The 55,350-nt window shown below is 70.9% G+C and carries 55 protein-coding genes, 1 pseudogene and 1 riboswitch (2 of these 57 cut by a window edge); of the genes and pseudogenes, 25 read left to right on the top strand and 31 right to left on the bottom strand.

All coding sequences use genetic code 11. The features are described 5' to 3' along the window. Both ABZT04_RS24585 and ABZT04_RS24580 read left to right on the top strand, forming a co-directional pair. On the top strand, positions 1-971 hold the 3' portion of the coding sequence (locus tag ABZT04_RS24585) for an S-adenosylmethionine:tRNA ribosyltransferase-isomerase (protein WP_356059119.1). 148 nt of this gene lie to the left of the window's left edge; 971 of the gene's 1,119 nt are visible here — the last part of the coding sequence; its start codon lies beyond the left edge, outside the window; it ends in the stop codon at positions 969-971. 298 nt (positions 972-1,269) lie between these two features. Beyond that, a complete protein-coding gene (locus tag ABZT04_RS24580; RefSeq protein ID WP_356059118.1) occupies positions 1,270-2,043 on the top strand; it encodes a transglycosylase SLT domain-containing protein in 774 nt (257 codons plus the stop codon). Positions 2,044-2,133: 90 nt separating this feature from the next. Here ABZT04_RS24580 and ABZT04_RS24575 read toward each other — a convergent pair whose 3' ends face one another. Further along, a complete protein-coding gene (locus ABZT04_RS24575) occupies positions 2,134-4,659 on the bottom strand; it encodes an FHA domain-containing protein (RefSeq protein ID WP_356059117.1) in 2,526 nt (841 codons plus the stop codon). A gap of 238 nt (positions 4,660-4,897) precedes the next feature. On the opposite strand from ABZT04_RS24575, the pseudogene ABZT04_RS24570 reads away from it, so the two are divergent. Together ABZT04_RS24570 and serB are read left to right on the top strand one after the other, a co-directional pair. Beyond that, positions 4,898-6,496 (top strand): annotated as a pseudogene (locus ABZT04_RS24570) (streptophobe family protein); the annotation flags it as partial. 1,108 nt (positions 6,497-7,604) lie between these two features. Then, complete coding sequence (gene serB, locus ABZT04_RS24565; protein WP_356059116.1) at positions 7,605-8,813, top strand: phosphoserine phosphatase SerB; 1,209 nt, start codon at positions 7,605-7,607, stop codon at positions 8,811-8,813. Positions 8,814-8,885: 72 nt separating this feature from the next. On the opposite strand, the gene ABZT04_RS24560 is transcribed toward serB, so the two are convergent. From ABZT04_RS24560 to ABZT04_RS24545, 4 genes are all read right to left on the bottom strand, one after another. Next, positions 8,886-9,404 carry a histidine phosphatase family protein gene (locus ABZT04_RS24560; RefSeq protein WP_356059115.1) on the bottom strand — a complete coding sequence of 173 codons (519 nt, stop codon included), beginning with the start codon at positions 9,402-9,404 and terminating at the stop codon, positions 8,886-8,888. A gap of 65 nt (positions 9,405-9,469) precedes the next feature. Beyond that, a complete protein-coding gene (locus tag ABZT04_RS24555) occupies positions 9,470-9,676 on the bottom strand; it encodes a hypothetical protein (protein WP_356059114.1) in 207 nt (68 codons plus the stop codon). A gap of 184 nt (positions 9,677-9,860) precedes the next feature. After that, complete coding sequence (locus ABZT04_RS24550) at positions 9,861-9,977, bottom strand: SGM_5486 family transporter-associated protein (protein ID WP_356059113.1); 117 nt, start codon at positions 9,975-9,977, stop codon at positions 9,861-9,863. A 48-nt stretch (positions 9,978-10,025) separates the two neighbouring features. Next, entirely contained in the window at positions 10,026-11,336 is a 1,311-nt protein-coding gene (locus ABZT04_RS24545; protein ID WP_356059112.1) for a CynX/NimT family MFS transporter, read from the bottom strand. 70 nt (positions 11,337-11,406) lie between these two features. On the opposite strand from ABZT04_RS24545, the gene ABZT04_RS24540 reads away from it, so the two are divergent. Continuing rightward, complete coding sequence (locus ABZT04_RS24540) at positions 11,407-12,102, top strand: FCD domain-containing protein (protein ID WP_356059111.1); 696 nt, start codon at positions 11,407-11,409, stop codon at positions 12,100-12,102. Here ABZT04_RS24540 and ABZT04_RS24535 read toward each other — a convergent pair. The 3 genes from ABZT04_RS24535 to fabG all read right to left on the bottom strand — a co-directional run bounded on the left by ABZT04_RS24535 (position 12,077) and on the right by fabG (position 14,085). Then, the gene (locus tag ABZT04_RS24535) at positions 12,077-12,433 is read right to left on the bottom strand and encodes a hypothetical protein (protein ID WP_356059110.1); all 357 of its coding nucleotides are present in this window, start codon (positions 12,431-12,433) and stop codon (positions 12,077-12,079) included. The genes ABZT04_RS24540 and ABZT04_RS24535 overlap by 26 nt on opposite strands. A 174-nt stretch (positions 12,434-12,607) precedes the next feature. Further along, positions 12,608-13,375 carry an enoyl-ACP reductase FabI gene (fabI, locus tag ABZT04_RS24530; protein ID WP_356059109.1) on the bottom strand — a complete coding sequence of 256 codons (768 nt, stop codon included), beginning with the start codon at positions 13,373-13,375 and terminating at the stop codon, positions 12,608-12,610. A gap of 5 nt (positions 13,376-13,380) precedes the next feature. Next, entirely contained in the window at positions 13,381-14,085 is a 705-nt protein-coding gene (fabG, locus tag ABZT04_RS24525) for a 3-oxoacyl-[acyl-carrier-protein] reductase (protein WP_356059108.1), read from the bottom strand. Positions 14,086-14,325: 240 nt separating this feature from the next. On the opposite strand from fabG, the gene ABZT04_RS24520 reads away from it, so the two are divergent. The 3 genes from ABZT04_RS24520 to tyrS are packed head-to-tail and all read left to right on the top strand — an operon-like array spanning position 14,326 to position 18,563. Next, positions 14,326-15,849: a TldD/PmbA family protein gene (locus ABZT04_RS24520; protein ID WP_356059107.1), complete on the top strand. Its 1,524-nt coding sequence runs from the start codon at positions 14,326-14,328 to the stop codon at positions 15,847-15,849. Continuing rightward, on the top strand, positions 15,846-17,240 hold the full coding sequence (locus ABZT04_RS24515) for a metallopeptidase TldD-related protein (RefSeq protein ID WP_356059106.1): 1,395 nt from the start codon (positions 15,846-15,848) through the stop codon (positions 17,238-17,240). The genes ABZT04_RS24520 and ABZT04_RS24515 overlap by 4 nt, the downstream gene beginning before the upstream one ends. A gap of 54 nt (positions 17,241-17,294) precedes the next feature. Beyond that, positions 17,295-18,563 carry a tyrosine--tRNA ligase gene (gene tyrS, locus ABZT04_RS24510; protein ID WP_356059105.1) on the top strand — a complete coding sequence of 423 codons (1,269 nt, stop codon included), beginning with the start codon at positions 17,295-17,297 and terminating at the stop codon, positions 18,561-18,563. A gap of 59 nt (positions 18,564-18,622) precedes the next feature. On the opposite strand, the gene ABZT04_RS24505 is transcribed toward tyrS, so the two are convergent. Continuing rightward, the gene (locus tag ABZT04_RS24505; RefSeq protein WP_356059104.1) at positions 18,623-18,901 is read right to left on the bottom strand and encodes a GlsB/YeaQ/YmgE family stress response membrane protein; all 279 of its coding nucleotides are present in this window, start codon (positions 18,899-18,901) and stop codon (positions 18,623-18,625) included. Between the two features lie 247 nt (positions 18,902-19,148). Between ABZT04_RS24505 and ABZT04_RS24500 the strand changes: the two genes are divergently transcribed. Both ABZT04_RS24500 and ABZT04_RS24495 read left to right on the top strand, forming a co-directional pair. Further along, positions 19,149-19,547, top strand: a complete 399-nt coding sequence (locus tag ABZT04_RS24500; protein ID WP_356059103.1) for a DUF3099 domain-containing protein — start codon at positions 19,149-19,151, stop codon at positions 19,545-19,547. A gap of 223 nt (positions 19,548-19,770) precedes the next feature. Beyond that, on the top strand, positions 19,771-19,989 hold the full coding sequence (locus ABZT04_RS24495; protein ID WP_356059102.1) for a hypothetical protein: 219 nt from the start codon (positions 19,771-19,773) through the stop codon (positions 19,987-19,989). Here ABZT04_RS24495 and moaA read toward each other — a convergent pair. The 3 genes from moaA to ABZT04_RS24480 all read right to left on the bottom strand — a co-directional run bounded on the left by moaA (position 19,986) and on the right by ABZT04_RS24480 (position 23,095). Continuing rightward, positions 19,986-20,975: a GTP 3',8-cyclase MoaA gene (gene moaA, locus ABZT04_RS24490; RefSeq protein ID WP_356059101.1), complete on the bottom strand. Its 990-nt coding sequence runs from the start codon at positions 20,973-20,975 to the stop codon at positions 19,986-19,988. The two genes, ABZT04_RS24495 and moaA, sit on opposite strands and share 4 nt — an antisense overlap. 147 nt (positions 20,976-21,122) lie before the next feature. Further along, complete coding sequence (locus tag ABZT04_RS24485; protein WP_356059100.1) at positions 21,123-22,742, bottom strand: cation acetate symporter; 1,620 nt, start codon at positions 22,740-22,742, stop codon at positions 21,123-21,125. Further along, positions 22,739-23,095, bottom strand: coding sequence for a DUF485 domain-containing protein (locus tag ABZT04_RS24480; RefSeq protein ID WP_355922538.1), 357 nt, complete (start codon positions 23,093-23,095; stop codon positions 22,739-22,741). Before ABZT04_RS24480 ends, ABZT04_RS24485 begins: the two co-directional genes overlap by 4 nt. Positions 23,096-23,407: 312 nt before the next feature. Between ABZT04_RS24480 and ABZT04_RS24475 the strand changes: the two genes are divergently transcribed. The 3 genes from ABZT04_RS24475 (at position 23,408) to ABZT04_RS24465 (ending at position 27,572) form a co-directional block, all read left to right on the top strand. Further along, a complete protein-coding gene (locus ABZT04_RS24475; RefSeq protein ID WP_356059099.1) occupies positions 23,408-24,940 on the top strand; it encodes a S8 family serine peptidase in 1,533 nt (510 codons plus the stop codon). Between the two features lie 100 nt (positions 24,941-25,040). Beyond that, positions 25,041-26,474: a CoA transferase gene (locus ABZT04_RS24470; RefSeq protein ID WP_356059098.1), complete on the top strand. Its 1,434-nt coding sequence runs from the start codon at positions 25,041-25,043 to the stop codon at positions 26,472-26,474. 99 nt (positions 26,475-26,573) lie between these two features. Beyond that, the gene (locus ABZT04_RS24465; RefSeq protein ID WP_356059097.1) at positions 26,574-27,572 is read left to right on the top strand and encodes a CopD family protein; all 999 of its coding nucleotides are present in this window, start codon (positions 26,574-26,576) and stop codon (positions 27,570-27,572) included. Positions 27,573-27,604: 32 nt separating this feature from the next. On the opposite strand, the gene ABZT04_RS24460 is transcribed toward ABZT04_RS24465, so the two are convergent. The 8 genes from ABZT04_RS24460 to ABZT04_RS24425 form a co-directional block, all read right to left on the bottom strand. After that, positions 27,605-28,651 carry a zinc-dependent alcohol dehydrogenase family protein gene (locus ABZT04_RS24460; RefSeq protein ID WP_356059096.1) on the bottom strand — a complete coding sequence of 349 codons (1,047 nt, stop codon included), beginning with the start codon at positions 28,649-28,651 and terminating at the stop codon, positions 27,605-27,607. Positions 28,652-28,691: 40 nt separating this feature from the next. Further along, positions 28,692-29,357: a lysoplasmalogenase gene (locus ABZT04_RS24455; RefSeq protein ID WP_356059095.1), complete on the bottom strand. Its 666-nt coding sequence runs from the start codon at positions 29,355-29,357 to the stop codon at positions 28,692-28,694. After that, a complete protein-coding gene (locus tag ABZT04_RS24450) occupies positions 29,354-30,220 on the bottom strand; it encodes a sterol desaturase family protein (RefSeq protein ID WP_356059094.1) in 867 nt (288 codons plus the stop codon). Before ABZT04_RS24450 ends, ABZT04_RS24455 begins: the two co-directional genes overlap by 4 nt. A 100-nt stretch (positions 30,221-30,320) precedes the next feature. Beyond that, complete coding sequence (locus ABZT04_RS24445; protein ID WP_356059093.1) at positions 30,321-31,043, bottom strand: VIT family protein; 723 nt, start codon at positions 31,041-31,043, stop codon at positions 30,321-30,323. Positions 31,044-31,068: 25 nt separating this feature from the next. Then, a complete protein-coding gene (locus ABZT04_RS24440; protein ID WP_356059092.1) occupies positions 31,069-32,307 on the bottom strand; it encodes an amidohydrolase family protein in 1,239 nt (412 codons plus the stop codon). Next, positions 32,304-33,587, bottom strand: a complete 1,284-nt coding sequence (locus ABZT04_RS24435) for an amidohydrolase family protein (protein ID WP_356059091.1) — start codon at positions 33,585-33,587, stop codon at positions 32,304-32,306. Before ABZT04_RS24435 ends, ABZT04_RS24440 begins: the two co-directional genes overlap by 4 nt. 43 nt (positions 33,588-33,630) lie before the next feature. After that, positions 33,631-34,515: an SDR family NAD(P)-dependent oxidoreductase gene (locus ABZT04_RS24430; RefSeq protein ID WP_356059090.1), complete on the bottom strand. Its 885-nt coding sequence runs from the start codon at positions 34,513-34,515 to the stop codon at positions 33,631-33,633. Then, positions 34,506-35,312, bottom strand: coding sequence for an acetoacetate decarboxylase family protein (locus ABZT04_RS24425; RefSeq protein ID WP_356059089.1), 807 nt, complete (start codon positions 35,310-35,312; stop codon positions 34,506-34,508). Before ABZT04_RS24425 ends, ABZT04_RS24430 begins: the two co-directional genes overlap by 10 nt. 184 nt (positions 35,313-35,496) lie before the next feature. Here ABZT04_RS24425 and ABZT04_RS24420 point away from each other — a divergent pair, with 184 nt between their 5' ends. The 5 genes from ABZT04_RS24420 to ABZT04_RS24400 all read left to right on the top strand — a co-directional run bounded on the left by ABZT04_RS24420 (position 35,497) and on the right by ABZT04_RS24400 (position 40,259). Next, positions 35,497-36,486: a DEDDh family exonuclease gene (locus tag ABZT04_RS24420; protein ID WP_356059088.1), complete on the top strand. Its 990-nt coding sequence runs from the start codon at positions 35,497-35,499 to the stop codon at positions 36,484-36,486. 79 nt (positions 36,487-36,565) lie between these two features. Then, complete coding sequence (locus ABZT04_RS24415) at positions 36,566-36,799, top strand: hypothetical protein (RefSeq protein WP_078623033.1); 234 nt, start codon at positions 36,566-36,568, stop codon at positions 36,797-36,799. 49 nt (positions 36,800-36,848) lie between these two features. After that, on the top strand, positions 36,849-37,643 hold the full coding sequence (locus ABZT04_RS24410) for an SURF1 family protein (RefSeq protein ID WP_356059087.1): 795 nt from the start codon (positions 36,849-36,851) through the stop codon (positions 37,641-37,643). Between the two features lie 67 nt (positions 37,644-37,710). Further along, positions 37,711-39,498 (top strand): glycoside hydrolase family 15 protein, encoded by a 1,788-nt coding sequence (locus tag ABZT04_RS24405; RefSeq protein ID WP_356059086.1) that lies wholly within the window; start codon positions 37,711-37,713, stop codon positions 39,496-39,498. A gap of 5 nt (positions 39,499-39,503) precedes the next feature. After that, a complete protein-coding gene (locus ABZT04_RS24400) occupies positions 39,504-40,259 on the top strand; it encodes an SDR family oxidoreductase (RefSeq protein WP_356059085.1) in 756 nt (251 codons plus the stop codon). Between the two features lie 23 nt (positions 40,260-40,282). Here the strand turns inward: ABZT04_RS24400 and amaP are convergent, their stop codons facing one another. Genes amaP through ABZT04_RS24375 form a run of 5 tightly spaced genes read right to left on the bottom strand, consistent with a single transcriptional unit; the run spans position 40,283 to position 42,656 of the window. Then, complete coding sequence (gene amaP / locus ABZT04_RS24395; RefSeq protein ID WP_356059084.1) at positions 40,283-40,861, bottom strand: alkaline shock response membrane anchor protein AmaP; 579 nt, start codon at positions 40,859-40,861, stop codon at positions 40,283-40,285. 5 nt (positions 40,862-40,866) lie between these two features. Then, on the bottom strand, positions 40,867-41,544 hold the full coding sequence (locus ABZT04_RS24390) for a DUF6286 domain-containing protein (protein ID WP_356059083.1): 678 nt from the start codon (positions 41,542-41,544) through the stop codon (positions 40,867-40,869). Further along, a complete protein-coding gene (locus tag ABZT04_RS24385) occupies positions 41,541-41,933 on the bottom strand; it encodes a hypothetical protein (RefSeq protein WP_356059082.1) in 393 nt (130 codons plus the stop codon). The genes ABZT04_RS24390 and ABZT04_RS24385 overlap by 4 nt, the downstream gene beginning before the upstream one ends. Then, positions 41,930-42,115 (bottom strand): hypothetical protein, encoded by a 186-nt coding sequence (locus tag ABZT04_RS24380; protein WP_356059081.1) that lies wholly within the window; start codon positions 42,113-42,115, stop codon positions 41,930-41,932. The genes ABZT04_RS24385 and ABZT04_RS24380 overlap by 4 nt, the downstream gene beginning before the upstream one ends. Before the next feature lie 55 nt (positions 42,116-42,170). Further along, complete coding sequence (locus tag ABZT04_RS24375; protein ID WP_356059080.1) at positions 42,171-42,656, bottom strand: Asp23/Gls24 family envelope stress response protein; 486 nt, start codon at positions 42,654-42,656, stop codon at positions 42,171-42,173. Between the two features lie 89 nt (positions 42,657-42,745). On the opposite strand from ABZT04_RS24375, the gene ABZT04_RS24370 reads away from it, so the two are divergent. Then, entirely contained in the window at positions 42,746-43,537 is a 792-nt protein-coding gene (locus ABZT04_RS24370) for a nucleopolyhedrovirus P10 family protein (protein WP_356059079.1), read from the top strand. 33 nt (positions 43,538-43,570) lie between these two features. Here ABZT04_RS24370 and ABZT04_RS24365 read toward each other — a convergent pair whose 3' ends face one another. The 3 genes from ABZT04_RS24365 to ABZT04_RS24355 form a co-directional block, all read right to left on the bottom strand. After that, the gene (locus ABZT04_RS24365; protein WP_356059078.1) at positions 43,571-44,383 is read right to left on the bottom strand and encodes an enoyl-CoA hydratase/isomerase family protein; all 813 of its coding nucleotides are present in this window, start codon (positions 44,381-44,383) and stop codon (positions 43,571-43,573) included. A gap of 117 nt (positions 44,384-44,500) precedes the next feature. Continuing rightward, positions 44,501-44,719, bottom strand: coding sequence for a helix-turn-helix domain-containing protein (locus ABZT04_RS24360; protein ID WP_019060653.1), 219 nt, complete (start codon positions 44,717-44,719; stop codon positions 44,501-44,503). 335 nt (positions 44,720-45,054) lie between these two features. Next, positions 45,055-46,653, bottom strand: a complete 1,599-nt coding sequence (locus ABZT04_RS24355; RefSeq protein WP_356059077.1) for an ABC-F family ATP-binding cassette domain-containing protein — start codon at positions 46,651-46,653, stop codon at positions 45,055-45,057. A 343-nt stretch (positions 46,654-46,996) separates the two neighbouring features. On the opposite strand from ABZT04_RS24355, the gene ABZT04_RS24350 reads away from it, so the two are divergent. Beyond that, on the top strand, positions 46,997-47,809 hold the full coding sequence (locus ABZT04_RS24350; RefSeq protein ID WP_356059076.1) for a neutral zinc metallopeptidase: 813 nt from the start codon (positions 46,997-46,999) through the stop codon (positions 47,807-47,809). A 112-nt stretch (positions 47,810-47,921) separates the two neighbouring features. After that, the gene (locus tag ABZT04_RS24345; protein ID WP_356059075.1) at positions 47,922-48,335 is read left to right on the top strand and encodes a VOC family protein; all 414 of its coding nucleotides are present in this window, start codon (positions 47,922-47,924) and stop codon (positions 48,333-48,335) included. A 26-nt stretch (positions 48,336-48,361) separates the two neighbouring features. On the opposite strand, the gene ABZT04_RS24340 is transcribed toward ABZT04_RS24345, so the two are convergent. From ABZT04_RS24340 to ABZT04_RS24330, 3 genes are all read right to left on the bottom strand, one after another. Then, positions 48,362-49,762, bottom strand: a complete 1,401-nt coding sequence (locus tag ABZT04_RS24340; protein ID WP_356059074.1) for a hypothetical protein — start codon at positions 49,760-49,762, stop codon at positions 48,362-48,364. Between the two features lie 514 nt (positions 49,763-50,276). Then, on the bottom strand, positions 50,277-51,404 hold the full coding sequence (locus ABZT04_RS24335; protein ID WP_356059073.1) for an alpha/beta fold hydrolase: 1,128 nt from the start codon (positions 51,402-51,404) through the stop codon (positions 50,277-50,279). Between the two features lie 139 nt (positions 51,405-51,543). Beyond that, positions 51,544-52,266: a class II aldolase/adducin family protein gene (locus ABZT04_RS24330; RefSeq protein WP_356059072.1), complete on the bottom strand. Its 723-nt coding sequence runs from the start codon at positions 52,264-52,266 to the stop codon at positions 51,544-51,546. 196 nt (positions 52,267-52,462) lie between these two features. On the opposite strand from ABZT04_RS24330, the gene ABZT04_RS24325 reads away from it, so the two are divergent. From ABZT04_RS24325 to ABZT04_RS24310, 4 genes are all read left to right on the top strand, one after another. Continuing rightward, on the top strand, positions 52,463-53,206 hold the full coding sequence (locus tag ABZT04_RS24325) for a lysozyme (RefSeq protein ID WP_356059135.1): 744 nt from the start codon (positions 52,463-52,465) through the stop codon (positions 53,204-53,206). Positions 53,207-53,306: 100 nt separating this feature from the next. Beyond that, a complete protein-coding gene (locus ABZT04_RS24320; RefSeq protein ID WP_356059071.1) occupies positions 53,307-54,563 on the top strand; it encodes an inorganic phosphate transporter in 1,257 nt (418 codons plus the stop codon). A 42-nt stretch (positions 54,564-54,605) separates the two neighbouring features. Beyond that, positions 54,606-54,827 carry a hypothetical protein gene (locus tag ABZT04_RS24315; RefSeq protein ID WP_356059070.1) on the top strand — a complete coding sequence of 74 codons (222 nt, stop codon included), beginning with the start codon at positions 54,606-54,608 and terminating at the stop codon, positions 54,825-54,827. 134 nt (positions 54,828-54,961) lie between these two features. Next, positions 54,962-55,104: riboswitch (cobalamin riboswitch) on the top strand. Positions 55,105-55,203: 99 nt separating this feature from the next. After that, on the top strand, positions 55,204-55,350 hold the start of the coding sequence (locus tag ABZT04_RS24310; RefSeq protein ID WP_356059069.1) for a cobalamin biosynthesis protein. The gene runs 795 nt beyond the window's last position; only the first 147 of its 942 coding nucleotides appear in the window; the start codon lies at positions 55,204-55,206; its stop codon lies off the right edge, out of view.

The raw sequence follows: 55,350 nt of genomic DNA, 5'->3' as shown, positions 1-55,350 counted from the left end.
AGGTGGCCCATCACAGGTTCGCGGAGCTGCCGTCGCTGCTGCGGGCCGGGGATCTGCTGATCGTGAACACGTCTCCGACCCTGGCCGCGGCGGTCGACGGACGGATCGGGCACGCCCGCGTGGTGGTGCATTTCTCCACGCGGGGCGATGACGGGCGGTGGGCGGTGGAGCTGCGCGAACCGGACGGGAAGGGCACCACACGCGCGCGTGCGGGCGGCCCGGCCGGGACGGAGGTGCGGCTGCCCGGGGGTGTGCGGCTGGCCCTGGAAGAGCCGTTGAGCGCGCGGGGCGAGCGGTTGTGGTGGGCGCGGGCGGCGGCGGACGTCCAGGGGATGCTGCGGGAGTACGGCCGCCCCATTCGCTACGCCTATACGGAGCGGGACCAGCCGTTGGCCGTCTATCAGACCGTGTTCTCGTTGCCGTCCGGGGACGGGGCCGGCAGTGCGGAGATGCCCAGTGCCGCTCGGCCCTTCACCGCGCGGATGGTGGCGGAGCTGGTGAGTCGGGGGGTGCAGTTCGCGCCGATCACCCTGCACACCGGGGTGGCGTCCGCCGAGGCGCACGAGCCGCCGTATCCGGAGCGGTTCGCGGTGCCCGAGGCGTCGGCCCGGTTGATCAATGCCGCCCGGGCCGGGGACGGTCGGGTGCTCGCGGTCGGGACCACCGCGGTGCGGGCCGTGGAGTCGGCCGCCGGGGACAGCGGGGTCGTACGCGCGCGTGCGGGGTGGACGGATCTCGTCGTCACCCCGGAGCGGGGGGTGCGGGTGGTGGACGGGCTGCTGACGGGGCTGCACGAGCCGGAGGCCTCGCATCTGCTGATGCTGGAGGCGGTCGCCGGGCGGGCCGCCGTGGACCGTGGCTACGAGGAGGCGCTGCGCGGGCGCTACCTGTGGCACGAGTTCGGCGACGTGCACCTCATCCTCACGAAAGAGGACCCTCACACAGTGCGTTGCTCCAGCAACTGCCCGTGAGGATGGTGTGGGGACGATGTGAGCCCGCACATAGGGCCCAGATCACGTACTAAGGGACATAGGAACTAAAGCCGACCCGCTTGAGCGGGACAGACAGTCCTGTCTGTCCCGTTTTGCCCTTCCCTGCTCCACTACCCGGGATCGTACGTCACACCTTTGCCACAGGTTTTTGCGGCCGCTAAGAATTGCATCCGTCGCTCAGCGCCGCGGATTCCGTCCGCGGCGTTTGTGCCGGAAGCACCCGCGTCCCCGCCGGACGGTGAGCGACCTCCCCGCGATTCGAAGAGGTCCATCCGCCATGCCCAAGAACACCCAGAATCCTGGCCACGGTCGCCTGACCAGGCTGACGAAGCAGCACAAGATCGCGCTCGCCGGTGTCGCCACGCTCGGCGCCGCCGCCCTCGCCTTCTCGGCGGTGCCCGGCGACGCGGGGACGACCACGAACGACGCCGCGTCCTCGGCCCACGTGGCGTACAGCTCGGAGCCCATCAAGGACGTCAAGGCCAGCGTCACCGACCAGCTCGCCGGCGCCAGCGTGAAGGCCGAGGCGATCCAGGCGAAGGCCGACGCAAAGGCGAAGGCCGCGAAGGCTGCTGCCAAGGCCAAGGCGGACGCCGCCGCGAAGAAGAAGGCCGCCGCCGCGGCCGCCGCCAAGAAGAAGGCGGAGGCCGCGCGCAAGGCCAAGGCCAAGAAGGCCGCGAGCCGCGCCGCCCAGCGCGTCAAGCTCCAGCCCGTCGCCGCGACGACCTACGCCAACAACCTCAACGGCTGGATCAACCACGCCCTCGCGATCATGAAGCAGAAGGGCATCCCGGGTTCGTACAACGGCCTGTACAAGAACATCATGCGGGAGTCCTCGGGCAACCCGAGCGCCGTCAACGGCTGGGACGTCAACGCGGTCAACGGCACCCCGTCGATCGGTCTGCTCCAGGTCATCCAGCCGACGTTCAACGCGTACCACGTCTCCGGTACCTCGACGAACATCTACGACCCGGTCGCCAACATCACCGCCGCCGCCAACTACGCGGCCGACCGGTACGGCTCGATCGACAACGTCAACAGCGCGTACTGAGGCCTCCGGCGGACCTCTGGGTCTCGGTATCGACGCCGAAGGGCGGCACCCCCACCAGGGGCGCCGCCCTTCGGCGTCGTACGCGAACGGTCACTTGCGCATGACCTCGGGCTCGTGCCGGCGCAGGAAGCGCGCCACGAAGAAGCCGCAGACCACGCCGAGGACGATCAGGGCTGCCATGTCCATGCCCCAGGCGCCGACGGTGTGCTCCCACAGCGGGTCGGCGCTGTCGCCCGGCTTGGGCGGGCTGATCTTGTTGAAGTCCAGCGTGGCGCCCGCGGCGCCGACCGCCCAGCGCGACGGCATCAGGTACGAGAACTGGTTGACGCCGATCGCGCCGTTCAACGTGAACAGGCAGCCGGTGAAGACGACCTGGATGATCGCGAACATCACCAGCAGCGGCATGGTCTTCTCGGCCGTCTTCACCAGCGACGAGATGATCAGGCCGAACATCATCGCGGTGAAGCCGAGGCCCATGATCGGGATGCAGAGCTCGAACATGGTCTGGCTGCCCAGGACCAGGCCCTGCTCCGGGATCTCCCGGCTGGAGAAGCCGATGACACCGACCATCAGGCCCTGCAGCGCGGTGATCACGCCGAGCACGAACACCTTGGACATCAGGTACGCGGAACGGGACAGGCCCGTTGCGCGTTCCCGTTCGTAGATGACCCGTTCCTTGATCAGCTCGCGGACGGAGTTGGCCGCGCCGGCGAAGCAGGCGCCGACCGCCAGGATCAGCAGGACCGTGGTGGCCGTGCCGTTCGGGATGATGTTCCCGGTCTTCGGGCTGGGCGGGTTGGGCAGCAGGCTGTTGCCCGAGTCGATGAGCAGGCTCACCGCGCCCAGGACGCCCGGCAGGATCACCATCAGGGCCAGGAAGCCCTTGTCGGAGGCGATCACCGCGACATAGCGGCGCACCAGCGTGACGAACTGCGACATCCAGCCCTGCGGCTTCGGCGGCTTCATCGCCTGCATCGGCGGCATCTGTACGGACTGCGGAGCGATCGCGTCGATGTCGGCGGCGTACATCTGGTAGTGCTGCGAGCCCTTCCAGCGGCCCGCCCAGTCGTAGTCGCGGTAGTTCTCGAAGGCGGAGAAGACGTCGGCCCAGGTGTCGTAGCCGAAGAAGTTCAGTGCCTCCTCCGGCGGGCCGAAGTAGGCGACGGAGCCGCCGGGGGCCATCACCAACAGCTTGTCGCAGATCGCCAGTTCGGCCACGGAGTGGGTGACGACGAGGACGGTGCGGCCGTCGTCTGCGAGGCCGCGCAGCAGTTGCATGACATCGCGGTCCATGCCCGGGTCGAGGCCCGAGGTGGGCTCGTCCAGGAAGATCAGCGAAGGCTTGGTGAGGAGTTCCAGGGCCACCGAGACGCGCTTGCGCTGGCCGCCGGAGAGCGAGGTGATCTTCTTCTCTTTGTGGATGTCGAGCTTCAGCTCGCGCAGCACCTCGTCGATGCGGGCCTCGCGCTCGGCGCCGGTGGTGTCGGCGGGGAAGCGCAGCTTGGCCGCGTACTTGAGGGCCTTCTTGACGGTCAGCTCCTTGTGCAGGATGTCGTCCTGCGGGACCAGACCGATGCGCTGCCGCAGCTCGGCGAACTGCTTGTAGAGGTTGCGGTTGTCGTAGAGGACGTCGCCCTGGTTGGCGGGCCGGTAGCCGGTGAGCGCCTTGAGCAGGGTCGACTTGCCGGAACCTGACGGGCCGATGACCGCGATCAGCGACTTCTCCGGTACGCCGAAGGAGACGTCCTTGAGGATCTGCTTGCCGCCGTCGACCGTCACCGTCAAGTGCCGGGCGGAGAAGGAGACTTCACCGGTGTCGACGAACTCTTCGAGCCGGTCGCCGACCAGTCGGAACGTGGAGTGGCCGACGCCGACGATGTCGTTCGGGCCGAGCAGCGCCGAGCCGCCCTTGGCGATCGGCTGGCCGTTGACGTACGTGCCGTTGTGCGAGCCGAGGTCACGGATCTCGAAGCGGCCGTCGGGCGTCGCGTGGAACTCGGCGTGGTGGCGCGACACTTGGAGGTCGGAGACCACCAACTCGTTCTCCAGCGCACGGCCGATACGCATGATGCGGCCGATCGAGAACTGGTGGAACGTGGTCGGGCTGCGGTCGCCGTAGACCGGCGGCGCCCCCGCGCCGGCGCCGGGTCCCTGCTGCGGCGGAATCTGCGAAGCGGGCGGCGGCGGCTGGTAGCGCTGCTGCTCCGGCGTCTGCTGCGGTGGTGCCTGCTGGGCCGGTGCCTGCTGTGCCCAGCCGGGGGCCGCGCCCTGCGCGGCGTACGGCTGTTGCTGCGGCTGGGCCTGCGGAGCGGCCACGGCCGCCGCGGCGCCGGACAGGCTCAGTTGCGGGCCGTCGGTCGCGTTGCCCAGATGCACGGACGAGCCGGGGCCGATCTCCATCTGGTGGATGCGCCGGCCCTGCACGAACGTGCCGTTGGTGCTGCCGTGGTCGTCGATGACCCAACTCCGGCCGCTCCAACTGATCGTGGCGTGCCGCCAGGAGACCCTGGCGTCGTCGACCACGACATCCCCCTGCGGATCACGTCCGAGGGTGTAGGGCCTGGACGCGTCGAGCGTCCAGGTCCGTCCATTCAATTCCAGTACGAGTTCCGGCACTCCATGCCCCACTGAGTAGTCCCCCGAGTTACCCCCATCACAGGGAGTCTAGGGATGTCGAACATCGTCGGGAACTATTTCAGGCTGCACCCCCTGACCGAAAGTCGGGCCTTGTGGAGACCACGTCGGTACGCGTTCGCCGGTTCCGTTGACGGGGTTGAAACCGACCCGGAGAGTGGTAATCCACGCGAGGGGGACACGTGGTGTCCGCTCCGCGCCGCGGATCGGGGGGTCTGCCATGAACTCAGCGACGAGTGTCAGGACGGCGAGCTACGACACGAGGGTGCCCTGGGGTGACGTCCTGCTCTCCGCGATCGCGGCGGTGAGCTGGGCGTTGATAGGGATGGCGGGCACGGCCGCGCTCGGCCTGCACCTGCTGGGCGCCGACGCGACGGGCTCGCTCGGCCCGATGACCGCGGCGGTGGTGGCCCTCGGCGCGGGTGGTTCGGTCACCCCGACGGGCGATGTCTCCGCGTTCGGCCTGACCGGCGCGCAGGCGACCACGGCGGTCACGATCACGCCGTTGGGCGTGAGTCTGGTGGGAGCGCTCCTGCTGTCGTATTTCTTCCTACGGTCCTTTCGGGCGGCCGGAGTTGTGATCGCACCGGCCGAACTCCTCGCGCGCGCGGGGTCGGTGATCGTGCTCTTCGTAGCGATGCTCGGGGGACTGGCCTGGGCGGGGCACGACGTCATCACCATCGACGGCAGCAAACTGGGCCTCGACAAACTGACGGGCGGCGGTGGTGACGGCGGTGGGGTGAACATCCCCGGTCTCGGTGACATCGGGGACATCGGCGGGCTGCTGCCGGACAAGATCGGCGACCTCGTCAAGGCGAAGGCTGCCGTCGGCTTCACCGTCGACACGGCGCCGACCCTGCTGGGCGGCCTGGCCTGGTCGGCGGGCATCCTCCTCATCGCCCTGCTGGCCTCCCGCCGTACGCCCCTCCCACCCGGTTGGGATCCCGTCCACCGTGTCGTACGACCGGCCGCGTCCGCGCTGGTCGCGGTGGGGCTGGTCGCGGTGGCGGCGGGGCTCGCGGCGGCGGCGTACGCGGCGATCGGCGACGACCACCCCAAACGGATCGCGGGCGCCGCCCTGTTGGGCGCGCCCAACGGGGTCTGGCTCGGCATCCCGCTCGGCCTCTTCGTCCCCTGGGACGGCAAGGCGACCGGCGAACTCGCGAAGCTCCTCCCCCACCCCCTGGACCAACTCCTGAGCGCGAAGACCAACGAGCCGGTGACCCTCGGCCGACTGGCCGAACTGGACAGCCGGGTATGGCTGTTGGCGGTCGCAGCGGCACTGATGATGCTGCTGGCGGGGGTGTTGACGGCAGCGCGGACGCCTGTGCCGTCGGCGAGTCCGGGGGCTCTCGGCTTCGCCGGGCGGTGCGCTCTGCGCCTGGGCGCGGTGACCGCGCTGACACTGCCGCTGCTGGCCTGGCTGACGGATGTGTCGGTGGACGCCTCACTGTCGGTACTGGGCTTCGACGCGTTCGGCGCCGGAATCGATCTGCACGGCCATCTGGGCATGGCGCTGCTGCTCGGCGCGGTGTGGGGCGCGGGCGCGGGGGGCTTCGGCGGACTGCTCGCGTACACGACAGGGGCAGCGGGCAGGCGTGCGGCGCGGCTGGCACTGGGGGACGTGGGGGCGGGGGCTCCGGGGAGGGGGCCTGTCCCGGATGCCTGGGCACCCGGACACGACCCCGAACACGCACAACCTGCGGGGAGCGCGGGGCACTCGGGGCCCTACGTACCGAGCACGCCGTACCGTGCGCCGAACCCGGCTACTAATCCCTATCTCCAACTGCCCGAGGAACTACGGCGACCGGAGGACAGCGGGGCGGAGGGTGGTGGGCCGGGAGGCGGGGCTCGGTCCCGTGGGCAAGGGTGGCCACCGGACGGGGGGTCGGCTCGGGAGGGGGCATGGTCGCCGGGGGCGCGAGGGGGGCGGCCTGCCTCCGGCTCCGGGGCGGCACCTGGCGCGGCGGGGCCGCCGTATCCCGGAGATGCGCAGCCGCCCCGGGCCGTTCCGGCGGATTCGGGCTCGCCCCAGGAAGGCGCGTTGCCACCAGCTCCGCGGGCACCACGCGGAGGAGGCCGGCCGGCCGCCGAAGGCACACCGGGTCTCGGTGCGACCCAACCACCGGAAGACGTACGGCAGCCCGGCCGCGGTCCGGCGGGGCCGCCGTATCCCGGAGGCTCGCGGCCGCCCGGCACCGTGTCCGCGGACGACGGCACTCGCCCTTACGACGACCGGCAGCGGCCTGGTGCGTGGTCTCTGCGGGGAAGGCCCCGGCCCCCTGCTGGAAGCGCACCGGACTCTGGTGCGGCACCACCACCGGGAGACGCAGGGCGGTCCGGATCGAGTCCGGCGCCCGGGGCCCTGGGCCCGTCGTATCCCGGAGGTTCGCGGCCGCCCTGGGCCATGCCGGCGGACTCGGGCTCACCTCAGGAGGGGGCGCAGCCGCCGGGCAGCGCAGGGCAGTCCGGATCAGGTCCGGCATCCGGCACACCAGGGCCTTCATATCCCGCAGGCTCACAGCATCCCGGGGCTCCTCCGCCCCCCGTCGACATGTACGGCGCTCCAACCATGGCGCAGCCCTACGAGCCGCCGCCCCGGACGCCTCGGCGCCGGCCCGGGGCGTCTTCGGGGGACGGGACGGGGGACGATTCGGACGGTGGGTTGCAGCCTCCGCCGCCGCCCCCACCGCCGCCTCCGGGGAGGCCCAAGGGGCGTCGGTGATCGGTTCTTGCTCGGCGTCCGGCCGAGTCCTGATCGGCGCCGCACCCCCGCGCGATCGCCTCGTCGCACCTCTGTCCGCCCACCAGCCGCTTTGTGATCGCCGCGTAAGATTCACGCCACCGACCCGACACCCACTGCTCCGTGTCCGCTGGGCGGACCTCTGCGGCACAAGGCACTCCGTGCCGGATACGGTGGGAGCACCATGAGCGCTTCGCAGACCTCTGACGTCCCCACTCTCCTCGTCAAGATCTTCGGCAAGGACAGGCCGGGTATCACCGCCGGACTTTTCGACACCCTCGCCGCCTACTCCGTCGACGTGGTCGACATCGAGCAGGTCGTCACGCGTGGCCGGATGGTGCTGTGCGCGCTCGTGACCCCGCCGCCCGCCGGGCTCGAAGGGGATCTGCGGGCCACCGTGCACAGCTGGGCCGAGTCGATGAAGATGCAGGCGGAGATCATCTCCGGGCTCGGTGACAACCGGCCGCGCGGGCTCGGGCGTTCGCTCGTGACCGTGCTCGGCCATCCGCTCACCGCGGAGTCCACCGCAGCGATCGCCGCCCGCATCACCCGCGCCGGCGGCAACATCGACCGTATCTTCCGGCTCGCCAAGTACCCCGTGACAGCGGTCGAGTTCGCGGTGTCCGGCGTGGAGACCGAGCCACTGCGCACGGCCCTCGTCACCCACGCCGCGGCGTTCGGCGTCGATGTGGCCGTCGTGGCGGCAGGGCTGCACCGGCGGGCCCAGCGCCTGGTCGTCATGGACGTCGACTCCACGCTCATCCAGGACGAGGTCATCGAGCTGTTCGCCGCACACGCCGGCTGCGAGGACGAGGTCGCCGAGGTGACGGCCGCCGCGATGCGCGGCGAGCTGGACTTCGAGCAGTCGCTGCACGCGCGCGTGGCCTTGCTCGCGGGGCTGGACGCGTCGGTGGTGGACAAGGTGCGCAGTGAGGTGCGGCTGACGCCCGGCGCCCGCACACTGATCCGCACACTCAAGCGGCTCGGCTATCAAGTCGGCGTCGTATCAGGCGGGTTCACCCAGGTCACCGACGATCTCAAGGACCGGCTCGGGCTCGACTTCGCCCAGGCCAACACGCTGGAGATCATCGACGGAAAGCTGACCGGCAAGGTCACCGGGGAGATCGTCGACCGCGCGGGCAAGGCACGGCTCCTGCGCCGCTTCGCCGCCGAGGCGGGCGTACCGCTGGCGCAGACCGTGGCGATCGGCGACGGCGCCAACGACCTGGACATGCTCAACGCGGCCGGCCTCGGCGTCGCCTTCAACGCGAAGCCGGTCGTACGGCAGGCCGCGCACACGGCGGTGAACGTGCCGTTCCTCGACACCGTGCTGTATCTGCTGGGCGTCACGCGCGAAGAGGTCGAGGCGGCTGACACGCACGACGAGGACTGATCCCGGCCCCACAGAGCCTTCGGGGCCCGGCACCACGCGGTGCCGGGCCCTCCGTCGTAGGGATCCGTGGGTCTACTCGGACGGCGCCCAGTAGTCGGCCAGCGTCGCCGCGCCCGGCTCCAGGGCCTTCCAGGAGCCGTCGAAGGTCAGGACGGCGAAGGCGGCGGTCGGGAAGCCGCGGCGGGTCAGCCACTCGCGGGCTTCGCCGGTGCTCTGGCCGGACAGGACCTCGGTCAGGCCCTGCACGCCCGGATTGTGCCCGATGAGGATCAGGTTCCGGGTGTCGTCCGGCGTCTCGTTCAGCACGGCGATCAGCTCGCCGGGCGAGGCCTCGTAGATCCGCTCCTCGTAGACCGTTTTCGGCCGGTGCGCGAGCTCGTGGACGGCGAGCTTCCAGGTCTCCCGGGTGCGGGCCGAGGTGGAGCAGAGGGCCAGGTCGAAGGGGATGCCGGTGTCGGCCAGTCTGCTTCCGGCGGTGGCCGCGTCCAGGCGGCCGCGCTCGGCAAGCGGTCGCTCGTGATCGGTCACCTGGGGCCAGTCGGCTTTCGCATGCCGGAAGAGGACAATCCTGCGGGGTTCTGCGACGCTCATGGGATCCAGCTTCGCATGAAACAGGCCACGGGGCGCTGGGAGTTGACGGGCGGCCGCGCCGGAGCTCAGCGGGCTATGAGCTGCTGCGCGCGCTCGAAGAGGTGAGTGATCATCGGGTCCGAGGCCGCCGCTTGGGCGTCCGTCGGGTTGAGCATCATCACGAGCAGCACGATGAACGCGAGCGCCGGAAGGGCGAGGGCCCACCACGGCAGCCTGATGTCGACGCCGCCCGTGGTCGCCGGGTGGGGCCGGGTGTGCGTCTGGGCCGACATGGATGCCTCCGCTGGTCTCCGAGTGGTCCGCGATCCGCTTCTCGCGGTCACACTTCGAAGTTACGGAACGCGCGGTCCCCAACCCATCCGGAGATCCACCCACTTGACCCTGAGCCTCGCCCCCTAGGGGATGGTGGGGACAACCCCACCCTCGGCCCGCCGAGGCACGATCAGAGACGCGCGGTCACGGGGACGCGATCGTCGCGATGATGGCGATGACGATGAAGATGGCGAAGAACGAGCCGAAGACGATCAGCATCTTCTTCTGGCCGTTCTGGGGGTTCGGGTCGAGCACTGGCATGCGCCCAGTCTCGCACCCCTGGCCCGTGCCGGATCGGCCGGGGTGAGGTCACCCGGCGGCCTCGTCCTCCACCGTGCGGTGGCGTCCGGCGAGGACTCCCACGGCCATCTGCGGGACCATCAGGCCGGCCATGAGGGCGATCGGCAGTCCCCAGCCGCCGCTGTGCTGGTAGAGCACACCGACCAGGAGCGGTCCGGGGATGGAGATCAGATAGCCGGTGCTCTGCGCGAAGGCCGACAGCTGGGCGACCCCCGCGCTGGTCCTGGCCCGCATCCCGACCATCGTCAGGGCCAGCGGGAAGGCGCAGTTGGCGACGCCGAGCAGCAGGGCCCAGGCCCAGGCGCCACCGGCCGGCGCGAGGTACAGGCCCGCGTATCCGGCGAGGCCGCAGACCCCGAGCGCGATCACGATCGGGCCCTGCCGGGGCAGCCTGGTGGCGAGGCGCGGGATGACGAAGGCCAACGGCACGCCCATCACCATGGTGACGGCCAGGAGCAGCCCGGCGGTGCTCGCGGAGACGCCCGCGTCCCGGAAGATCTGTGCCATCCAGCCCATCGTGATGTAGGCCGCGGTGGCCTGGAGCCCGAAGAACACGGCGAGCGCCCAGGCGGTACGGCTGCGGGTGATCCGCAGCTCGGGCCCCGCCTGTTCGGTCTCCCGCGCACGGGAGGGCTGGTCCGCGGGCGCCTCCCGGTGTCGTACGAGAAGGATCCACGGCAGTACGGCCGCGGCGGCCGGCGCCGCCCACACGGCCAGGCCGGCGCGCCAACCGCCGCCCAGGGCATCGGTCATGGGCACGGTGACCGCGGCGGCCGCGGCGGTGCCGAGGGCCAGGGCCATCGAGTAGAGGCCGGTCATGGAGCCGACCCGGTCCGGGAACCAGCGCTTGACGATCACCGGCATCAGGACGTTGCTGACCGCGATGCCCATGAGCGCGAGCGCGCTGCCGGCCAGGAAGCCCGCCGTACCGCCGATGTACGGCCGTATGAGCAGGCCCGCGGTGATGGCGGCCATGCCGGCGCAGACCACGGCCGCCGGGCCGAAGCGGCGGGCGAGGCGTGGGGCCGTGACGCCGAAGACGGCGAAGCACAGCGGGGGAACCGAGGTGAGCAGTCCGGCGACGCTGCCGCTCATGCCGAGGCCGTCGCGGACCTCTTCGAGGAGGGCGCCGAGGCTGGTGATGGCGGGGCGGAGGTTCAGCGCGGCGAGCACGATGCCGACGGCGATCAGCCGCGTCGTCCACGCGCGCGTGGTCGTCGCTTCTCCGGTCGGCGCCGGTGAGTCGTCCGCGGCGGCGCCGCTGACGTTCGTCGTGGACTTCAGTGTCCGTGTCTCCTCGCTTGCCATGCCGCCCATCATAGAATCATGGGATGATTGGTTGCCCATCCCCAGGGGCCCCGCTGCCGCCCCGCACATGCGAAGGTGTGCCATGCCTCTGAGCCACCCCCGTCGTTCGGCGCTGTCCGAGCAGGTCATCGCCTCGCTGCGGAACCAGATCACCTCGGGCGAGTGGCCGGTCGGCTCCCGGATCCCGACCGAGCCGGAGCTGGTCGAGCAGCTCGGGGTCGCCCGCAACACGGTCCGCGAGGCCGTCCGCGCGCTCGCGCACAACGGCCTGCTGGACATCCGCCAGGGCTCGGGCACCTACGTCGTCGCGACCAGCGAGCTGGCCGGAGTGATGCACCGCCGCTTCGCGGACGCCGACCCCCGGCACATCGCCGAACTGCGCTCCACGCTGGAGTCCGCGGCGGCGCGACTGGCGGCCGAGCGGCGCACCGAGAAGGACCTCAAGCAGTTGGACGCCCTGCTCGTACGGCGTGAGGAGGCCTGGGCGTCCGGGAACACGGAGGCCTTCGTGACGGCCGACGCGACCCTGCACATGGCCGTGGTGGCGGCCTCCCACAACGACGTCATGACGGCGATGTACGCCGACCTGGGCGAGGTGCTGCGGGACTGGCTGCGGGCGGACGTCGGCGAGGAGCTGACTCCGGAGACGTACATGGACCACACACGGCTCGTGGACGCGATCCGCGCGGGTGACGCGGTGGCGGCCGCGTCGGAGGCCGCGGCTTATCCGTTCGCGTGCCGCCCGGGGCGGTTCAGTGCGCCCGCTTCTGGTGGCTGACCCACACCGCGCGGACGTCCTCCCAGCAGCGGCCGGTCAGCCGTACGGTCTGCGCCGGTCCGGCGTCGGTCCCGATGCCGTCGCTGTCGATGTCCCACCAGCGGTCGCACTCGATGTGCAGGCTGACGCGGTCGGTCTGGGGGTACGGGTTGTGGCAGTACGCGACCACGTGCGAACCGCGGATCGAGGTGCGGCACGCGGCGCCGAACAACTGGGGTGCGGCGGCCGGTTTCCGGGCCTCCACGCGCGCGTGGGGCATCGCCTCGTACGCCAGCGAGATGACGAGCGCGAGGGCGGCGGTCACTGAGGCCAGGCTGCGGGACAGGCGCACAAGGGGAACCTCCTCGGCAGTGCTGGGGAGGGAATCGCGTGGTGAACGCGTAATCCAGAGTGCGCGGTTGCGCCCCGCCCCCGCCCGGCCGGAGGGGCCGAACGGGTGACGCCCCGCTTCCCTCACGATGCGGGAAACGGGGCGTCGACGCCGTAGGAGAGGCGGGCCGGGAGGTCAGGCTCCGATGGCGTGCAGGCCGCCGTCGACGTGGACGATCTCGCCGGTGGTCTTCGGGAACCAGTCGCTCAGGAGGGCGACGATGCCCTTGCCGGCCGGCTCGGGGTCCTTGAGGTCCCACTCCAGGGGGGAGCGGTCGTCCCAGACGGCGGCCAGGTCGCTGAAGCCCGGGATGGACTTGGCGGCCATGGAGCCGAGCGGGCCCGCGGAGATGAGGTTGCAGCGGATGTTCTGCTTGCCCAGGTCGCGGGCGAGGTAGCGGCTGGTGGCCTCCAGGGCGGCCTTGGCCGGGCCCATCCAGTCGTACTGCGGCCAGGCGTACTGCGCGTCGAAGGTGAGGCCGACGACCGAGCCGCCGTTCTGCATCAGCGGCAGGCAGGCCGTGGTCAGCGACTTCAGGGAGAACGCCGAGACGTGCATGGCGGTGGCGACCGACTCGAACGGAGTGTGGAGGAAGTTGCCGCCGAGCGCGTCCTGCGGCGCGAAGCCGATGGAGTGGACGACACCGTCGAGGCTGCCGAGCTCCTCACCGACGACGTCGGCCAGGCGCGCGAGGTGCTCGTCGTTGGTCACGTCGAGTTCGATGACCTTGGTGGGCTTGGGGAGCTTCTTGGCGATGCGCTCGGTCAACGTGGGCCGCGGGAACGCGGTCAGGATGATCTCGGCGCCCTGCTCCTGTGCCAGCTTGGCGGTGTGGAAGGCGATGGACGCCTCCGTCAGCACACCGGTGATCAGGACACGCTTGCCCTCGAGAATTCCGCTCATGGTGTTCAGTGACCCATTCCCAGTCCGCCGTCTACGGGGATGACGGCTCCAGTGATGTACGAGGCGTCGTCCGAGGCGAGGAACCGCACCGTCGCGGCCACCTCCTCGGGCTGCGCGTACCGGCCGAGCGGCACCTGCTTCACGATGGCCTCGCGCTGCTCGTCGGTGAGCACCTTGGTCATGTCGGTGTCCACGAAGCCGGGCGCGACGACGTTGAAGGTGATGTTGCGCGAGCCCAGTTCACGGGCGAGGGAGCGCGCGAAGCCCACGAGACCGGCCTTGGAGGCGGCGTAGTTCGCCTGGCCGGGTCCGCCCATCAGGCCGACGACCGACGAGATCAGGACGACCCGCCCCTTCTTGGCGCGCAGCATGGCGCGGTTGGCGCGCTTGACGACACGGAAGGCGCCGGTGAGGTTGGTGTCGACGACCGAGGTGAAGTCCTCCTCGGACATGCGCATCAGGAGCTGGTCCTTGGTGACACCGGCGTTGGCGACCAGGACCTCGACCGGGCCGTGCTCGGCCTCGATCTCCTTGTAGGCCTGCTCCACCTGCTCGCTGTCGGTGATGTCGCACTTGACGGCCAAAAAGCCGGCCGGCGGCTCACCCGAGCGGTACGTGATGGCGACCTTGTCGCCGGCGTCGGCGAACGCACGGGCGATGGCGAGGCCGATGCCCCGGTTGCCTCCGGTGACGAGAACCGAGCGGCTCAACGGATCACCCTTTCGATAGCGGTCCTGCACGCCTGCCCGGTACACCTGGTCGACAGGCGGCTTTATCGAAAACCTATCGGTCCGCTCCCTCCGGCGGACAATCGGGCACCGACAGTGGCTAACGGGACTCGCTGTCGGGTCCCTACAGAAAGTACCGACGCAGCGCGGAAACGTGTGGTCCCCGCGCCCGCTCGCGCGACATGATCGGACCTCACAGGCCACGACAGCAGGGAGACCTCCGTGCCTCATTCCATCGACGAAGCCTTCACGGCACTTCCGCTACGCGCCCTGGCCGACGCCGCGCTCGCACGCGCGCGTGCACTGGGCGCCGAGCACGCGGACTTCCGGTTCGAGCGGGTGCGCAGCGCGTCCTGGCGGCTGCGGGACGCCCGCCCTGCCGGTACGTCGGACACCACCGACCTCGGGTACGCGGTGCGGGTCGTACACGGCGGCACCTGGGGCTTCGCGTCGGGGGTTGACCTGAGCCTGGACGCCGCCGCCAAGGTCGCCTCGCAGGCGGTGGCGATGGCGAAGCTCTCCGCCCAGGTGATCAAGGCGGCCGGGTCGGACGAGCGGGTCGAGTTGGCCGCGGAGCCGGTGCACGAGGAGCGGACGTGGATCTCGTCGTACGAGATCGATCCGTTCTCCGTGCCCGACGAGGAGAAGGCGGGGTTGCTCGCGGACTGGAGCGCCCGGCTGCTCGCGGCGGACGGCGTCAACCACGTGGACGCGTCGCTGCTCACCGTGCACGAGAACAAGTTCTACGCCGACACCGCCGGGACGGTGACCACGCAGCAACGCGTCCGGCTGCACCCGCAGTTGAACGCGGTGTCGGTCGACGAGTCGAGCGGCGAGTTCGACTCCATGCGCACGATCGCGCCGCCGGTGGGCCGCGGCTGGGAGTACCTCACGGGCACGGGTTGGGACTGGGATGCCGAACTCGCGCAGATCCCCGAACTGCTCGCCGAGAAGATGCGCGCCCCGAGCGTCCAGGCGGGCCTGTACGACCTCGTCGTCGACCCGTCCAACCTGTGGCTGACGATCCACGAGTCCATCGGCCACGCCACCGAACTGGACCGCGCGCTCGGCTACGAGGCCGCCTACGCCGGCACCTCCTTCGCCACCTTCGACAAGCTGGGCAAACTCAAGTACGGGTCCGAGCGGATGAACGTCACCGGCGACCGCACCGCCGAACACGGCCTGGCGACCATCGGCTACGACGACGAGGGCGTCGAGGGCCAGTCCTGGGACCTGGTCAAGGACGGCACCCTGGTCGGCTACCAACTCGACCGACGCATCGCCAAGTTGACCGGCTTCGAGCGCTCCAACGGCTGCGCCTACGCCGACTCCCCCGGCCATGTCCCCGTCCAGCGCATGGCCAACGTGTCGCTGCAACCGGATCCGGCGGGGCTGTCCACGGAGGATCTGATCGGCGGGGTCGACCGCGGGATCTATGTGGTCGGCGACCGGTCGTGGTCGATCGACATGCAGCGCTACAACTTCCAGTTCACCGGCCAGCGGTTCTTCAAGATCGAGAACGGGCGGATCACCGGGCAGCTGCGGGACGTCGCGTACCAGGCGACGACCACCGACTTCTGGGGGTCCATGGCGGCCGTCGGCGGCCCGCAGACATACGTCCTGGGCGGCGCCTTCAACTGCGGCAAGGCCCAGCCGGGTCAGGTCGCCGCGGTCTCGCACGGCTGCCCGTCGGCCCTCTTCACGGGAGTCAACATCCTCAACACCACGCAGGAGGCCGGTCGATGAGCGCCCGTACGAACAAGCCGCACGAGGTCGTCGAGCGCGCCCTGGAACTGTCCCGGGCCGACGGCTGTGTCGTCATCGCCGACGAGAACTCCACCGCCAACCTCCGCTGGGCGGGCAACGCGCTGACCACCAACGGCGTCACGCGCGGGCGCACGCTCACCGTCATCGCGACCGTCGACGGCAAGGAGGGCACGGCCTCGGGGGTCGTGTCCCGGTCCGCCGTCACCCCGGAGGAGCTGGAGCCGCTGGTGCGGGCCGCCGAGGCCGCCGCGCGCGGTGCCGCGCCCGCCGAAGACGCGCAGCCGCTCGTCACGGGCGTACCGGAGTCGCCCGACTTCACGGACGCACCCGCCGAGACCTCGTCCGGCGTGTTCACCGACTTCGCGCCGGCGCTCGGCGAATCGTTCGCACGCGCGCGTGCGGGCGGTCGCGAGCTGTACGGCTTCGCCAACCACGAGCTGGTCACCAGCTACCTCGGTACGTCGACGGGGCTGCGCCTGCGCCACGACCAGCCCAACGGGACGCTGGAGCTGAACGCCAAGTCCCCGGACCGTACGCGCTCCGCGTGGGCCGGCCGCTCGACGCGGGACTTCAAGGACGTCGACCCGGCGGCCCTGGACGCCGAGTTGGCCCTGCGGCTGGGCTGGGCCGAGCGGCGGATCGAGCTGCCCGCGGGCCGCTACGAGACGCTGCTGCCGCCGACCGCGGTCGCGGACCTGCTGATCTACCAGATGTGGTCGGCGTCGGGCCGGGACGCGGTCGAGGGCCGCACGGTGTTCTCCAAGCCGGGCGGTGGCACCCGCGTCGGCGAGAAGCTCACCGAGCTGCCGCTGTCGCTGCGCAGCGATCCGAACGAGCCCGGTCTGGAGTCAGCCCCCTTCGTGCTCGCGCACACCTCCGGGGGCGACCAGTCGGTGTTCGACAACGGGCTGCCGCTGACGGCGACCGACTGGGTGCGCGAGGGCGAGCTGAAGCACCTGCTGACCAGTCGGCACAGCGCGGGTCTGACCGGGCTGCCGGTGGCGCCGTCGATCGACAACCTGATCCTGAGCGGGGGCGAGGACCGCTCGCTGGAGGAGATGGTCGCGAACACCGAGCGCGGGCTGCTGCTGACCTGCCTCTGGTACATCCGCGAGGTCGACCCGGCCACGCTGCTGCTCACGGGGCTGACCCGGGACGGCGTCTACCTCGTCGAGAACGGCGAGGTCAGCGGTGAGGTGAACAACTTCCGGTTCAACGAGTCGCCGGTGGATCTACTGGGGCGGGCGACCGAGGCGGGGCGGACGGAAAAGACGCTGCCGAGGGAGTGGAGCGACTGGTTCACTAGGGCTGCGATGCCGGCGCTGCGGGTGCCGGACTTCAATATGAGCTCTGTCAGTCAGGGCGTATAACCTCGTACCTGATTCACGAGACCCATCGAGATCGCTCAAGGAGATACGAGAACCGTGACGGACATCGTCGACGAACTGCAGTGGCGTGGGCTGATCGCCCTCTCCACTGACGAGGACGCATTGCGCAAGGCGTTCGCGGACGGTCCCGTCACGTTCTATTGCGGATTCGACCCGACCGCGCCCAGCCTGCACCTCGGCAACCTCGTGCAGATCCTGACGATGCGCCGGATCCAGCAGGCGGGCAACCGTCCGCTGGGCCTGGTCGGCGGCGCCACGGGCCTGATCGGCGACCCGAAGCCCAACGCGGAGCGGACGCTGAACTCGCCGGAGGTCGTGGCCCAGTGGGTCGAGCGGCTGCGCTCGCAGATCGCCCCGCTGCTGGACTTCGAGGGCCCGAACGCGGCGATCATGGTCAACAACCTGGACTGGACCCAGGGCCTGTCGGCCATCGAGTTCCTGCGGGACGTGGGCAAGCACTTCCGGGTCAACAAGATGATCGCGAAGGAGGCCGTCTCCCGGCGGCTCAACTCCGACGCGGGCATCAGCTACACCGAATTCAGTTACCAGATCCTGCAGGGCATGGACTTCCTGGAGCTGTACCGCAGGCACGGCTGCACGCTGCAGACCGGCGGCAGCGACCAGTGGGGCAACCTCACCTCGGGCACCGACCTGATCCACCGGGTCGACCCGGAGGCCGTGGTGCACGCCCTGGGCACCCCGCTGATCACCAAGGCCGACGGCACCAAGTTCGGAAAGACGGAGTCCGGCACGGTCTGGCTCGACCCCGAGATGACCACGCCGTACGCCTTCTACCAGTTCTGGCTGAACGCGGACGACCGGGACGTCTCCAAGTTCCTGCGCATCTTCAGCTTCCGGTCCCATGAGGAGATCGAGGAGTTGGAGCGGCAGACCGAGGAGCGCCCCCAGGCCCGCGCCGCGCAGCGCGCGCTCGCCGAGGAGCTGACGACGCTCGTGCACGGCGCCGAACAGACGGCCGCGGTGACCGCCGCGTCCAGGGCTCTGTTCGGGCAGGGTGAGCTGGCGGAGCTGGACGAGAAGACGCTGGCCTCGTCCCTCTCCGAGGTGCCGCACATCCAGGTCGCCGAACTCGGCCCGGTCGTCGACCTGTTCGCCGAGGTGGGGCTGGTGGCGAGCAAGTCCGCGGCGCGCCGGACCGTGAAGGAGGGCGGGGCCTACGTGAACAACGTGAAGGTTGCCGCCGAGGACGCCGTACCGGCGAAGGAGGACCTGCTGCACGGGCGGTGGCTGGTGCTGCGCCGGGGCAAGAAGAATCTGGCGGCCGTGGAGGTCACGGGCGCGTGAGCGCATGAGGGAGGGGCGGTTTCCCGGTGCGGGAGGGCCGCCCCTTCGTCGTACGGCTGTCAGGCTCGCCGTTTGTTCCTGCCGAGGGTCGCCATGTACGCCATGTCGACCACGAAGACGATGATGACCGCGGCGACGAGTTGGAACGCGTGGCGGCTCCAGTCGATACCGCTGGTCGCGTCGACGCCGGCGGCTCGGGCGATCGCGTTGCCTACGATGGCGCCGAGGATGCCGCAGATGGTGGTCAGCCACAGGGGACTGTGCTGCTTGCCCGGGATGATCGCCTTCGCGATCAGGCCCAGCACGAATCCCACGATGATCGCCCACAACCAGCCCATGGCTGCCTCCTTGTACGGCTCGACGCGAGCATTACGCCAAGTGTGGGTCCGGTCGCGGTACGGCGCATGTCGGGTGCGGCCGTACGCGCTACGGCGCAGACCGCTCGCCCAGGCCGGAGACGCCCCGGTCTCGAAGGCGGCGCAGGCGCGGCGTAACGTAGGACGTGTCGGGGCCCGGTTCCCGGATCGGGGTGCGAACCGGTGCGAGGGCCGGGGAGAGTCCGATGTGGGCGGATGGTGGAATGTGATGCGGAAGCCACACAGCGAAGGCAACGCCCAGGTGTTCCGGATCACCGGAGCCCGGACGGGACTCGCGGAGGATGTCCGCGGTCGCCAGCGCCGGTATGTCATCTCGATGTCGATCCGTACGGTGTCGGTGATCCTCGCCTGCGCGCTGTGGAACGTCGAACGGCACGTCGCGATCGTCGCGTTGGTGGTCGGCATGCTCCTTCCCTATGTCGCCGTCGTGATCGCGAACGCCGGGCGGGAGAACGCGCCGGGGCTTCCGTCGACATTCGTCACCACTCCGCTGCGGCCGATGATCACGCCGCCGCGGTCCGACGAGGCGTTCACGGAACCCGTCGCGGAAGAGGTCGTGCCCGAGCCGACGCCCGGTCCGGGGGGCGAACCGTACGACCGGTCGTGACCGTCGCGGACGGGTCATATTCGAGAGTCGGGTCCGCACCAAGCTCAAGAAAAGCTCAGATCAATCATGTTGTTCCGGTGCCGGGCGACCGGTTCCCCGTGACATACTTCGTACGCGCTCCGCATCCCCCGTCGGAGCGACAGACCGACGCCGGGCAGCTCCCCCCGTGGCTGCTCGGCGTCGCCTTTTCAGCGCATCTGTGAGACGAAATCCATGAGTTCCCGTGAGTGACGAGACACCGATCTGCTCCGCGAAGGGCTGCCGCGCGGACGCGGTGTGGGTCCTCGCGTGGAACAACCCGAAGATCCATACGCCGGAGCGGCGCAAGACGTGGCTCGCGTGCGAGGAGCATCGCGAGCATCTGTCCCAGTTCCTCGGTGTGCGGGGCTTCCTGAAGGACGTCGTCAAGTTCGAGGACTGGGAAGCGCCTGAGGGGGCCTAGCCGCCGATCGCCGACATCGGTCGATCCGGCTGCAGGAACGACGGGTCGTCCAGGCCCGAGCCCGCCTTCTTTCCCCACATCGCCAGGCGCCAGATCCGGGCGATCTCCTCGTCGGGTGCGCCGGAGCGCAGGGCGCCGCGGAGGCTGGTCTCCTCGCGGGCGAAGAGGCAGTTGCGTATCTGGCCGTCCGCGGTGAGGCGGGTGCGGTCGCAGGCCGCGCAGAACGGGCGGGTGACCGAGGCGATGACGCCCACCCGGTGCGGGCCGCCGTCCACGATCCAGCGCTCGGCGGGGGCCGATCCGCGCTCGTCGGAGCCTTCGGGGGTCAGCTCGAAGCGGGTGCGGAGGGAGGCGAGGATGTCGCCCGCCGTGACCATGCCGTCGCGCTTCCAGCCGTGCTGGGCGTCCAGGGGCATCTGCTCGATGAAGCGCAGTTCGTAGTCGTGCTCGACGGCCCAGGCGAGCAGGTCCGGTGCCTCGTCGGCGTTGAGTCCCGGCATCAGCACCGAGTTGACCTTGACCGGGGTCAGGTCCGCTTCGCGGGCGGCTTCGAGGCCCGCGAGGACGTCCTGGTGGCGGTCGCGGCGGGTGAGGGTCTTGAAGACGTCGGGGCGCAGGGTGTCCAGCGAGACATTGACCCGGTCCAGGCCCGCCTTCTTCAGGGCGGCCGCCGTGCGCTTGAGGCCGATGCCGTTGGTCGTGACGGACATCTGGGGGCGGGGCTCCAGGGCCGCGACCCGCTCGACGATGCCGACCAGGCCGGGGCGCAGCAGGGGCTCGCCACCGGTGAAGCGGACCTCCTCGATACCGAGGGAGGTGACCGCGATGTCGATCAGACGGACGATCTCGTCGTCCGTGAGGAGGTCGGGTTTGGCCAGCCACTGCAGACCCTCTTCGGGCATGCAGTACGTACACCGGAGATTGCACCGGTCTGTCAGCGAAACCCTCAGGTCGGTGGCCACTCGGCCATAGGTGTCGATGAGCACGTGGGCCCCCTCCCTCGATTTCGGATCGCATGTTTTTCCGACACCGTCGAGCCTACGCGACACCTCTGACAACGAGACCGGCCCGATCCCACGAGGTACGACGGGGCCGCGTCGTAGGGATCTACGACGCGGCCGTCGACGTGGGCCTCAGTGGGCTCCCGTGCCGGTCAGGGACCGTACCTCCAACTCCGCGTACTTGCCGGTGTCCGGCTCCTCCTTGGAGAGGATCGTGCCGAGCCAGCCCAGCAGGAAGCCGACGGGGATGGAGATGATGCCGGGGTTCTCCAGGGGGAACCAGTGGAAGTCGACGTCGGGGAACATCGAGGTCGGCTTGCCGGACACGACCGGCGAGAACAGGACCAGACCGACCGCGGTGACCAGGCCGCCGTAGATCGACCACAGGGCTCCGGGGGTGGTGAAGCGCTTCCAGAAGAGGCTGTAGAGGATCGTCGGGAGGTTGGCGGAGGCGGCGACCGCGAAGGCCAGGGCGACCAGGCCGGCGACATTCAGGTCGCGGGCGAGGGCGCCGAGGAGGATGGAGACGGCGCCGATGCCGACCGTGGCGTACCGGGCGGCGGACATCTCCTGCTTCTCCGTCGCCTGCCCCCGCTTGATGACGTTCGCGTAGATGTCGTGGGCGAACGAGGAGGACGAGGCCAGAGTCAGGCCGGCGACGACCGCGAGGATCGTGGCGAAGGCGACGGCCGAGATGGTGGCCAGGAGGATGGCGCCCCAGTTGGAGTCGACTCCGCCCAGATGCAGGGCCAGGAGGGGGGCTGCCGTGTTGCCCGCCTTGTTGGAGGCGATGATCTCGTCGGGTTTGATCAGTGCCGCGGCGCCGAACCCGAGGGCCAGGGTCATCAGGTAGAAGGCGCCGATCAGGCCGATGGCCCAGTTGACCGACTTCCGGGCGGCCTTGGCGGTGGGCACCGTGTAGAAGCGGATCAGGATGTGCGGCAGGCCGGCGGTGCCGAGGACCAGGGCGATGCCCAGGGAGATGAAGTCCAGCTTGGTCGTGCCGGTGGCGCCGTACTTGAGGCCGGGTTCCAGGAAGGCGGACCCCTTGCCGCTGTTGTCGGCGGCCTTGCCGAGCAGGTCGGAGATGTTGAAGTCGAACTTCAGCAGCACCAGGAAGGTCAGCAGCAGGGCGCCGGCGATCAGCAGGCAGGCCTTGACCATCTGGACCCAGGTGGTGCCCTTCATGCCGCCGATGGTGACGTACACGATCATCAGGACGCCGACCAGGGCGACGATGCCGATCTTGCCCGCGTCACTGGTGATGCCGAGGAGCAGCGAGACCAGGACACCCGCGCCGGCCATCTGGGCCAGCAGATAGAAGATCGACACCACGATGGTGGAGGTGCCGGCAGCGGTACGGACCGGGCGCTGGCGCATGCGGTACGCGAGGACGTCGCCCATGGTGTAGCGGCCGGAGTTGCGCAGCGGTTCGGCCACCAGGAGCAGGGCGACCAGCCAGGCGACCAGGAAGCCGATGGAGTACAGGAAGCCGTCGTAGCCGAAGAGGGCGATGGCGCCTGCGATGCCGAGGAAGGACGCGGCGGACATGTAGTCGCCGGAGACGGCGAGTCCGTTCTGGAAGGCGGTGAACTGGCGGCCGCCCGCGTAGAAGTCGGCGGCGTCCTTGGTCTGGCGGCCCGCCCAGACGGTGATGACGAGCGTCGCGGCGACGAAGATCGCGAACAGGGTGATGATCAGCGGGCGGTGCTGGCTCGCCTCGCCCGCCGCCAGGGTGATCGCGGGGCTCATGCGCCGCCCTCCATCCGGGACTTGATGGCCTCGGCCTTGGGGTCGAGCTTCGCGGCGGAGTACCGCGCGTACCACCAGGCGATGAGGAACGTGGTGAGGAACTGGGCGAGGCCCAGCACCAGGGCGACGTTGATGTTGCCGACGACCTTGGTGTCCATGAAGCCGTCCGCGTAGTTCGACAGCAGGACGTACAGCAGGTACCAGACGATGAAGGCGACGGTCAGCGGGAAGGCGAAGGAGCGGTGGGCGTGCCGCAGTTCGGCGAACTCCGCGCTCTCCTGGACCTGTTCGAACTCCTCGGTACTGGGGAGTGTGCGTTCGGCTTTCGAGGGGGGTGGTGTCTCGGTGGCCACGGTGTCTCCTCGCGTTGCGGACATGCTGGTTGCGACCTCACAGACCTACGGATCACGCCACCAGGAGTGATCGACCGACTCCCCCGCGCCACAATTGGCGGAGGCCCCGATCCTGCTGGCGCTTCCTGCCCAAGGTCACGGCGCCACGCGTGGACCGGTTCAACTCCTTTGACTTCTTTCAGGACTCGCCTTGGGGAAGTCATTGCTGGGCAGCCGTCGCGGGAGATAACTTCGGCCTGCACTACTCGTCATGTACCTGCCCGGACACCACCACGTCTCGGGCCGTTTCGTTCCGGATGATGTGGAGATCCCATGGCTCATCTGCGCCCCAGACGCCGGCTCGCCCTCGCCGTACCGGTCGTGCTGTCGCTGACCGCCTCGCTCGGTTTCCTCCCGTCGGCGGCCTCGGCGGTCCCCTCCACGGAGACCACCGCACAGGCCGCCGACGCGCCCAACCTTGCTTATGTGGTCAACACTCGGCTGGACCACCGGACGATCGACTCGGTCAAGAAGGCGATCAATGCGGCCGGCGGAACCATCGTGGTGACGTACGAGAAGATCGGTGTGATCGTCGTGCACTCGGCGAACCCGGCCTTCGGCGCGCAGATCCGCGCGGTGCGCGGGGTCCAGTCGGCTGGCGCCACGCGGACGGCGCCGCTGAGCCTTACCTCGACGACGGACGAGGGCGCGGCGCAGTACCTGTCCAAGGAGCAGGCCGAGCGGACGGCGAAGGCCTCCGCGTCCGCCGGTGACAGCGAGCCGCTCGAAGCCGACCAGTGGGACCTTCCGGCGATCGGCGCCGACAAGGCCGCGAAGATCAACCCGGGCAGCAAGAGCGTGACGGTCGCCGTCATCGACGTCGGCGTCGACGACACCCACCCGGACATCGCCCCGAACTTCTCCCCCTCGCAGTCCGCGAACTGCGTGGGCGGCAAGGCGGACACGACGTACGGCTCGTGGCGTCCCGTGGACTCCGCTCACCTCCACGGCACGCATGTCGCGGGTGAGATCGCCGCCGCCCGCAACGGCATCGGTGTGGCGGGGGTGGCGCCGGGGGTGAAGGTCGCCGGGATCACGGTGGCCGAGCCGGATTCGACCCAGCTCTTCTACCCGGAGAGCGTGGTCTGCGCGTTCGTGTTCGCCGCGGATCACGGCGTGGAGATCACCAACAACAGCTACTACGTTGATCCTTGGCTGTACAACTGCATGGACGACCCCGATCAACGTGCCATCGTCGATGCGGTCAACAGGGCCCAGTTGTACGCACAGAGCAAGGGCACGCTCAACGTCGCCGCGGCCGGCAACTCCAACGACGACCTCGACTCGCACGCTCTCGTCGACACCTCCAGCCCCGACGACTCGACCGCGGTGCGCCGGACGGTCGACCCGCACGAGTGCTTCGACGTACCGACCCAGTTGCCCGGTGTCGTCACGGTCAGCTCGGTCGGCGTCAAGAAGGCCAAGTCGTACTTCTCCAGCTACGGCGAGGGCGTGATCGACGTGTCGGCGCCGGGCGGGGACTCCCGGCAGATCCCGGAGACCCCGTCGAAGGACGGCCGCATCCTGTCCACGCTGCCGAACAACACATACGGCTTCCTCCAGGGCACCTCGATGGCGACCCCGCACGTCGCCGCCGTGGCCGCGCTGCTCAAGTCCACGCACCCGCATGCCGGTCCGGCCCAGTTGCAGGCGCTGCTGAAGGCCGAGGCGGACAACCCGGGCTGCCCGACCGCCCCGTACGACACCAACGGCGACGGCATCGCGGACGCGACCTGCGTGGGCGGCAAGCGCGTCAACGGCTTCTACGGGTTCGGCATCGTCAACGCGCTGCGCGCGGTCAAGTAGCGGACACCTCCTCCGGGCCGGGCGGATCTCCGCCCGGCCCGTTCATGTCTGCATCGCCACCCCAGTGATATTGATTGAATCAATACTGCATAGTGCAGTCATGACTGACATCAACATGGCATGGGCCGCGCTGGGCGGCGATCCCGCCCTGGTCTCGCGGGTCTCGACCGTCGCACGCCAGGGGGCGCTCGAAGCGCGGCTTCCCGTACGGGAGTTGGCCCGGGCCTGCGTAGGAGTGTGCGCGCTGGCCGCCGCCGAGTTGGGGACCCGGCGGGCCGGGCTCACAGAGGTGCCCGGGGTGCGGGTGGACGACGGGGCCGTCGCTACGGCGTTCGTCAGTGAGCGGCACCTGTTGATCGACGGGCGGGCGCCCGTCAGCTTCGCGCCGCTGTCACGGTTCTGGCGGACGGCCGACGGCTGGGTCCGCACCCACGCGAACTATCCGCACCACAGGGAGCGGCTGTTGGGTGCGCTGAGGCTGCCGGGGGACGCCTCCGTGGAGGACGTGGCCGAGGTGCTCGCCGAGCGGTCCGCCCTGGACGTCGAGAACACGGTGTACGGCGCCGGGGGTCTCGCGGTCGCGCTGCGGTCGGGGCAGGAGTGGGCGGCGCATGCGCAAGGGGTCGCGGTGGCCGGGCGGCCGTTGGTCGAGCGGGAGTGGCTCGACGGCGCATGCGCGCGTGTGCTGCCGCCGCTCGGCTCCGGTCCGCTGCTGCCCGCCGCCGGGCTGCGGGTGCTCGATCTGACCCGGGTCATCGCGGGCCCGGTCGCCACCCGCACGCTCGCGTTGCTGGGCGCGGACGTGCTGCGGGTGGACGCCCCGCACCTGCCGGAGGACCCGGACGCGCACGCGGACACCGGTTTCGGGAAGCGGTCGACCCGGCTGGACCTCGGCCTGGCCGCCGACCGGCGGAGCTTCGAGGCGTTGCTCGCGCGGGCGGACGTGGTCGTCACCGGGTACCGGCCGGGCGCCCTGGACCGGTTCGGCCTCTCCCCCGAGGCCCTGATCAGCCGCAGGTCCGGGCTGGTCGTGGCGCAGTTGTCGGCGTGGGGAGCGTACGGGCCGTGGGGCGACCGGCGCGGGTTCGACAGTCTGGTGCAGGTCGCCACCGGGATCGCGGCGGTCGAAGGGACGCCGGAGCGGCCTGGGACGCTGCCCGCGCAGGCCCTCGACCACGGCACCGGGTATCTGCTGGCGGCCGCGGTGCTGCGGGCGCTGACGGAGCAGGCGGAGCGGGGTGGCGGCCTCGTCCTGCGGTTGGCGCTGGCGCGGACCGCGGCCTGGCTGACGGCGGGCGGGGCCGAGCGGGGAGGGGCGGGCGGAACGGCGTACGGGAGTGAGCGGGGCGGGACGGACTCCGGGAGCGAGCAGGGCGCGACGGCGTACAACCGGGCGGACGCCTGGCTGGGTGAGACGGACAGCGGTATCGGGCGGCTGCGGCACGCCCTGTCGCCGGTCTCCTTCGTCGGCGGGCCCGCGAACTGGGCGCGCCCGCCGGGTCGTTGGGGCACGGACCCGGCTGGTTGGGCGTGATCCGGGGTCGGCCGGAAACGTACCTATGAGCGGAATGCCGTTCCGCCAGTTGTTTTGTTGTACTTGCCCGGTTATGTGACGGCTGGTGAAGATCTCGGGGTGACCTTGATACGACCGACTGTCGAAGCGGCCGGCACGAGTGGCTCCGGGCGGCGCAGGGCCGTCGCCGCGCTGGCCCTGGTGGTGCTCGCCGCGTTGGTCCCGCTGCTCGGCCCGTCCGCCGCGCTGCACGGCACCGGGGAGGCCGCCGCGCCCGGTGTCGGCGGCATCGCGCTGCTGCGGGCGGTGCTGTTCGGGGCGCTGTGCGTCCCGCTGGGCGAGCTGTTCGTGAACCGGCTGGCGCGTACCGTGCCCGGCGCTCCCCCGAACGGCCCCCGCAGTTGGGCGCTGTACGCGGCCGGTGCCGGTCTCGTCGCCGCGCTCGGGCTCGCGTCGGTCGTGGCGACCGGCAACCTCGTGCCGCACAGCCTCGACCAGATCGACGTCGGCGGCCTCTACCAGTCCCGCGACGGCAAGTTGGCGCTCCTGGAGGTCAACGCGTTCGCCGCGGCGGCCCTGTGCGCTAGGTCCCGCCGGCCCGGCCTCCAGGTGTGGCCCCTGGCGGCCGTGGTCGTCGCGGAGGCGCTGCGCGCGCACCCGGTGGGCGAACACAGCGCGCTGGTCGGCTCCGAGCTGACCCTGGTCCATCTGACGTGCGCGGCGCTGTGGGTGGGCGGACTGCTGCACGTACTGCGGACGTTGGGGCGGTGGCGGGGTACCGAGGCGGGGGCCGCGCTATTGGGGCTCTACGCGCGCGTGGCCGCCGTGCTGCTCGCCGCGATCACCGCCACGGGGGTGTGGAGTTCGCTGCGCCGGATGCCGGCCGGCACGATCCTGGACCAGCTCACGACGACGGCGTACGGGCGCACCCTGCTCGCCAAGGTGCTCCTCGTCGCCGCCGTCGCCGTACTCGCGCTGTGGGCGCGCTACCGGTTGCGGCGGGCCACCGATCCGCTGGCCGCCTGCTCACCCGCGCGGGCCGAGGTCGTCGCCCTGGGGGTGGTGGTCGTGCTCTCCGGACTGTTGACGGCCCTGCCGGTGCCGATCCGCTGGCATTGATCCACTCCAGTATTGATCGACCCCGATATTGATCAACTGTTGACGACCAGCACCTTCAGGGCGGTGCGCTCGTCCATCGCCTTGTAGCCGTCGGGTACGCCCTCCAGGCCGACCGTGAGGTCGAAGACGGGCGAGGGGTCGATGGTGCCGTCCAGGATGTCGGGCAGCAGTTCCGGGATGTACGCGCGGACCGGCGCGACTCCACCGCGCAGCGCGATGTTCCGGTCGAACATGACCCCGAGGTCGAGGCCGGTGCCGCTGCCGTGCGGCACGCCGACGAAGCCGATAGCGCCGCCGTCCCGCGTGATGTCGACGGCCGTCCGCATGGACTGCTCGGTGCCGACGGCCTCGACGACGGAGTGCGCGCCCTGGCCGCGGGTGAGTGCACGGACGGCCTCGACGGCGGCCTCGCCGCGTTCGGCGACGACGTCGGTGGCGCCGAAGCGGCGCGCGATGTCCGTGCGGGTCTCATGGCGGCCGAGCGCGATGATCCGCTCGGCGCCGAGGCGTTTGGCGGCGAGCACGGCGCACAGGCCGACCGCTCCGTCGCCCACGACGGCGACGGTGGCACCCTTGCGGGCGCCCGCGCCGAGGGCCGCGTGGTGGCCGGTGCCCATGACGTCCGACAGGGTCAGCAGCGCGGACAGCAGGTGCTCGTCGGAGGCCGCGTCCTTCGGCAGCGGTACGAGCGTGCCGTCGGCGAAGGGCACGCGCACCGCCTCGCCCTGGCCGCCGTCGTAGCCCACGGCACCCCAGAAGCCGCCGTGCACGCAGGACGTGGTGAGGCCCTCGCGGCAGTAGTCGCAGACGCCGTCGGACCACATGAAGGGCGCGACCACGAGGTCGCCGGGCCTGACGCCGTTCACCTCGGAGCCGGTCTCCTCGACGATCCCGAGGAACTCGTGGCCGATGCGCTGCCCCGGCTGCCGGGCGGCCTCGCCGCGGTACGCCCACAGGTCGCTGCCGCAGATGCAGGCGCGCAGCACCCGGACCACGGCGTCGGTGGGCAGGCGCACCAAGGGATCGGGCACGTCCTCCACGCGCATGTCGAACGGGCCGTGGATGGTGGTGGCGCGCATGGCGAGGATCCTTCTCGGCTGGTCTGCTGGTGCGGTGCGCTCAGGGGGTGGTCGAGCGCACTTCACGGTACGCCGCCGCCGGTGCGGGCCGCGCATCGAGGGAACCCCGGACCAGCAGGAACTGCGCCGCCGCATAGGTCAGCATGATCCAGAAATCGGGTGCGGGCGGCTGCGGCCAGTCGGCGACGCCGGTCGCGATGAGGGTGTCGGAGAGCATGAAGAACGCGCCGCCGAGCCCGGCCACCGGACCGAGCCGGGTGGCCGCGGCGTACGCCATGGCGGTCAGGAGGGTGCTGTAACCGGCGACAGGGACTCGCAGACCGGCCGGCAGGTCGGGCCACAGCAGGACGACCAGGGTGCCGAGGGCGACGGCGTAGCAGGCTGCGAGCAGACCCGCACGCGCGCGTGGTGGGCCCTGGCGCCGGAACAGGACGAGATAGCAGATGTGACCGGCGGCGAAGGAGGCCATCCCGGCCATGAAGGCGGGGTCGGCGTCCGACAGCAGCAGGACGTCACCGCCCCAGCCGCACAGCAGGGCGGCGACCAGGATCCGCGGGCCACCCGCGCGGGCGGCGAACGCGGCGAGCAGCGGCATGAGCAGCGGCTTGGCGACCAGATGCCCGGCGCGGAGGCCGACCGCGAGACAGACGAGGTCCAAGGCCGTGGCGAGGACGAAGGCACCGAGCAGCACCCGGGACGCTCTCACGCGGCCACGGACTCCTCGGCCGGTTCGACCGCGGCCGCCGGCTGCCAGCCCGGCCCCCGGAACACCCGCCCCGCCCGCTCGCGCCAACCGGTCGCCGTCTTCAGGTCCTTGGCGATGGCGACGTACTCATGGGTGGCGACCTTGATCGGGTTGAACGTGTTGATGTTCTTCGTCAACCCATAGACGGGCCGCTCAACCTCCGGGACGAAGGACCCGAAGAGCCGGTCCCAGACGATCAGGATGCCGCCGAAGTTGCGGTCCAAGTAGCCGCCCTGGGAGGCGTGGTGGACCCGGTGGTGGGACGGAGTATTGAAGACGAATTCGAACCAGCGGGGCATGCGGTCGATCCGCTCGGTGTGGATCCAGAACTGGTAGACCAGGTTCACGGAGGAGCAGAACGCCAGCGCGGCGGGATGCACACCCAGGGCGACGAGCGGGACGTAGAAGGGCCACACCGTGAGGGTCGTCCAGGGCTGGCGCAGGGCCGTGGTGAGGTTGAACCTGCGGCTGGAGTGGTGGACGACGTGACAGGCCCACAGGATGCGGATGACATGGTGACCGCGGTGGGACCAGTAGTAGAAGAAGTCCTGCCCGAGCAGCATCAGCGGGATCGTCCACCACAGCACGGGGACACGCAGCGGCGTGAGTTCGTAGATGGCCGTGTAGACGGCGACGATCGGGATCTTCCAGAGGAAGTCGAAGACGAGGCTCCCGAGCCCCATGCCGACGCTCGTCGCGGCGTCCTTCGTCTCGTAGCCCGCCGCGTCCTCGTCGGGGTGGATGCGCACGCTGATCATCTCGATCACGGCGAGCAGCACGAAGGCGGGTATCGACCAGAGCACGACATCGGGCAGGTTCGGCATGGGTGAACCGTAGGACCGCAGGTCGGCCACGACTAGACGTTGTTACCCACAAGTATTTCCGGCGGTACGCGCTTGCTTGTTGGCGATCTCCGCCAACCGGTCACACCCCCGCCGCCCCCAGCACCGTCCCCGCCGCATACGTCACCGCCATCGCCAGCGCGCCCCCGACCACGTTCCGCACCATCGCCGGCTTCGGCTCGGCCGCGCCGAGCCGCGCGCTGCTCCAGCCGGTGAGGACGAGGGCGGCCAGGGACGAGACGACGGTGACGCCCAGGCGCCAGTCGGCCGGAGGCAGGACGATCGCCAGGAGGGGCAGCAGAGCGCCGGCCGTGAAGGACAGGAAGCTGGCCCAGGCCGCGTGCCAGGGGTTGGTGAGGTCGTCGGGGTCGATGTTGAGCTCCACGCGCGCGTGGGCGCGCAGGGCGTCGCGCTCCGTGAGCTGGACCGCCGCCTCCGCGGCCACGTCACGGGACAGGCCGCGATCTTGCAGGAGTTCGGTCAACTCCTCCAGTTCGGCCTCCGGTTGCTCCATCAGCTCGCGCTTCTCCAGGGCCAGGGCGGCCTTCTCCGAGTCGCGCTGGGTGGAGACGGACACGTACTCCCCCGCCGCCATCGACATGGAGCCGGCGAGGAGTCCCGCGAGGCCGGCCGTCAGCAGCGCCGAGCGGTCGTCGGTGGCGCCGGCCACGCCGACGACGAGGCCGGCGGTGGACAGGATGCCGTCGTTCGCGCCGAGGACCGCGGCTCGCAGCCAGTTCAGCCGGGAGCCGAGGCTGCCGCCGTGGGGCTCGGCGTGGGACTCGGCGTTCGTTGGTTCCGTCACACGGTGGAGGATTCCACCCCCGGCGTCACCACACCCGTACCGACGCTCCCCGCGCGAACACCGGGCTGGTGGCGTCCGTCGGCGGTTCGGTCAGCGGCTCCGCGATCTCGCTCACCGTGGGACCGACCTTCGCCGCGATCGGGTCCAGGATGTCGAGGTCGAAGCCGTACACGCGGGCCGCGTTGCCGCCGACCATCGCGGCGACCTCGGCACGCGGCACGCGCGCGTACGCGAAACGCAGGCCCTCCCTGGAGTACGGGTACGTGCCCTCGTCGTGCGGGTAGTCGCTCCCCCACATGATCTTCTCGATGCCGATGCGGTCGCGCAGCGGCACCTCATGGGGGCGCATGAAACTGGCGCCCACGAAGCAGTTGTCGCGCCAGACCTCCGAGGGACCTTTGCCCATCGAGGCGGCCAGGCCCGCACCGAACCTGGACTCCGCCGTGGCCGCCTTCGTGGCCGCCGCGACCAGGCGCCCGTGGTAGTAGTCCAGCATGTCGAGCACCCCGGGTATCCAGCCGGAGCCCTGCTCGGTCAGCACCAGCTTCAGGTCCGGGTGCCGGCGGAAGGCACCGCCGAAGATCAGGTGCCACAGGGCGCGGTGCGAGAACCAGGTCGTCTCGACCATGAACACCGCGCGGGCGGCCGGTTCGTCGCCGAGCGGCGGGGCGGCGGAGCCCGCGTGGTGGTTCACGGGGACGCCGAGTTCCGCGCACACGGCCCAGATCGGGTCGTACGTCGACGAGTACAGCTCCGGCAGCCCCGAGCCCGGCGGGGTGCCGGGCAGCAGCAGACCGCCCCGGAGGCCCGCGGCGACCGCCCACCGGATCTCCTGGACGGCCTCCTGGACGTCGTTGAGGAGGATCTGGAAGACGCCCGCCCGCCGACCGGGCGCAGCCCCGCAGAAGTCCGCCAGCCAGCGGTTGTGGGCGCGCAGACCGGCCCAGCGGCGCTCGAACTCCTCGGCGGTGGGCGCGGGCGCCATGAGGGAGCCGGACGGGAAGAACGGCGGGATGGTGTTCGGGAAGACGACCTCGGCGACGATCCCGTCCTGCTCCAGCTCCGCGATCCGCCGCTCGGAGTTCCAGTTCTTGTCGGCCGTGTCGGCGACCAGGTCCGCGTACGGGTTGACGTACGTGGCCGCCCACGCGTCGAACTCGTCGTGGTACCGCTTCTCCAAGTAGGGCCGGTAGTCGAGGAGATCGGCGCCCGCGTGGCAGTCCGCCGAGATGACCGTGTACCGCTCCTCGCTCGTGCCGCTCATGGGGTCACCCCCAGCACGGGGAAGTCGTGGTCGGTCAGCCAGTGCCGCCCGACCTCGCGCGAGCGCGCCCAGGACGCCGTCACGGCCGCCTGGTCGTCCTGCTGGCCGAGTTCCGCGGGGGTCGGTCCGATCCTGCGGGCCAGCGGCTCCAGGGCCGCAACATCGAAGCCGAAGGCGTCCGCCGCCGCCAGGCCCAGCATGCGGCGGGTCTCGTCGACCGGGATGTCGTGGAAGGTGCGCTTCAACCACGCGCGTGTGTCGGGCCAAGTGCCTTCCGGGTGTGGGAAGTCGCTGCCCCAGAGGATGTTGTCGACGCCGATCTCGTAGCGCTGGGCCAGTTCACGGCGCTTGGTGTTGGTGGCGCAGATGAAGACCTGCCGGTCGAGGTATTCGCTCGGCGGGCGTTTCAGCTCCGCGAAGGGTGAGAGCTTCTTGCCGCCGTGGGCGCCGAGGTAGAGGCGGTCCATGAACCAGAGCTGGTTCGGCAGCCACCAACAACCCGACTCCGCGACCCCGAACTTGAGGCCCGGGTGACGTTCGAAGACTCCGGACCAGAGCAGGAACCACAGCGGCCGGGCGGGCCACCAGGTCACCTCGCTGACGTAGATGCCCAGGTGGTCGCCGTACTCGTGGCGGGGCGCGGCCCCGGAGTGGGTCAGTACGGGCATCGCGCACTCGGCGGCGGCCGCCCACACGGGGTCGTAACGACGGTCGTGGTAGGGCTCCTTGTCGACCCACATGGAGGGGATCATCAGGGCACCGAGACCGGACTCCTTCGCGCGATGGATCTCCGCGACGACTTTGTCCGTGGGGGCCGTCACCGGCAACAGGGCCACCCCGCAGTGCCGTTCGGGATTCTCGGAGACGAAGTCGGCGAGCCAGCGGTTGTGCGCCTGAGCGCCCGCCATCCCCAACTCGGGGTCCTGGTCCCCGGAGAGACCGAGCCCGACTCCGAACGGCGCGGCGGTCTGACTGTCCACGGCATCCGCGTCCGGGAAGACCACCTCGGCGGCCACCCCGTCCCCGTCCAGCTCCTTCAGGCGCTGCGCGGTGTCCCAACCCCCGCGCAGGCCCTCCTCGTTGTCGTGGAACCACTTGGCCGCGAACGCCTCGTTGCGGATGCCGAGCCGGGTCATCTCCTCGCGGCGCCGGTCGCGCCCGGCGAGGAACTCGTCGAAGTCCCGGTGGAACCGGGCGTCCAGATAGGGCCGGTACTCCTCGGTGGGCAGCCCGGCATGGCAGTCGGAGGAGATGATCAGGTACGGCTCCTGGTCGGTCACAACAGCCCCCTCGGTCCAGGATTCGGTCCAGTCGGTCCGGGATTCAGTCCAGGATGAAGCTTTCGAGGTACGACGGGTTCGCCCGGTCGAGCATCGAGCGCGCCCTCGCCCGGATCTGGCCGTCGCTGTGCTCGCTCTCGGGCAGCAGCCAGAAGCGGTCCGCGCGGATGCCGTCCACGACGAGGTCGGCGACCTCCTCGACGGGCGTGAAGGCGACCTCCTTGCCCGCCTCCTTCATGGCGGTCTCCCACTGGTCGAGGCTGCGGTAAGGGGTCCTCCGGGGGCGCTTCTTGGCGTACCGGTCGGGCCGGTTGCGGTGCGACTCCCACAGGCCGGTGCGCAGCATGTGCGGCCCCGGGAAGAGCACCGAGGCACCCACGCGCGCGTGCTCCGCCTTCAGATGGGCGTACAGGGACTCGGTCATCGTCACGACGGCCGCCTTGGTGACGGCATACACGGAGGCGGTGGGCAGCGGGGCGATACCGCCGTCCCCGGACGACGTGTTGACGACATGACCGGGTTGACCCGACTTGATCATCCTCGGCACGAACGCCTGGATGCCGTGGAAGACGCCCCACACATTGACGGCGAACGCCCATCGCCAGTCATTGGGTTCGTGCTCCCACATCCGGCCCTCGGCGCCCGAGCCGACCCCCGCGTTGTTGCACAGGACATGGACGGCGCCGTACACCTCGTACGCCGACTCGGCCAGATCCAGCACCTGTTGACGCTCGCCGACGTCGACCACGCACGCGTGCACATCGGCACCCTCGGCGCGCAGATCGGCGGCGGCCTTGTCGAGAGCGCCGCGCTCGACGTCGGCGAGGACCACCTTGAGGCCGTCGGCGGCGAACCGCCGCGCCATCGCGAGCCCGATCCCGCTCGCCGCCCCGGTGACGACGGCGACCTGACCCTCCCTCAGCTCCATCGGACGCTCCCTTCCGGGGGCCCGTCATGGACCTGTTGCGGGTCGTCGTAGCGCTGGTGGACGTACGGCAACAGGGCCCGCGCGTCGACGCGTTCGACGACTTTTCCGCGCTGGTCGCTGGTCTTCTCACCGATGGTGATGTCGACCAGAGTGCGTACCGGGAGGTCGGCGACCGGGTCGTACATGGACTCGCGCAGGACGACGTCCCCGGTCACGCGTTCCAGCCGGCGGACCTTCTCGTTGCGCAGGCAGTGCACGAGCACCGGGTCTGCGTCGAAGCCCGAACCGTCCACTGCGGGAAGGAACTTGAAGTAGAAGTCGGTCTTCTGCGTCGGCCCGGGCAGCGGCAACTCCTCGCTGACCGCGCCGCGGACCTCGACGAAGGCGATGCCGTGCCGGGCCAGGGAGGCGTGCACGACGAGGCCCACGCGTTCGACCGTCACCTCACCGAGTTTCTTGGGTTCGCCGAAGACCTCACGGCCGCCGGTGAGGGCCCGCTCATGGGTCATCGGCATCACCAGCGGATACCAGCCCTCGACACCGTCGTGCGCGGCGGCGACCGCGAACGAGCCCGCGCCCAGCGGATATCCGGGCAGTTCGACCCTGCTGATGTTCACCCGGACCAACGGCCGCCCGGTGGGCTTCAGGGGCGGCGGCAGGACCGCCGCGACCGCGTCAGGGTCGCTCTCCCAGACGGCCACCACACCGGTCGACCAGATGTCGGGAAGCTTTGAGCTCGCTGTGCGTGCGGCGGCGATCTCCGCCTCGGTCCGTGCGCCGTACCGTACGCGTGCCATACGCCGTACCGCCCTTCGTAGGCCGTCATCCGTCAGGCGGGCAGCACGCTCGCACCGGGCGGGCAAAAGGTCCATAGCCACGCGCACGCGCATTCGGCCAACCCGAACGGGCGGCCGGGACGGGCCACCTGACGGACGAGGCCATGGACCGGGCTGTCAGTGACGGCCCGTATCCTCAGTGACCATGCTCGAAGACCACTCGCCCGCAGTGTCCGCAGCCACTCCGTGGCCGGCCGCGTATCCCCAGGGATACGCGGTAGTTGACGTGGAGACCACCGGCCTGGCCCGGGACGACCGGATAATCTCCGCGGCCGTCTACCGCCTGGACGCGCTCGGCGAGGTCGAGGACCACTGGTACACGATGGTCAACCCGGAGCGCGATCCCGGCCCGGTGTGGATCCACGGTCTGACGAGTGACGTACTGGAAGGCGCGCCCCTCTTCCAGGACATCGCCGAGGAGTTCGCGACCCGCCTGGAGGGCCGGGTGCTGGTCGCGCACAACGCGGTCTTCGACTGGCAGATGATCGCGCGGGAGTACGCGCGCGTGGCGATCGATCCGCCGGTCCGTCAGCGGCTGTGCACCATCGCCCTCTCCAAGGAGCTGGCCCTGCCGCTGCCCAACCACAAGCTGGAGTCCCTGGCCGCGCACTTCGGCGTCGTCCAGCAGCGCGCGCACCACGCGCTGGACGACGCGCGCGTGCTCGCCGAGGCGTTTCGGCCGAGCCTGCGGGCGGCGGCGCGGGGCGGGGTCCGGCTGCCGCTGCACGAGTGCCGGCCGCTGACCGAGTGGACCGCGGACCGGCCGACGCCCCGCATCGGGCAGCAGGCCGGGGGCTACAGCGGCTACGGAGCGGGAAGTTGGCGTCCCTCGCGCAAGCGGCCCGCGTGCCCCTACCCCAACCCGGGGCGGTTCCAGGACGGCAGGCCGCTCAAGCAGGGCATGCGGATCGCCTTCTCCGGGGACACCTCCATCGAGCGCGAGCTGCTGGAGGACCGGGCCGTGGAGGCCGGGCTGCACGTCGCCACCAGCCTGTCCCGGCTGACCAGCCTCCTCGTCACGAACGACCCGGACTCGGGCACCTCCAAGGTGGTCAAGGCCCGGCAGTTCGGCACGCCGGTGGTGGACGAGGCGGCGTTCGGACAGTTGCTCAGAGACGTCGAGCAGGCGGACTGACCGTACGGACGGGTGATTGTCGTACGACTCGCCCCGCGCCCGCTCGCCCGTGCCGGGCCGACGGCCCACCCTGTGGCGCATGGCGAGATGTGAAGTGTGCGGCAATGACTACGGCATGAGCTTCGAGGTGCACGCGCAGGGCGCGGTGCACGTCTTCGACTGCTTCTCGTGCGCGATCCATCGCATGGCCCCGATCTGCGAGCACTGCCGGGTGCAGATCATCGGGCAGGGCGTGGAGGTCGAGGGCCACTGGTTCTGCGGCGGCCACTGCGCGCGGGCGGAGGGGATGGTGGGGATCATCGACAAGGTGTGAGGACAGACCCCCCTGAATACGCCCCACGACCGAGTTGTACGGTCGTGGGGTGTACCGCTTCCTGATGTCCCGGCAGTGGGTGATCCTCGCGTTGATCACCCTCCTCCTGATCCCCACGATGATCAGGCTGGGCATCTGGCAGATGCACCGCTACGAGATGCGCAGCGCCCGGAACCAGTTGGTGACGAACGCGCTGCACGCCAAGCCGGTCCCCGTGGAGCGGATCAGCACCCCAGGGCACGCGGTGACCCGGACCGAGAAGTACCGCACCGTCACCGCCACAGGCACCTTCGAGACCTCCAAGGAAGTCGTCGTCCGGCGCCGTACCAATGACGACGACGAGGTCGGCTTCCATGTCCTGACCCCGTTCGTGCTGACGGACGGCAAGGTGGTGCTGGTCAACCGCGGCTGGATCCCGGCGAACGGCGCGCAGACCGCGTTCCCGAAGATCCCCGCGCCGCCGAGCGGCACGACCACCATCACCGGGCGTCTGATGGCCGACGAGACGACCGCGGCGAGCGGCATCAAGGACATCAAGGGCCTGCCCGACCGCCAGATCATGCTGATCAACAGCGAGGAGCAGGCCCGGCGGCTGCACGCCCAGGTGCTCGGCGGCTATGTCGAGCAGACGGCGCCCGAGGCCAAGGGCGGCACGCCGGAGCAGATCTCCGACCCGGGCAAGGAAGACGCCCCGCTGAACTACGCGTACATGATCCAGTGGTGGCTGTTCGCGGCGGCCGTCCCGGTCGGTTACGTCGTCCTGGCCCGCCGCGAGGCCCGCGACCGCCGGGAGGCGGCGGCCAAGGAGGAGACGGCCGAGGCCGTCGAACCGGCATCGGTCTGACCCGCCTTCGTCACCCGCGCGGCTGCGACCTTGATTGCCCCACCGGTAGGCAGGGAACCCGCACCCCGTGCACCCACGTATCGAGGACTACGCCCTCATCGGCGACGAACAGACCGCGGCCCTCATCGGCATGGACGGCTCGGTCGACTGGCTGTGTCTGCCCCGCTTCGACTCGGCGGCCTGCTTCGCCAGACTGCTCGGTGACGAGGAGAACGGCCACTGGCGCATCGCCCCCGAGGGCGCGGACCGCTGCACCCGCCGGGCCTACCGCCCCGGCACCCTGGTCCTGGACACGGAGTGGGAGACCGACGAGGGCACGATCCGCGTCACCGACCTGATGCCCCAACGCGACGTCGCCCCCGATGTCGTACGCGTCGTGGAATGCCTCAGCGGCAGGGTCACCGTCCGCAGCACGCTCCGGCTGCGCTTCGACTACGGCTCTGTCGTGCCGTGGATGCGCAGGTCCGACGGACACCGGGTGGCCGTCGCCGGACCCGACTCGGTGTGGCTGCGCAGCGAGCCGGAGGTGCGTACCTGGGGCGAGGACTTCGGCACGCACTCGGAGTTCACCGTCGAGGCCGGTGAGAAGGTCGCCTTCGTCCTCACCTGGCACCCCTCGCACGAGCCGCGCCCGCCGCGCGTCGACCCGTACAAGTCGCTGCGCACCAGCGTCGCGGACTGGAAGCGCTGGTCGGCCCGCTGCCGCTACGACGGCCCCTACCGCGACGCTGTCCTGCGGTCCCTGATCACGCTGAAGGCCCTCACCTACCGCCCGACCGGCGGCATCGTCGCCGCGGCCACCACCTCGCTGCCCGAGGAGATGGGCGGTGTCCGCAACTGGGACTACCGCTACTGCTGGCTGCGCGACTCCACCCTCACCCTCGGCGCCCTGATCGCCGCCGGCTACCACAAGGAGGCCGAGGCCTGGCGCGACTGGCTGCTGCGTGCGGTCGCGGGCGACCCGGCGGACCTGCAGATCATGTACGGCGTGGCGGGCGAGCGCCGGCTGCCCGAGTTCGAACTCCCGCACCTGACCGGCTTCGGCGCCTCGGTACCCGTACGGATCGGCAACGGCGCCGTGAACCAGCTCCAACTCGACGTCTACGGCGAGGTCATGGACTCCCTGTGGCTGGCGCGGCGCGCGGGTCTGTCGCCCAAGCCGCACATGTGGTCGCTCCAGAGCGTCCTCCTGGAGTGGCTGCGCGCGCAGTGGCGGCAGCCCGACGAGGGGCTGTGGGAGGTGCGCGGCGGCCGTCGGCATTTCGTGCACTCCAAGGTCATGGTGTGGGTGGCCGCCGACCGGGCCGTACGCACCCTGGAGGAGTACGGCGACCTTCCCGGGGACCTGGCGGCCTGGCGCGAGTTGCGGGACGAGGTGCACCAGGACGTGTGCGAGAAGGGCTACGACCCGGTGCGCAACACGTTCACGCAGTACTACGGCTCCCGGGAACTCGACGCCGCGCTGCTGCTCATCCCCCGCTGCGGTTTCCTGCCGCCCGACGATCCGCGGGTCGTCGGCACGGTCGACGCGGTCCGCGAGGCGCTCGGCCACGACGGTTTCGTACGCCGTTACGACACTGCCGCCGACGTCCCGGTCGACGGCCTTCCGGGCGACGAGGGCGCCTTCCTCGCGTGCTCTTTCTGGCTCGCGGACGCGCTGCACCTGACGGGGCGCAGGAAGGAGGCCCGGACGCTGTTCGAGCGTCTGGTGGGACTCGCGAACGACGTGGGGCTGCTCGCGGAGGAGTACGACCCGGTGGCCGGCCGGCAGCTCGGCAACTTCCCGCAGGCCTTCAGCCACATCGGCTTGGTGAACACCGCCCTCGCCCTGTTCGGGGACGAGGAGGCAGGATAGGGGCCATGGATCTTGGACTGAAGGACCGGGTGTACGTCGTCACGGGTGCCACCCGCGGACTGGGCAACGCCTCCGCGCGCGAGCTGGTGGCCGACGGCGCGAAGGTGGTCGTCACCGGGCGCGACGAGCAACGGACCGCCGACGCGGCGGCCGAACTGGGGCCGAACGCGGTGGGCGTGGCCGTCGACAACGCCGACGCGGAGGCGCCGGCCCGGTTGATCGCCGCCGCGCGTGAGCACTTCGGGCGCTTCGACGGCATCCTGGTGAGCGTCGGCGGGCCGCCGCCCGGCTTCGTCGCCGACGGCACCGACGAGCAGTGGCAGGCCTCGTTCGAGTCGGTGTTCCTGGGCGCGGTACGGCTCGCCCGCGCGGCGGCCGAGGAACTGGAGGAGGGCGGCGTCATCGGGTTCGTGCTGTCGGGCTCGGTGCACGAACCGATCCCCGGGCTCACGATCTCGAACGCGCTACGACCCGGCCTGGCCGGTTTCGCCAAGTCCCTCGCCGACGAGCTGGGACCGCGCGGCATCCGCGTCCTCGGTCTGCTGCCCGCCCGCATCGACACGGACCGCGTGCGCGAACTGGACGGCCTGTCCGCCGACCCTGAGGCCACCCGTCGGGCCAACGAGTCGCGGATCCCGCTGCGCCGGTACGGGACGTCGGAGGAGTTCGGGCGGGTGGCGGCGTTTCTGCTGTCACCCGCCGCGTCCTATCTGACGGGCATCATGGTGCCGGTCGACGGCGGGATGCGGCACGGGTTCTGACGTGCCGTCAGCCCACCGTCCCGTCAACTGACCCTTTCCGCGCGGTGTTTGACGGCCTTCAGCCAGACCTCCGTCGGCAGTGTCGTCAGGCCGGCCGAATCGCGGGCGTGGGCGAGGGCGTTGGCCGTCAGGTGGTCGAGGGCGACTCCGGGGTCCACATGCGGTTCGAGACCGAGCCGGACGCGGGCCTCGGGTGCCGTGCGGGTGCCGACCAGCCGCACATGCGCGTGGGCGACGCCTTCCAGGTCGCCCGCGTCGGTGGCGAGGACGCCCTCCAGGGCCCGGCCCCGCAGCAGCGCGCCCTCTCCGTCGCCGGTGCTGACGGCGACCTCGGTGAGCCGGCGCCGCCGTAGCACCGCGACGAGCCACCACAGGGCGAGCAGGACGAGGACCGCGAGCACGGCGAGGACGGTCGGCCACCACCAGCCGTCGCCCCGCCAGCGGGTCCGCTGCGCGTCGCTGAGCAGGACGTCGTGCCGTCCGTCGTGGACCCACCACGACGGCGGTTTCACGCCGAGCCCGACGGCCAGCACCGAGCCGCCGGCGACGACCAGCGCGAGGCCCACGACTCCGATCAGCACACGGTTGACGACCCTGAGCACCGCCTTCACCCCTTCTGTCCGGAACGGCCGACGTGCAGCGACAGCGCGGGCGGCCGCGCCAGCCCGAGCCCGGTGATCGCGTCGTTGAGCACGGCGTCCAAGTCGGCCCGTACGTCGTCGAGTTCACGGAAATGGGACACCGCGCGGACGTCGGCCTTCGTCCGGCTGGTGCGGACCCGTACCGACTGCACGCCCGAGACCTCCATGGCCCGGTCGCGCAGCACCATCGCGGCCGCGGCGCGTTGCAGTCCGGCCCGGACATCGGCGTGGGTGCGGCGCATCGGCAGCACCTGGCGCAGGCCGGGCGTTACGGCGAGCACGATCAGCCAGAGGCCGAGGACGGCGGCGACAGCGGCGCCGACGAGGACCCAGGTGTCGTCGAGGGGCCGTTCGGCGAGTTGCCGGGCCAGTTCCCGGCGCCAGTGCGCGGCGGGCCGTTCGGCGCGCACGGCGGTGACGTCGTAGAGCAGGGCGCCCGCGCCGACGAGCAGCAGGACGGCGACGATGCCCGCGGGGACGCGGCGCGCCGACCAGAAGCGGCCGCCCTTGCCGTCGCCGTCATGGACGACGGGTACGGGGTTGTGGTCCGACGCGTCGGTGTACCCGCCGCGTCCGGGATCGGTCTCCTTCTCGATGACCGGTAGTCGTTGGGTCGTACCTTCGGAGCCCTGGGGCTCGCTCATCGCGTCCTCCCCTGTGCCGCGCCGCGCGACTGTGCCGGATGCAGCCGCTCCACCTGGACGGCGACCTCGGGCACCTCCATGCCCACCAACGCGCGTACCCGCTGAACGACCTGTCGACGCACCTGAAAACAGCGGTCGCCGATGTCGCACGGATAGCCGAGTTCGAGATGCACGCGCACGCGTGCGGTGTCGTGGTGCACGACGACGGTGGCATGCGGCGGCGCGGCCACCGGGGGCAGCGGTCCGACCGCCTCACGCGCCGCCTGCGCGGCGATCTTCGCTACGACCCGGTCGGCGATCCGGGTGGCGCCGCGCTCGCCGGGCGGGACGACCGCCGGGGGTCTGTCGCTCTCGTCGACCGCGCCGTCCCCGCCGCTCATGGGCGTCATCGCCGCCGGTCGTCACGCGAGCGGAAGAAGTCGCCGAGTTCCAGGTCCCCCTCCAGGAACCGGCCGACGACGAAGCCGACGGCGCCCAGGGCCGCCACCAGCAGGAAGGCACCGAACCCGCCGAAGTACCCGGCGAAACCCAGCGCCATTCCGGCGATCATGCCGACCACGGCCCTGCTCATCCTGCGCTCCTCAACTCGTTCGTCGGCCCGCTCATCGGCTCATCCGGCAGCTCGGTCACTGGAGTCGGGGCTCCGGTTCCTCGTCCTCCTCGTCGGGCAGCTTCACATCGCTCACCGCGATGTTGACCTCGACGACTTCGAGTCCGGTCATCCGCTCCACGGCCGCGATGACGTTCTCCCGTACGGCCCGGGCCACATCGCCGATCGACACGCCGTAGTCGACGACGATCTCCAGATCGAGCGCGGTCTGCACCTCGCCGACCTCGGCCTTCACGCCCCGGGACACCGACTTCGAACCGCCGGGCACCCGGTCGCGTACGGCCCCGAAGGTGCGGGACAGCCCGCTGCCCATGGCGTGCACGCCCAGGACGTCCCGGGCGGCCAGCCCGGCGATCTTCTCCACGACCCCGTCGGCGATGGTGGTGCGCCCCCGGGAGGCCGGGTCGCCTCCGCCGCGTCTGGTGGGGGTCTTCCGGGTCTGCAGCGGCTCCCTCTCGCCGTCGGGGTCCGATGTCCGGTTCCGCTCCGTCATGTCGTCCATCGCCGTACGTCCCTTTCGGTCGTCGTCCCTATCAACCACGGTAAGCGCGGTTGCGGTCTCTCGCGCCGGGGATGCGGCAGGCTGGAGGAATGACGGCGGACGCGTGGACGCGGGCGGTACGGCATCAGGTGGGGCTCGGGAGGCTGCTGCCCCTGGGCGACCGGCGCGACGGCGCGTGGATCGCCGAGCGGGCGGCCGAGGCGGTCCTGCGGGGCGCGGTGCGGGACGTACGGGGGGTGCGGCTGGGCGGGATGCGGATCGCGCTCGCCGATCCGGAGGACGTGAGCGAACCCGCCGTACCGCCTCCGCCGGGGGCCCTGCCGCCCGGTCCGCTGCGGATCACGGCCGGTTTCGCGGCCGTGGCGACCGAGCCGCTCCCGGTCGCCGCGTCCCGCCTGCGCGCCGCCCTGGTGACGGCCGCGACGGAGCGGCTCGGCCTGGTGGTGGCGGAGGTCGATCTACAGGTGACCGCCCTGTTGGACCATATGGACGATGTTGACCGTGTGGATGACATGGATGACATGGCCGGCATGGCCGATGTGGATCGCGCCACCGCTGACATTGTCCACATTGATGATGTTGATGACGACCTTGACCGTGTGGTCGATCTTGACGACGGCGGTGAGTCCCTGGTCATCGCGGCTGCTCTAGCCGTCCCCGGTGTGGCCCGGCTGACCGGCACGCTGGGTGGGCTGGGCCGGGCGGTGCACCTGGAGGGGCGGCGGGTCGAGGGTGCGCTGCCGCGTCTGCACGCGCGCGTGGAACTGGCGGTACGCGCGGACCACCGGGCGCTGGATGTGGCCCTGGAGGTCCGCGCGAGGATCGGCGAGGTGCTGCCCGGTCACCCGACCGTGGCGGTGCTCGTCACGCGGATCGGCTGACGCCTCTTCACCGACGAGCCCACCTGATGCGCGCTATTCGCCGACGCCCGCCAGGTCCCGCAGCCGTCGCGCCTGGGCGGCGCGCTCGGCGGCGCGCTGGTCGTCGTAGGTGCGGCCCTGGGCGCCCTGGAGCAGCGCCTTGGTCTCGATGAGGGCGTCTCGCGGTGCGGCCAGCAGTGCGGTCGTGAGATCGCGTACGGCGTCCTCGACCTGGTCCGCGGGCACGGCGATGTTGGCGAGGCCGGTGCTCACGGCCTCCTCGGCCAGGACGGCGCGACCGGTCGCGCAGATCTCCAGCGCGCGGGCGTAGCCGACAAGACCGATCAGCGGGTTCGTGCCGGTCAGGTCGGGCACCAGCCCGAGGCTGGTCTCGCGCATGGCGAACTGCACGTCGTCGGCGACGACGCGCAGGTCACAGGCGAGGGCGAGTTGGAACCCGGCCCCGATGGCATGCCCCTGGACGGCGGCGATGGACACGAGGTCGCTGCGCCGCCACCAGGTGAAGCCCTCCTGGTACTCGGCGATGGTCCCGTCCAGCACGGCGTCACTGCTGCGCGCGAGGTCGATGAACGACGGTTCGCCGTCGAAGCCCTCGGGCGTGAACGCCTGCCGGTCGAGTCCGGCCGAGAAGGACTTGCCCTCGGCCCGCAGCACGACGACACGGACGGAGCCCGGCAGCGACCGCCCGGCCTCCGCCAACGCCCGCCACAGAGCGGGACTTTGGGCGTTGCGCTTGGCCGGGTTGGTCAGCGTCACCGTGGCGATCGCGTCGTCGACGGTGAGCCGTACGCCGTCCTTGTCGAGTACCGGACCGAGGTCCTTGTCGTCCTGTGCGGGCGAAGCCATGGGACGCCTCCGATGTGTGCGGTCAACAGAGCAGAGCTAAGTGACTGCACAGTAACCACCCGGTCGGTCAGCCGACCTACCGGGTGGCCACCATCGAAGCCGATGGGCCGCCGGGGGTCAGGCCGAAGCCTTCTTGCCCCGGGTCGCCCCGCCACGCCCACGGAGCGTGACGCCGGACTCGCTGAGCATCCGGTGTACGAAGCCATACGAACGGCCGGTCTCCTCGGCCAGCGCTCGAATGCTCGCACCGGAGTCGTACTTCTTCTTCAGGTCTGCCGCGAGCTTGTCGCGCGCGGCGCCGGTTACCCGGCTGCCCTTCTTCAGAGTCTCGGCCACCCGTGCCTCCTCATGGGAAGTGCGCTCTGGTCTCCTCATGATCACCCCTCCAGGCGTTCATGGCCACCCATTCGGCAAGGTCCGTAAGACAAGGTTTTGACGACAGGAGCGCGTCCCCACAACTGGAATTTGGAATTCCACACTGTCGTGTCCGTACGGCCGAACGAGTTGTTCCGCGAAGTGCCTGGTCAGAGACGTGGAACGGCCGAGCCCTTGTCGATAAAGGGCTCGGCCGGAAAATCGATGTAGGACACACCTCGGTACGAGGAGATCTCACACAGATGGTGGATCACCGGTAGGCCGAATGATCCATACGCCGTGGATCAAGCATTCGATCAAGCCAGGGCGACGAGATCCGCGTAGTCCGCGCCCCACAGGTCCTCGACGCCGTCGGGCAGCAGGATGATGCGCTCCGGCTGGAGCGCCTCCACGGCGCCCTCGTCGTGGGTGACGAGAACGACGGCGCCCTTGTAGGTGCGCAGCGCGCCGAGGATCTCCTCGCGGCTGGCCGGGTCGAGGTTGTTCGTCGGCTCGTCGAGGAGCAGGACGTTCGCCGACGACACGACGAGGGTGGCGAGCGCGAGGCGCGTCTTCTCACCGCCGGAGAGGACCCCGGCCGGCTTGTCGACGTCGTCGCCCGAGAACAGGAACGAGCCGAGCGTCTTGCGGACCTCGACAAGGTCGAGGTCGGGGGCGGCGGAGCGCATGTTCTCCAGGACCGTGCGCTCCGGGTCGAGGGTCTCGTGCTCCTGCGCGTAGTAGCCGAGCTTGAGGCCGTGGCCTTCGATGACCTCGCCGGTGTCCGGCTTCTCGGCGCCGCCGAGCAGACGCAGCAGGGTCGTCTTGCCCGCGCCGTTCAGACCGAGGATGACGACGCGTGAGCCCTTGTCGATGGCCAGGTCGACGTCGGTGAAGATCTCCAGGGAGCCGTACGACTTCGACAGGCCCTCCGCCATGAGAGGGGTCTTGCCGCAGGGCGAGGGCTCCGGGAAGCGCAGCTTGGCGACCTTGTCGGAGACGCGCACCGCGTCCAGCCCGGCGAGCAGCCGGTCGGCGCGCTTGGCCATGTTCTGGGCGGCGACCGTCTTGGTCGCCTTGGCGCGCATCTTGTCGGCCTGCGAGTGCAGGGCCGCGGCCTTCTTCTCGGCGTTCTGCCGCTCGCGCTTGCGGCGCTTCTCGTCGGCCTCGCGCTGCTGCTGGTAGAGCTTCCAGCCCATGTTGTAGTAGTCGATCTGGGCGCGGTTGGCGTCCAGATAGAACACCTTGTTGACGACGGTCTCGACGAGGTCGACGTCGTGGGAGATCACGATGAAGCCGCCGCGGTACGTCTTCAGGTAGTCGCGCAGCCAGACGATCGAGTCGGCGTCGAGGTGGTTGGTGGGCTCGTCGAGCAGCAGGGTGTCCGCGTCGGAGAACAGGATGCGGGCCAGCTCGATACGGCGGCGCTGACCGCCGGAGAGCGTATGGAGCGGCTGGCCGAGCACGCGGTCGGGCAGGTTCAGCGCGGCGGCGATGGTGGCGGCCTCGGCCTCGGCGGAGTACCCGCCCTTGGTGAGGAACTCCGTCTCCTGGCGCTCGTACTGCCGCAGCGCCTTCTCGCGGGTGGCTCCGCTGCCGTTGGCGATGCGCTGTTCGTTCTCCCGCATCTTGCGGATCAGGGTGTCCAGGCCGCGCGCGGAGAGGATGCGGTCGCTCGCGAGTACGTCCAGGTCGCCGGTGCGGGGGTCCTGCGGAAGGTAGCCGACCTCGCCGGAGCGGGTGACGGTGCCGCCGGCGGGCTGGCCCTCACCGGCCAGGACCTTGGTCAGGGTGGTCTTGCCGGCGCCGTTGCGCCCGACCAGGCCGATGCGGTCGCCCTTGGCGACACGGAAGGTGGCGGACTCGATGAGGACGCGGGCACCGGCGCGCAGTTCGATACCGGAGGCGGAGATCACGGTCAGACTCCAGAGCGGGGTCGTAGGCGGAAGGGGCGGCTGAGGACGTTCCCGCCGTCTAATGCGCGAGGAGAATGGCCATGGGCCAAGTCTAACGGGGCTGTGCAAGCACTTTTTCTGTGTACGGCGGACTGTGGCCGGGAGCGCATGACCTGGTCCACGGCGGTGAGCTGGGCGGTCCGGGCCGGCGCCCGAACACGGCCGGGCGACGGGTGGAGCCGCGCCGTGACGAACGGCACGCGTGCGTGGCGGGCGTCGCCTGTCCGGACGCTCGTCCGGCGACCGGGTGGGGACGGCGGACGAGGATGGCGCCGGGGGGCCACACGCGCGGAGAGCGGGGTCCATGCGGTTCGACGACGATGCCGATCTGGACACCTCCGAGGTGCAGGACGTACGCGGCAGCCGGATTCCCGGTGGCCGGGCGACCGTGGGCGGTGGTCTCGTGGGGGTGATCGCGCTGCTTCTGGGGCTCTTCTTCGGGGTCGGTCCGGACAACCTGGGGTTGTCGTCGGGCAGCGCCTCACCGGTAACGACCGCGTCCTCACTGGCCCAGGTGCGGTCGTCCGGCCGTACCGGGCGGGACGCGAACGTCTGGGAGGACTGCCGCATCGCGGCCGTCGTCAACAGCGTGCAGGACCACTGGGCGCAGGAGTTCCGGCGGCAGGGCGGTACGTACACGCGGTCGCCGACGGTCTTCTTCAGCGGGCAGGTCGCCACGGCGTGCGGGACGGCGGCCTCCGCGGTGGGGCCGTTCTACTGTCCGGGCGACCGGAAGGTCTATCTGGACCTGGGTTTCTTCGACGAGCCGCGGACGAAGTTCGGCTCAGCGGCGGCGCAGGACGGGCGGACCGGCGCGAACCGCGACGCGGTGCGGGTGGAACTCCAGGCGGACTGCTACGCGGGGGTCTGGGCGCATCACGCGACGGCCACGAAGGACGAGTCGACCGGGCGGCCGTTGATCACCAGCCTCACGGACGGCGACATCCGGGACGGACTGGACGCCGCGGCGGCCGTGGGCGACGGCCGGATCCAGGAGCGGTTCCAGGGCCGGGTGACGCCGGAGACCTGGACGCACGGGTCGACGGCGCAGCGGCAGCAGTGGTTCCAGCAGGGCTTCCGGAGCGGGGGCATGGCACGGTGCGACACGTTCCGCTGACGGCCATGGTGCCGGTTCGCGGGGCATTGTCAGTGGCGGGTGCAAGACTCGTCGAAGTGGTCAAAGCGGCAGAAAGAAGCGATAGCACCCGATGCACAAGGAAGTGATCGGCATGGCAGCCAAGGACAGCGGGCGTCCCAGCATCTACCCGTCCCTGCTGTACGCGGACGCGAAGGCGGCGATCCGGCAGCTCACGGAGGCCTTCGGCTTCACCGAGCTCGCGGTGTACGAGAGCGAGGACGGCTCGGTGATGCACGCCGAGCTGGTGCAGGGCAACGGCGCGGTGATGCTCGGCTCCAAAGGCCGCGGTGGGCGGTTCGACGAGGCGATGAAGAGCGCGGGACCCGCCGGGGTGTACATCGTCGTGGACGACGTCGACGCCCATCACCGGCGGGCCGTCGAGCACGGCGCGGAGATCCTGATGCCCCCGACGGACCAGGACTACGGATCACGGGACTACATGGCCCGGGACGCCGAGGGCAACATCTGGAGCTTCGGTACCTACGCCCCGGAGATACGGGGGTAGGGGCCTGACCCCGCCTAGTTCTGGAACTAGCTTCCCCCGGTGTGCACTTGGAAGGCGGCCCGGCGTACGGCCTTGGCGAGCGCCGGGTCGGGGTGGGCCGCGGCGAGCGCGACCAGGACCTGCACGGTGCGGGGATGACCGACGGCGCGCACCTCGTCGAGGAGCATGGGGACGGTCGGCTGGATGGCGGACTCAAGGTGGCGCACGAGCAGCGGGGCCTCACCGTGGTCGGCGACGGCGGCGGCGGTGTCGACCCACAGCCAGGTGGCCTCCTCGCGGGTGAGGACCTCGTGGGCGTCCTCCGGGTCTATCCCGTCGTGCTCGGCGAGCCACAGCAGGGCGTACGGCCGCAGCGTCGCCTCTTCGGCGACGGCGCGGACGTCGGGCTCGGCGGGGGCGCCGACGACGCGCAGCGCCTCGAAGGCGAGGCCGCGCAGCAGGGCGTCCTCGCCGCGAGCGGCGTCGATCAGCTCGCCGACCGCGCTGCCCACGGTGCGGGCGGCGAGCCAGGCGCGGTATTCGGCCCGGGCGGCGTTCGGGCGGAGCTGGGAGCAGCCGCGGAGCATGTCCTCGGCGGACTGCTCGATGTTCCCGGCCGGGCTCTGCGCGGCCACGCAGATCTGCTCCAGCTTGACCCAGACCGCCCAGCTCCCGAGCGGGGTGAGGGTGGCATGGGCGTCGCCGTAGGTGAGGGCGCCGACGGAGGCGAGGGCGTGCAGGGCCCAGTCGAGGAGGGGGTCGAGGGGCGTGTCCGCGGCCGGCGGCTGCTGGACCGGATCGGGCTGCGGGCCGTAGGGGATCTCGCAGCGCTCGGTGCGCAGTTCGGTGACGCGTTGGCCGAGGAGGTCCAGGAGCTGTTCGACAGGGACGGGTCCGGCGGAGAGCTGGAGGAAGGAGAGCACCTGAGGCATGGCCGAGACGACCTCGGCGACGGCCGAGGGCTCGTGCTCCCGGGGCTCGGGGTGGGCGAGTGACCAGGCGTCGAAGAGGGCGACCCAGCCGCGCAGTACGGCGCTGTCGTCGCGGTCCCAGGCGCGCAGCCGCCAGCCGGGGCGGGCGCTGTCGCCGTGCACCTCGACGAGACCGGCGAGGCGGGCCGTGTCCCAGTCGGCGCGCACCTGGGCCGGGGTCAGGCCCAGCTCCGCGGCCGCGAGTTCGGCGGTCGAGTCGGAGAGGGTGCCCTTGCCGTCGGGGCTCGCGCTGTCAGGGCCGGGGCGTAGTGCGGCGTCGGCCCAGTGGGCGACGCGGGCCGCGCCGGCCAGGCCGGAGCGCGCCATTCTGGCCAGTTCCGCGGGGGCCGGTGTGCCCTCCGGAGGGCGGGGTGCGGGGCGGCGCGAGCGCCGCTGGTTCATCGCTCGGGGGGCGGCGGCCAGGGGTCGCGGGCGGACGAGTCGAAGCCTGGAGTCGCGCGGGATACGGGACGTCACGGGTGCAGTCTTCCGGTTGACGGTCGGAAAACCCAAACGGAATGTCACGGCGGGCGACAGGGAGGGCCAAGGCACGGGGTCTCGCGGGCTGCTGGGGACCGGGATCAGGCCAGTGGTACAGGGCTAAACGGAAGGTCGGTGGAGGGTGTCCCGGTGGGTGGGACCGGATCACATGAGCGGAGTCAGGAAGCGGCGCAGGATCTCCTCGTAGCCACCCAGGTCGGTGGACGGTGATCAGGTCCGGGGGCGGGCACCGAAGCGGCGTCAGAGCGCCCAACGGGGCCACCGTGCCGTCCGAGCCACGGAAAGTCAGTGGGACGCCCCGGCGAGTGGGACCAGATCACATGAGCGGAGTCACGAAGCCACGCAGGATCTCCTCGTAGCCACCCAGGTCGGTGGACGGTGATCAGGTCGGGGGGCGGGCACCAAAGCGGCGTCAGAGCGCGCCACGGGGCCACCGTGCCGTCCGAGCCACGGAAGATCGATGGGGGGCGCCCCCGTGAGTGGGACCGGATCACATGAGCGGAGTCAGGAAGCGGCGCAGGATCTCCTCGTAGCCACCCGGGTCGGCGTTCCACATCGCGCCGTGTGGGGCCTTGGCGACCGGCTGGAGGGTGATCAGGTCCGGGCGGCGGGCGGCGAAGCGGCGGGAGAGCGACCAGGGGGCGACCTTGTCGTCCGGGCCGTGGAAGATCAGGGTTGGCACCTTGAGCCGGGCCGGGTCAGCGGCCTCGGCGATGCGGTCGCCATGGAGACCGGTGCGGCCCTGTGCGGCGCGGACCGCCAGCGGCAGCAGCGCGCCCGGGGTGTGCCGGGCCGCCGCGAGGGCGCGCAGCGTCCGCTCCCAGTCGAGCACCGGCGAGTCCAGCACCAGGCCGGAGACGCGGTCACGCATCGCGGAGTGGGCGGCGGCGCGCAGGGCCATGGTGGCGCCGGTGGACCAGCCGTGCAGGACGACATGCTCGGCGCCGTAGCGCACGGCGTAGCGGATCGCCGCGTCCAGGTCGCGCCACTCGGTCTCGCCGAGGTGGCCCAGGCCGTCGGGGTTGCGGGGTGCGCCCAGGTCGCCGCGGTAGGCGAGGGCGAGGACCGGGAAGCGGTTGCGGTGCAGGAACTCCATGATGTTCAGGGAGAGTTCACGGGTGGTGGCCAGGCCGTGCACCGCGATCACCCAGGTGCTCCGCGCTCCTGGCACGAACCACGCGGGCAGGGAGCCGAGTTCGCCGGGGATGTCGACGTCGGCGTGGTCCAGGCCGAGGGCGGTGCTCGGGTTGCCGACGTGGAGATTCGGGGTGAGCCACACCTTGTCGCCGGGGCGCAGGGTGCCGTGGGTGACGCGTTCCAGGCGGCGGACGACGGTGTCGGCGGACGCGGAGGCCGTGTCGACGACGGGGCCGACGACCGCGTGGGAGCCGTCGCCGGCGAGGCCGTAGGTGCCGGGGCGCAGGGCGGCCAGGTCCCGGGTGAGCGCGACCTGGCCGGCGGCGGTGGAGTGCACCGTGAGCCGGGGTTCGGTCGGCAGGGGGCGTCCGGGCGGCGCCTTCAGCGCCGCGTCGCTGGCGTACCGGCCGGCGGCGACGCCCACCGCACCGGCCGCGAGGGCCACGGAGACGGCCGCGGCCGTCGCTTTGACTGTGCGCACCGCTCCAGTGTCCAGGCCGACCCGCCCGGCGGCCAGCCGGGGGACGCTCGGAGTGAAATCCGGAGGCGGCTCGGCGCGGACCAAGAACGCCGAAGACACCAAGAGTCAGGGAGGGGGAAGCAGAGCCGCGGAAAGCGCGTCACCCCCGCTGCCCATACCCCCGCAAGCGCTCCCCCACCTCCGCCACCTGCTCCCCCGTCAGCAGCGACGGCGACAGGCCGGGTACCGACGACGCCGTCAGCCACAGGCGGCACATCCACTCCAACTGGGCCGTGCGGTCGTAGGCCTGGGCGAGGGAGCTGCCGTAGGCGATCGTGCCGTGGTTCTGGAGGAGGCAGGCGGAGCGGTCGGCGAGGGCGTGGAGCATGTTCTCGGCCAACTCCTCGGTGCCGTACGTCGCATACGGGGCAACCCGGACCGGGCCGCCGAGGGCGGCGGACATGTAGTGGATCAGGGGGAGTTCGGGGACGAGGGTCGAGACGGCGGTCGCGTGCACGGCGTGGGTGTGGACGACGGCGTGGGCGTCGGTGCTGCGGTAGACCGCGAGATGCATGGGGAGTTCGCTCGTCGGGAGCAGGGTGCCGAGCACCTGGCGGCCGTCGAGGTCGACACCGACCGTGTCGGCGGGCGCGAGCCGGTCGTAGGGGACGCCCGACGGTGTGACCAGGACGGTGTCGCCGACGCGCACGGAGACGTTCCCGGAGGTGCCGACGACCAGTCCGTCGGACACGGTCCGGCGGGCCGTCGCGATGAGCGCACCCCAGGCGTCCGCCTCCTCGGCACGCACACTCCTCCCCCGCGCCTGCCCCACATCCTGTGCGGACTCCCGCCCGTCCCGCCCGTCGCGCCGCCGCTCAGCCATGCCGCGATCCTGCCAGCCGAGTCGCCAACGCGCGCTCGGGCGTGGGCACTTTAGGCCGGAAGCCGCGCGCCCGAAAGAGCACATATGGGCATGTACCGCCCGCCGAGGCCCCTTGGCCGGAGACCGACCCGAGTCGACAGATCTTCCAATAACCTCTGGGAGATTTGTCGTGCACGTCGCCATTCCCGGGGGAAACATGGCCCGTCGCCGCAACCGTCACCGCGCCCGCCTCTCAGCCGCCTCCGTCGCCGCGCTCACCCTCACAGCCGTCGCGCTCGTCGAGATTCCGGCCTCGGCCGCGAGCACCGCGAAGGGGCACGACGTCTCCTCGCACCAGAAGAACGTCGACTGGTCGAGCGCGAAGGCGAAGGGCGCCACGTTCGTCTACGTCAAGGCGACCGAGTCCACCGACTACCGCAGCCCCTACTTCGCCCAGCAGTACAACGGCGCCCGCGCCGCCGGAATCGTCCGCGGCGCCTACCACTTCGCCCTGCCGGACAAGTCGTCGGGCGCGGCTCAGGCCGCGTACTTCGTGGCGCACGGCGGCGGCTGGAAGGCGGACGGCTGGACGCTGCCTCCCGCGCTCGACATCGAATACAACCCGTACGACAAGAAGCACGGCTGCTACGGCCTCAGCAAGGCGAGGATGGTCGCCTGGATCAAGGCCTTCAGTGCCGAGGTCGAGCGGGAGACCGGCCGCCGTCCAGTGATCTACACGACGGCCCACTGGTGGAACACCTGCACCGGCGGCAGCACCGCCCTGGCCTCGACCCACGCGCTGTGGATCGCCCGCCACGAGTCGGCGGACGCGGGATCGCTGCCCGCCGGCTGGTCGTACTGGACCTTCTGGCAGTACGACAACGGCGGCAGCCTGCCGGGTGATCAGAATCTCTTCAACGGGTCCCTGAGCCGACTGAAGAAGTTCGCCCGCGGCGACTAGCCCATCCGCCGACACCACGGAGACCCTCTCAGTTCATCTTCCGTTCATTCAGGTTGCCTACGGTCAACGCGCCGATGACCTCGAAAGATTGCCTGGGTAAATGGAAAGCTTCTCGCTGATTCTCGCGATTGTGGTTGTCACCGCTCTCGCGTTCGATTTCACGAACGGTTTCCACGACACCGCCAACGCGATGGCCACCACCATCTCGACCGGTGCGCTCAAGCCCAAGGTCGCGGTGGCCATGTCGGCCACCCTCAACCTGGTGGGCGCTTTTCTCTCCGTGGAGGTCGCCAACACGATCTCCAAGGGGCTCGTCGACGAGAGCGGTATCCGTCCCGAGGTCATCTTCGCCGCGCTGGTCGGCGCGATCCTCTGGAACCTGGTGACCTGGCTCGTCGGACTCCCGTCCAGTTCTTCGCACGCCCTGATGGGCGGGTTGATCGGAGCGACGATCGCCTCCGCCGGCACCGGCGCGGTGCACAGCGACGTCCTGGTCACCAAGGTGCTGCTGCCTGCGGTCGCCGCTCCGATCGTGGCGGGCGTCGCGGCGATGGTCGCCACCCGCTTCTCCTACGCCCTGAGCCGCAACGCCGACGGCAAGGCCGCCGACAAGGGCTTCCGGGTCGGCCAGATCGCCTCCGCCGGCCTGGTCTCCCTGGCCCACGGCACCAACGACGCCCAGAAGACGATGGGCATCATCACGCTGGCCCTGATCGCCGGCGGCTCCATCGCCCCCGACTCGGACCCGCCCACCTGGGTCATCCTCTCCGCGGGCCTCGCCATCGCGATGGGCACCTACATCGGCGGCTGGCGCATCATCCGCACCATGGGCAAGGGCCTGACCGACCTCCGGCCGCAGCAGGGCTTCGCCGCCCAGACCAGCGCCGCCGCGGTCATCCTGGCCTCCGCGCACATCGGCTTCTCGCTCTCCACCACGCACGCCGTCTCCGGCTCGGTGATGGGTGCCGGGCTCGGCCGCAAGGGCGGTGTCGTCCGCTGGTCGACCGCCACCCGGATGTTCGTCGCCTGGGGCCTGACGCTGCCGGCCGCCGCGCTGGTCGGCGCGCTCGCCGAGTCCGTGACCGACCTCGGCGACTGGGGCACCGCACTGGTGGCCGTCTTCCTGGTCGCCTCCAGCACCGGCATCTGGCTGCTCTCCCGCCGCCAGGTGGTCGACGCCTCGAACGTCAACGAGTCCGACGAGCCCGCCGGCGTGGTCACCGCCGCGATCGCCGCCGTCACCCCGCCCCCGTCGGTCGCCCTCTCCGAGGGCCTCACGGCGACGATCCCCGCGCCGCCCGCCGTCACCACGCCCGACCCGGCGACCCCGGCGACCCCGCCGGCCGCCACCGTCTGAGCCCGCGCCCCGGTACGAAGGCACGAGAAGGAACGAATCAGCATGGACATCGACTGGGCAGCCCTCGGCTCCGTCTTCGGCGTCAGCCTCGCGGCCACCGTGGCCCTGGTGGCCGTCTTCACCCTCGGCATCACCGCCCTCTCCCGCCGCGAACGGGCCACCACCCAGGGCGACTCCGCGACCCTCGCCCTGGCCGGCGCGTACGCCTGCTTCGCGGCCTGCGCGGCGGCGGTGGCGTACGGGATCTCCATCATCGTGGCCTGACCGGCCGCCAGTTGGACCCAACGTGGGGTGCGGGACGGACCACCGTCCCGCACCCCACGTCTTCGTGACGTCCTCGACGACCCCTGTGTGGGCATCAGCACACTCCTCCCCCGCAGGTCAACAGCAAGTTGACGCCCCTTCCAACCCCGTGGTGGACTGCCGGAGCCATGTACGGCGGCAGGAGAGGAAGCCGGTGCGAATCCGGCGCGGTCCCGCCACTGTCACCGGGGTAGACAACCCCGGGAGCCAGGAACTCTCACCGCCGGTCTCGTCGAACCAGGGCGTGGACACCCTGAGTGAGGACATACCGCCATGCTCGGCTGCCGTTCGAGGTCCCGTACCAGTACCGTGTCCGACCCGGCGATCGGCTGAGCCGATGCGTGCCGATCGCGTCTTCGCGTACGGCGCCGCCGCCGGCCTTCTCGGCGACCACCTGCTCGGCGATCCTCGCCGCGGGCATCCGGTCGCCGCGTTCGGCCGTGCCGCCGCTGCCGTGGAACGACTGCTGTGGCGCGACCACCGC

It is taken from the genome of Streptomyces sp. NPDC005492 (assembly GCF_040605995.1).
In the GTDB taxonomy this organism is placed as follows: domain Bacteria; phylum Actinomycetota; class Actinomycetes; order Streptomycetales; family Streptomycetaceae; genus Streptomyces.
This window is presented reverse-complemented; position numbering and strand designations above follow the sequence as displayed.

What these genes read in the sequence shown, in the direction of transcription:
- ABZT04_RS24460 (WP_356059096.1), bottom strand. Translation starts at nt 28,651, where the DNA reads ATGCGCGCCACCACCATCCACGGCCCGTTCGACATGCGCGTGGAGGAC.
- ABZT04_RS24400 (WP_356059085.1), top strand. Translation starts at nt 39,504, where the DNA reads ATGGATCTTGGACTGAAGGACCGGGTGTACGTCGTCACGGGTGCCACC.
- serB (WP_356059116.1), top strand. Translation starts at nt 7,605, where the DNA reads ATGAGCGCTTCGCAGACCTCTGACGTCCCCACTCTCCTCGTCAAGATC.
- ABZT04_RS24440 (WP_356059092.1), bottom strand. Translation starts at nt 32,307, where the DNA reads ATGAGCGGCACGAGCGAGGAGCGGTACACGGTCATCTCGGCGGACTGC.
- ABZT04_RS24320 (WP_356059071.1), top strand. Translation starts at nt 53,307, where the DNA reads ATGGAAAGCTTCTCGCTGATTCTCGCGATTGTGGTTGTCACCGCTCTC.
- ABZT04_RS24365 (WP_356059078.1), bottom strand. Translation starts at nt 44,383, where the DNA reads ATGGCTTCGCCCGCACAGGACGACAAGGACCTCGGTCCGGTACTCGAC.
- ABZT04_RS24475 (WP_356059099.1), top strand. Translation starts at nt 23,408, where the DNA reads ATGGCTCATCTGCGCCCCAGACGCCGGCTCGCCCTCGCCGTACCGGTC.
- ABZT04_RS24430 (WP_356059090.1), bottom strand. Translation starts at nt 34,515, where the DNA reads ATGGAGCTGAGGGAGGGTCAGGTCGCCGTCGTCACCGGGGCGGCGAGC.
- ABZT04_RS24390 (WP_356059083.1), bottom strand. Translation starts at nt 41,544, where the DNA reads ATGAGCGAGCCCCAGGGCTCCGAAGGTACGACCCAACGACTACCGGTC.
- ABZT04_RS24580 (WP_356059118.1), top strand. Translation starts at nt 1,270, where the DNA reads ATGCCCAAGAACACCCAGAATCCTGGCCACGGTCGCCTGACCAGGCTG.
- ABZT04_RS24345 (WP_356059075.1), top strand. Translation starts at nt 47,922, where the DNA reads ATGGCAGCCAAGGACAGCGGGCGTCCCAGCATCTACCCGTCCCTGCTG.
- ABZT04_RS24330 (WP_356059072.1), bottom strand. Translation starts at nt 52,266, where the DNA reads ATGGCTGAGCGGCGGCGCGACGGGCGGGACGGGCGGGAGTCCGCACAG.
- ABZT04_RS24555 (WP_356059114.1), bottom strand. Translation starts at nt 9,676, where the DNA reads ATGTCGGCCCAGACGCACACCCGGCCCCACCCGGCGACCACGGGCGGC.
- ABZT04_RS24325 (WP_356059135.1), top strand. Translation starts at nt 52,463, where the DNA reads ATGGCCCGTCGCCGCAACCGTCACCGCGCCCGCCTCTCAGCCGCCTCC.
- ABZT04_RS24515 (WP_356059106.1), top strand. Translation starts at nt 15,846, where the DNA reads ATGAGCGCCCGTACGAACAAGCCGCACGAGGTCGTCGAGCGCGCCCTG.
- fabI (WP_356059109.1), bottom strand. Translation starts at nt 13,375, where the DNA reads ATGAGCGGAATTCTCGAGGGCAAGCGTGTCCTGATCACCGGTGTGCTG.
- ABZT04_RS24450 (WP_356059094.1), bottom strand. Translation starts at nt 30,220, where the DNA reads ATGCCGAACCTGCCCGATGTCGTGCTCTGGTCGATACCCGCCTTCGTG.
- ABZT04_RS24370 (WP_356059079.1), top strand. Translation starts at nt 42,746, where the DNA reads ATGACGGCGGACGCGTGGACGCGGGCGGTACGGCATCAGGTGGGGCTC.
- ABZT04_RS24545 (WP_356059112.1), bottom strand. Translation starts at nt 11,336, where the DNA reads ATGATGGGCGGCATGGCAAGCGAGGAGACACGGACACTGAAGTCCACG.
- ABZT04_RS24380 (WP_356059081.1), bottom strand. Translation starts at nt 42,115, where the DNA reads ATGAGCAGGGCCGTGGTCGGCATGATCGCCGGAATGGCGCTGGGTTTC.
- ABZT04_RS24470 (WP_356059098.1), top strand. Translation starts at nt 25,041, where the DNA reads ATGACTGACATCAACATGGCATGGGCCGCGCTGGGCGGCGATCCCGCC.
- ABZT04_RS24560 (WP_356059115.1), bottom strand. Translation starts at nt 9,404, where the DNA reads ATGAGCGTCGCAGAACCCCGCAGGATTGTCCTCTTCCGGCATGCGAAA.
- ABZT04_RS24425 (WP_356059089.1), bottom strand. Translation starts at nt 35,312, where the DNA reads ATGGCACGCGTACGGTACGGCGCACGGACCGAGGCGGAGATCGCCGCC.
- ABZT04_RS24350 (WP_356059076.1), top strand. Translation starts at nt 46,997, where the DNA reads ATGCGGTTCGACGACGATGCCGATCTGGACACCTCCGAGGTGCAGGAC.
- ABZT04_RS24505 (WP_356059104.1), bottom strand. Translation starts at nt 18,901, where the DNA reads ATGGGCTGGTTGTGGGCGATCATCGTGGGATTCGTGCTGGGCCTGATC.
- ABZT04_RS24420 (WP_356059088.1), top strand. Translation starts at nt 35,497, where the DNA reads ATGCTCGAAGACCACTCGCCCGCAGTGTCCGCAGCCACTCCGTGGCCG.
- ABZT04_RS24375 (WP_356059080.1), bottom strand. Translation starts at nt 42,656, where the DNA reads ATGGACGACATGACGGAGCGGAACCGGACATCGGACCCCGACGGCGAG.
- ABZT04_RS24385 (WP_356059082.1), bottom strand. Translation starts at nt 41,933, where the DNA reads ATGACGCCCATGAGCGGCGGGGACGGCGCGGTCGACGAGAGCGACAGA.
- ABZT04_RS24500 (WP_356059103.1), top strand. Translation starts at nt 19,149, where the DNA reads ATGCGGAAGCCACACAGCGAAGGCAACGCCCAGGTGTTCCGGATCACC.
- ABZT04_RS24550 (WP_356059113.1), bottom strand. Translation starts at nt 9,977, where the DNA reads ATGCCAGTGCTCGACCCGAACCCCCAGAACGGCCAGAAGAAGATGCTG.
- ABZT04_RS24415 (WP_078623033.1), top strand. Translation starts at nt 36,566, where the DNA reads ATGGCGAGATGTGAAGTGTGCGGCAATGACTACGGCATGAGCTTCGAG.
- ABZT04_RS24315 (WP_356059070.1), top strand. Translation starts at nt 54,606, where the DNA reads ATGGACATCGACTGGGCAGCCCTCGGCTCCGTCTTCGGCGTCAGCCTC.
- ABZT04_RS24540 (WP_356059111.1), top strand. Translation starts at nt 11,407, where the DNA reads ATGCCTCTGAGCCACCCCCGTCGTTCGGCGCTGTCCGAGCAGGTCATC.
- ABZT04_RS24485 (WP_356059100.1), bottom strand. Translation starts at nt 22,742, where the DNA reads ATGAGCCCCGCGATCACCCTGGCGGCGGGCGAGGCGAGCCAGCACCGC.